The 57671-nt window shown below is 64.4% G+C and carries 48 protein-coding genes and 1 pseudogene (2 of these 49 running past the window's edge); 21 read left to right on the forward strand and 28 right to left on the reverse strand.

Features of this window, described 5'->3' with window-relative positions; all coding sequences use genetic code 11:
* On the forward strand, positions 1-1486 hold the 3' portion of the coding sequence (locus tag JQ507_29205) for a beta-(1-6) glucans synthase (GenBank protein QRI68922.1). The gene continues 77 nt to the left of window position 1, outside the view; only the last 1486 of its 1563 coding nucleotides appear in the window; its start codon lies off the left edge, out of view; it ends in the stop codon at positions 1484-1486.
* Positions 1487-1776: 290 nt separating this feature from the next.
* Entirely contained in the window at positions 1777-2094 is a 318-nt protein-coding gene (locus JQ507_29210; protein QRI68923.1) for a hypothetical protein, read from the forward strand.
* A 98-nt stretch (positions 2095-2192) separates the two neighbouring features.
* On the opposite strand, the gene JQ507_29215 is transcribed toward JQ507_29210, so the two are convergent.
* Positions 2193-2375 carry a hypothetical protein gene (locus JQ507_29215; GenBank protein ID QRI68924.1) on the reverse strand — a complete coding sequence of 61 codons (183 nt, stop codon included), beginning with the start codon at positions 2373-2375 and terminating at the stop codon, positions 2193-2195.
* A gap of 220 nt (positions 2376-2595) precedes the next feature.
* Between JQ507_29215 and JQ507_29220 the strand changes: the two genes are divergently transcribed.
* The 4 genes from JQ507_29220 to JQ507_29235 all read left to right on the forward strand — a co-directional run bounded on the left by JQ507_29220 (position 2596) and on the right by JQ507_29235 (position 4597).
* The gene (locus JQ507_29220; GenBank protein ID QRI68925.1) at positions 2596-2784 is read left to right on the forward strand and encodes a hypothetical protein; all 189 of its coding nucleotides are present in this window, start codon (positions 2596-2598) and stop codon (positions 2782-2784) included.
* Between the two features lie 333 nt (positions 2785-3117).
* Positions 3118-3516, forward strand: coding sequence for a CidA/LrgA family protein (locus tag JQ507_29225; protein QRI68926.1), 399 nt, complete (start codon positions 3118-3120; stop codon positions 3514-3516).
* Entirely contained in the window at positions 3503-4225 is a 723-nt protein-coding gene (locus JQ507_29230; protein QRI68927.1) for an LrgB family protein, read from the forward strand. The genes JQ507_29225 and JQ507_29230 overlap by 14 nt, the downstream gene beginning before the upstream one ends.
* 33 nt (positions 4226-4258) lie before the next feature.
* Positions 4259-4597 carry a hypothetical protein gene (locus JQ507_29235; protein ID QRI68928.1) on the forward strand — a complete coding sequence of 113 codons (339 nt, stop codon included), beginning with the start codon at positions 4259-4261 and terminating at the stop codon, positions 4595-4597.
* 87 nt (positions 4598-4684) lie between these two features.
* On the opposite strand, the gene JQ507_29240 is transcribed toward JQ507_29235, so the two are convergent.
* Both JQ507_29240 and JQ507_29245 read right to left on the reverse strand, forming a co-directional pair.
* On the reverse strand, positions 4685-4975 hold the full coding sequence (locus JQ507_29240; protein ID QRI68929.1) for a DUF718 domain-containing protein: 291 nt from the start codon (positions 4973-4975) through the stop codon (positions 4685-4687).
* 298 nt (positions 4976-5273) lie between these two features.
* Positions 5274-6161, reverse strand: coding sequence for a LysR family transcriptional regulator (locus tag JQ507_29245; GenBank protein ID QRI68930.1), 888 nt, complete (start codon positions 6159-6161; stop codon positions 5274-5276).
* A 180-nt stretch (positions 6162-6341) separates the two neighbouring features.
* Between JQ507_29245 and JQ507_29250 the strand changes: the two genes are divergently transcribed.
* From JQ507_29250 to JQ507_29265, 4 genes are all read left to right on the forward strand, one after another.
* Positions 6342-7313, forward strand: a complete 972-nt coding sequence (locus tag JQ507_29250) for a nitronate monooxygenase (protein ID QRI68931.1) — start codon at positions 6342-6344, stop codon at positions 7311-7313.
* A 29-nt stretch (positions 7314-7342) separates the two neighbouring features.
* Positions 7343-8860 carry an AMP-binding protein gene (locus JQ507_29255; GenBank protein ID QRI68932.1) on the forward strand — a complete coding sequence of 506 codons (1518 nt, stop codon included), beginning with the start codon at positions 7343-7345 and terminating at the stop codon, positions 8858-8860.
* Between the two features lie 106 nt (positions 8861-8966).
* Entirely contained in the window at positions 8967-10052 is a 1086-nt protein-coding gene (locus JQ507_29260; protein ID QRI68933.1) for a DUF2855 family protein, read from the forward strand.
* A gap of 111 nt (positions 10053-10163) precedes the next feature.
* Positions 10164-11951, forward strand: coding sequence for an NAD(P)/FAD-dependent oxidoreductase (locus JQ507_29265; protein ID QRI68934.1), 1788 nt, complete (start codon positions 10164-10166; stop codon positions 11949-11951).
* A 289-nt stretch (positions 11952-12240) separates the two neighbouring features.
* On the opposite strand, the gene JQ507_29270 is transcribed toward JQ507_29265, so the two are convergent.
* The gene (locus JQ507_29270; protein ID QRI68935.1) at positions 12241-14001 is read right to left on the reverse strand and encodes a chloride channel protein; all 1761 of its coding nucleotides are present in this window, start codon (positions 13999-14001) and stop codon (positions 12241-12243) included.
* 190 nt (positions 14002-14191) lie between these two features.
* Here JQ507_29270 and JQ507_29275 point away from each other — a divergent pair, with 190 nt between their 5' ends.
* On the forward strand, positions 14192-14749 hold the full coding sequence (locus JQ507_29275) for an HNH endonuclease (protein ID QRI68936.1): 558 nt from the start codon (positions 14192-14194) through the stop codon (positions 14747-14749).
* 19 nt (positions 14750-14768) lie between these two features.
* On the opposite strand, the gene JQ507_29280 is transcribed toward JQ507_29275, so the two are convergent.
* From JQ507_29280 to JQ507_29295, 4 genes are all read right to left on the reverse strand, one after another.
* Positions 14769-15395, reverse strand: a complete 627-nt coding sequence (locus tag JQ507_29280) for a hypothetical protein (protein ID QRI68937.1) — start codon at positions 15393-15395, stop codon at positions 14769-14771.
* Positions 15392-15907, reverse strand: a complete 516-nt coding sequence (locus JQ507_29285; GenBank protein QRI68938.1) for a helix-turn-helix transcriptional regulator — start codon at positions 15905-15907, stop codon at positions 15392-15394. Before JQ507_29285 ends, JQ507_29280 begins: the two co-directional genes overlap by 4 nt.
* Positions 15908-16162: 255 nt before the next feature.
* On the reverse strand, positions 16163-17080 hold the full coding sequence (locus JQ507_29290; GenBank protein QRI68939.1) for a hypothetical protein: 918 nt from the start codon (positions 17078-17080) through the stop codon (positions 16163-16165).
* Positions 17081-17315: 235 nt separating this feature from the next.
* Positions 17316-17909 (reverse strand): hypothetical protein, encoded by a 594-nt coding sequence (locus JQ507_29295; GenBank protein ID QRI68940.1) that lies wholly within the window; start codon positions 17907-17909, stop codon positions 17316-17318.
* A gap of 508 nt (positions 17910-18417) precedes the next feature.
* Between JQ507_29295 and JQ507_29300 the strand changes: the two genes are divergently transcribed.
* A complete protein-coding gene (locus tag JQ507_29300) occupies positions 18418-19626 on the forward strand; it encodes a GNAT family N-acetyltransferase (GenBank protein QRI68941.1) in 1209 nt (402 codons plus the stop codon).
* Between the two features lie 7 nt (positions 19627-19633).
* Here the strand turns inward: JQ507_29300 and JQ507_29305 are convergent, their stop codons facing one another.
* A complete protein-coding gene (locus tag JQ507_29305) occupies positions 19634-19846 on the reverse strand; it encodes a hypothetical protein (protein ID QRI68942.1) in 213 nt (70 codons plus the stop codon).
* Positions 19847-20067: 221 nt separating this feature from the next.
* Here JQ507_29305 and JQ507_29310 point away from each other — a divergent pair, with 221 nt between their 5' ends.
* Genes JQ507_29310 through JQ507_29325 form a run of 4 tightly spaced genes read left to right on the forward strand, consistent with a single transcriptional unit; the run spans position 20068 to position 23691 of the window.
* Positions 20068-20571 (forward strand): MarR family transcriptional regulator, encoded by a 504-nt coding sequence (locus JQ507_29310; GenBank protein QRI68943.1) that lies wholly within the window; start codon positions 20068-20070, stop codon positions 20569-20571.
* 2 nt (positions 20572-20573) lie between these two features.
* Positions 20574-22625, forward strand: coding sequence for an FUSC family protein (locus JQ507_29315; protein QRI68944.1), 2052 nt, complete (start codon positions 20574-20576; stop codon positions 22623-22625).
* The gene (locus JQ507_29320; protein ID QRI68945.1) at positions 22622-22828 is read left to right on the forward strand and encodes a DUF1656 domain-containing protein; all 207 of its coding nucleotides are present in this window, start codon (positions 22622-22624) and stop codon (positions 22826-22828) included. The genes JQ507_29315 and JQ507_29320 overlap by 4 nt, the downstream gene beginning before the upstream one ends.
* Positions 22825-23691 (forward strand): HlyD family secretion protein, encoded by an 867-nt coding sequence (locus JQ507_29325; protein QRI68946.1) that lies wholly within the window; start codon positions 22825-22827, stop codon positions 23689-23691. Before JQ507_29320 ends, JQ507_29325 begins: the two co-directional genes overlap by 4 nt.
* Before the next feature lie 172 nt (positions 23692-23863).
* On the opposite strand, the gene JQ507_29330 is transcribed toward JQ507_29325, so the two are convergent.
* From JQ507_29330 to JQ507_29340, 3 genes are all read right to left on the reverse strand, one after another.
* Entirely contained in the window at positions 23864-24730 is an 867-nt protein-coding gene (locus tag JQ507_29330; protein ID QRI68947.1) for a tetratricopeptide repeat protein, read from the reverse strand.
* 75 nt (positions 24731-24805) lie between these two features.
* Positions 24806-25564: a FecR domain-containing protein gene (locus JQ507_29335; GenBank protein QRI68948.1), complete on the reverse strand. Its 759-nt coding sequence runs from the start codon at positions 25562-25564 to the stop codon at positions 24806-24808.
* A 59-nt stretch (positions 25565-25623) separates the two neighbouring features.
* Complete coding sequence (locus JQ507_29340; GenBank protein QRI68949.1) at positions 25624-25920, reverse strand: hypothetical protein; 297 nt, start codon at positions 25918-25920, stop codon at positions 25624-25626.
* Here JQ507_29340 and JQ507_29345 point away from each other — a divergent pair.
* Positions 25919-29425 (forward strand): hypothetical protein, encoded by a 3507-nt coding sequence (locus JQ507_29345; protein ID QRI68950.1) that lies wholly within the window; start codon positions 25919-25921, stop codon positions 29423-29425. The genes JQ507_29340 and JQ507_29345 overlap by 2 nt on opposite strands.
* Before the next feature lie 70 nt (positions 29426-29495).
* On the opposite strand, the gene JQ507_29350 is transcribed toward JQ507_29345, so the two are convergent.
* Positions 29496-31265, reverse strand: coding sequence for a phosphoesterase (locus JQ507_29350; GenBank protein ID QRI68951.1), 1770 nt, complete (start codon positions 31263-31265; stop codon positions 29496-29498).
* Positions 31266-31572: 307 nt separating this feature from the next.
* On the opposite strand from JQ507_29350, the gene JQ507_29355 reads away from it, so the two are divergent.
* Positions 31573-33003: a hypothetical protein gene (locus JQ507_29355; protein ID QRI68952.1), complete on the forward strand. Its 1431-nt coding sequence runs from the start codon at positions 31573-31575 to the stop codon at positions 33001-33003.
* Between the two features lie 11 nt (positions 33004-33014).
* Here JQ507_29355 and JQ507_29360 read toward each other — a convergent pair.
* The 4 genes and pseudogenes from JQ507_29360 to JQ507_29375 all read right to left on the reverse strand — a co-directional run bounded on the left by JQ507_29360 (position 33015) and on the right by JQ507_29375 (position 38250).
* Positions 33015-33796 (reverse strand): annotated as a pseudogene (locus tag JQ507_29360) (hypothetical protein).
* A gap of 25 nt (positions 33797-33821) precedes the next feature.
* A complete protein-coding gene (locus JQ507_29365; protein QRI73568.1) occupies positions 33822-35879 on the reverse strand; it encodes a phosphoesterase in 2058 nt (685 codons plus the stop codon).
* Between the two features lie 212 nt (positions 35880-36091).
* Positions 36092-37468, reverse strand: a complete 1377-nt coding sequence (locus tag JQ507_29370) for a hypothetical protein (GenBank protein QRI68953.1) — start codon at positions 37466-37468, stop codon at positions 36092-36094.
* Positions 37465-38250: an EfeM/EfeO family lipoprotein gene (locus JQ507_29375; GenBank protein ID QRI68954.1), complete on the reverse strand. Its 786-nt coding sequence runs from the start codon at positions 38248-38250 to the stop codon at positions 37465-37467. The genes JQ507_29370 and JQ507_29375 overlap by 4 nt, the downstream gene beginning before the upstream one ends.
* Before the next feature lie 244 nt (positions 38251-38494).
* On the opposite strand from JQ507_29375, the gene JQ507_29380 reads away from it, so the two are divergent.
* Positions 38495-38986: a prepilin peptidase gene (locus tag JQ507_29380; GenBank protein ID QRI68955.1), complete on the forward strand. Its 492-nt coding sequence runs from the start codon at positions 38495-38497 to the stop codon at positions 38984-38986.
* A 119-nt stretch (positions 38987-39105) separates the two neighbouring features.
* On the opposite strand, the gene JQ507_29385 is transcribed toward JQ507_29380, so the two are convergent.
* Genes JQ507_29385 through JQ507_29430 form a run of 10 tightly spaced genes read right to left on the reverse strand, consistent with a single transcriptional unit; the run spans position 39106 to position 47288 of the window.
* On the reverse strand, positions 39106-39753 hold the full coding sequence (locus tag JQ507_29385; protein ID QRI68956.1) for a hypothetical protein: 648 nt from the start codon (positions 39751-39753) through the stop codon (positions 39106-39108).
* Positions 39750-40268 carry a type II secretion system protein M gene (locus JQ507_29390; protein QRI73569.1) on the reverse strand — a complete coding sequence of 173 codons (519 nt, stop codon included), beginning with the start codon at positions 40266-40268 and terminating at the stop codon, positions 39750-39752. The genes JQ507_29385 and JQ507_29390 overlap by 4 nt, the downstream gene beginning before the upstream one ends.
* Positions 40269-40309: 41 nt before the next feature.
* Positions 40310-41383 (reverse strand): PilN domain-containing protein, encoded by a 1074-nt coding sequence (locus tag JQ507_29395; GenBank protein ID QRI68957.1) that lies wholly within the window; start codon positions 41381-41383, stop codon positions 40310-40312.
* Positions 41383-42297, reverse strand: coding sequence for a general secretion pathway protein GspK (locus JQ507_29400; protein ID QRI68958.1), 915 nt, complete (start codon positions 42295-42297; stop codon positions 41383-41385). Before JQ507_29400 ends, JQ507_29395 begins: the two co-directional genes overlap by 1 nt.
* Positions 42297-43004, reverse strand: coding sequence for a type II secretion system protein (locus JQ507_29405; protein QRI68959.1), 708 nt, complete (start codon positions 43002-43004; stop codon positions 42297-42299). Before JQ507_29405 ends, JQ507_29400 begins: the two co-directional genes overlap by 1 nt.
* Positions 43001-43381 (reverse strand): prepilin-type N-terminal cleavage/methylation domain-containing protein, encoded by a 381-nt coding sequence (locus tag JQ507_29410; GenBank protein QRI68960.1) that lies wholly within the window; start codon positions 43379-43381, stop codon positions 43001-43003. The genes JQ507_29405 and JQ507_29410 overlap by 4 nt, the downstream gene beginning before the upstream one ends.
* 4 nt (positions 43382-43385) lie before the next feature.
* Entirely contained in the window at positions 43386-43850 is a 465-nt protein-coding gene (locus JQ507_29415) for a type II secretion system protein (protein QRI68961.1), read from the reverse strand.
* 15 nt (positions 43851-43865) lie between these two features.
* A complete protein-coding gene (gene gspG, locus JQ507_29420; protein QRI68962.1) occupies positions 43866-44345 on the reverse strand; it encodes a type II secretion system major pseudopilin GspG in 480 nt (159 codons plus the stop codon).
* Between the two features lie 53 nt (positions 44346-44398).
* Positions 44399-45610, reverse strand: coding sequence for a type II secretion system F family protein (locus JQ507_29425; GenBank protein QRI68963.1), 1212 nt, complete (start codon positions 45608-45610; stop codon positions 44399-44401).
* A gap of 4 nt (positions 45611-45614) precedes the next feature.
* Positions 45615-47288, reverse strand: a complete 1674-nt coding sequence (locus tag JQ507_29430; GenBank protein ID QRI68964.1) for a type II/IV secretion system protein — start codon at positions 47286-47288, stop codon at positions 45615-45617.
* A gap of 324 nt (positions 47289-47612) precedes the next feature.
* Between JQ507_29430 and gspD the strand changes: the two genes are divergently transcribed.
* Both gspD and JQ507_29440 read left to right on the forward strand, forming a co-directional pair.
* Positions 47613-49994 (forward strand): type II secretion system secretin GspD, encoded by a 2382-nt coding sequence (gene gspD / locus JQ507_29435; GenBank protein ID QRI68965.1) that lies wholly within the window; start codon positions 47613-47615, stop codon positions 49992-49994.
* A 76-nt stretch (positions 49995-50070) separates the two neighbouring features.
* On the forward strand, positions 50071-50544 hold the full coding sequence (locus JQ507_29440; GenBank protein QRI73570.1) for a sel1 repeat family protein: 474 nt from the start codon (positions 50071-50073) through the stop codon (positions 50542-50544).
* Positions 50545-50651: 107 nt separating this feature from the next.
* On the opposite strand, the gene JQ507_29445 is transcribed toward JQ507_29440, so the two are convergent.
* A protein-coding gene (locus JQ507_29445; GenBank protein ID QRI68966.1) for a filamentous hemagglutinin family protein crosses the window boundary here: on the reverse strand, positions 50652-57671 show its 3' portion. It continues 5073 nt past the right edge of the window; the window shows 7020 of its 12093 coding nt (coding positions 5074-12093); its start codon lies off the right edge, out of view; its stop codon occupies positions 50652-50654.

Here is a 57671-nt window from a genome sequence, read left to right on the forward strand (position 1 = left end):
CAAGGTTCAGTGCATCTCCTACGCCCCGTTCCGCGACAATCAGACGTCGCTCTCGCCGGCGACGCAGGTCACGCCGGAACAGATCGCGGAAGATCTGGCCCAGCTTGCCAAGATATCGCACTGCATCCGCACCTATGCGACCGATCTCGGCCTCGACCAGATTCCCGGACTTGCGGCCAAGGCAGGGCTGAAAGTCATTCAGGGCATCTTCCTCGATCGGGACCGGAAGAAGAATGCAACGCAGGTCGAAACCGCGATCCGCCTCGCCAGGGAATATCCGGACACGATCATCGCACTCGTGGTCGGCAACGAGGTCTTGCTGCGCAAGGAAATGGCGGCGTCCGACCTCGCCGCCCTGATCCGCTCGATCAAGGCGCAGGTCACCGTCCCCGTCACCTATGCCGAGGTCTGGGAGTTCTGGCTGAGCAATCGCGAGCTTTCCGACGCAGTCGATTTCGTCACGATTCATATCCTGCCCTATTGGGAGAACATTCCAATCCGGGCCGATCTGGCCGCCGCGCACGCAGACGAGATTCGCAAGCAGGTCGCGGCGGCGTTTCCGGGCAAGGAAATCTTCATCGGAGAAATCGGCTGGCCGAGCGAGGGGCGGATGCGCGAGTCCGCGCTGCCGTCGCGCACCAATCAGGCGCGCGTGGTCGCGGAGGTGCTCGACCTGGCGCGGCGCGAGCATTTCCGCGTCAACCTGTTCGAGGCCTATGACGAAGGGTGGAAGCGCGAGATCGAAGGCACGATCGGCGGCTCCTGGGGCCTGTTCGATTCCGAGCAGCGCGCGCTGAAATATCCGCCGGGCCAGCCGGTCAGCAATTTTCCGGCCTGGAAGCTGCAGATGTGCAGCGGCATGGCGCTGGCGATCCTGGTGTTCGGCGTCGCATGGCTGACCTTGCGCCGCAGGCCGAGGCCGCCCGAGTTCGGATCATGGTTGGCGGTCGGCGTATCCGCGACGACAGGGGGAATCCTGCTCGGGGTCGCCGCGCAGCGCATGGTCTATGAAAGCTACGGCACCGGAGGCTGGCTGTTGTGGGGCTCGCTGCTGGTGGCGGCAACGGCCTCGCCGGTGTTCGGCGCCAACGCCCTGATGTCGGGCCGCGTGCCCTCAAGCTTCCTGGAATTGCTGGGTCCGAAGGGCTCCCACACGGAGTCGGTGCTGGTGACCATGCACGGATTGGCGCTGATCGTCACCGTCGTGGTCGGGACGGCGGCAGCGCTCGGCCTCGTGTTCGATCCGCGCTTCATCGATTTTCCCTTTGCACCTCTCACCATGGCGGCCGTGCCGTTTGCGGCGATGACGCTGCTCAATCCGCCCACCAAGGGAGCCCGCCCGCTGGCGGAATCGATCTTTGCCGGGATCTTTGTCGGAGCCGCGATCTATACGGTCCTCAACGAAGGACTTGAGAACTGGCAGGCGCTGTGGACGTGCGCCGTCTTCATGCTGCTTGCGGTGACGCTGTGGCGGGCGCGTGCGTGAAGCGTTCCGGCTTCAGGGCGCGTACTCATGAATCCGGTACGGGCGTGTGGAAATGGCGGGGTCCGGATTGCCCTAACAAGCAGACGTCAACGATGGCAGACTGAATGTCCGCGAAGGGCCAACAGACGACATCGCGACCTTGGCCTGATATGAAAGAAGCCCCCAACTGGGGCGGCCCGCCAAAAGCTTGTTAGATGGCAATCGCGAGAATGGTAGCGGTGGAGTAACGGCGCTAGCGCGGCCCGCTCCTCGATATGATCAAGTAACTTAGATTGAAAGACTTAGCCGAGATGAACGAGGTTTTTCGCCGAGTTGAGGAGCGTCTTCGACCTTGGGCTCGCGGCACGACGATAACGCCCCACACAGAACTGTATGGCGACTTGGGTATCTATGGCGACGATTTCGCCTTGGATGTGGTGCTGTGGGCCACGCGGGAATTCTGCATTGAGGGAAAAGTCGATCTGTCAAAATATGCCCCCGGGGAGTACCCCTTCAAGCAAGTGCGCGACCGGGTCCGCAGGCTGCTCGGCATCGAGCCGCGCGTATATCAGAGTTTCAAAGTAAGCGACGTGGTCGCCGCAATCGAAGCAGAGCGCTGGCCGGACTGAGAGACCGCAACGGGTCAAGAGCAGCCCATCTCGATCGGGGAGAATTGCGTTCGCTTCACATCAACAAGCCGGCGTTCCGATGCTCAGGGCGAATTTCGTTATGCGCCACCAGGCGACATCGGCTCAGGAACAAATTCGGCGCCGCGGCTCGCGATGTCGTGAACGCGTTTCGAGCGGCTCGGTATCGGCGAAACAATCGCCGCCGGACGAAACGACTTCTCCAAAGCTGCGAAATTATCCAAGAACAGATTGGGCGCATTGTACTCGTGAGATTTCGCCATCGGTCGATCACGGTGGAGGCTGATCAAAAGATACTTTCTCGAATGGGCTGCCTATCGCCGTTGCAGGTGCTGCGAAAAAATTGAGCTGTCATCCGAACCTTCGAGGGCGAATAATCCCGTTGGTGCGGGCGCGCTTGTGAACGATTTCACTGCGCCGTTGTGCCTGCCAAGCGATGATGCCTTGCGTATTTGAATGGAAGTAATTTGCAGGAGAGTTGTCATGAAGATTGCAATTCCCGCAATTCCCCACTCTACGATTCGATCCACACTGCCGATCGGCAATCACGGCGGCTTGATCACCGTCGGATACGTGGCTTTGGCGCTCGTCGCAATCGCCGCGATCTACTTGGCAGCGGGGCAGTCGGGTGTCACCCAAGCTGAGCTCGCGATTGCAACGGTATTGCCGTGACCAATGATCGCCTGCGACTGACCACGTGGTGCGTTGCTGTATCCATCATCACGGCGGTCTGCGTATGGACCTTGATCGGTTCGCCTGAAAGCCGAACCGAACACTCCTGGCGCCATTTGTCGTCGGAAATGGCCGCACGCAACTAAAGCGTCTTCGAGCGAAGCGAATACCGGCCCGCGTGAAGAAGCGCTTCAAACGGGAATCGGGAGGTCCGTTCCGATTCCATCGAACGAAAGCAGCTCTGGGGCATGAGCCCCTAAATGCGCATGGTGGTCCGCGAATGGACGGACACGAAAAATTATTCCGCGCAAAATGATGTTGGAGATGATTGCGATGCTTGAACAGATTGCTCGCGTACTCTTGTGGCTTTCCCTGGGTGAAATTGCCGCCAAGTCCGGCTTGTGGCCGCTTCCCGCGCCAGTCACCGGCCTCATTCTGCTCTATGCCGAACTCGCCATTCGGGGACGGCTGCCCGATGATCTGGGCATCCTTGCAGACCGACTGCTTCAGTTTCTGGGCATGTTGTTTGTGCCGGCAGGCGTCGGCGTGATCGCCTATTTGGATGTCTTCAAGACCGAAGCAACGCCAATTTTGGCCGCGGTGATTGGAGGCACCGCCATTACTCTTTTTGTCACGATGGTTGTCGTGAACCGGCTCGGCCGAACGATTGCAATAAGTCGGGAGCCCGGGTCCGAACGCGTCGAGGGAGCAGCACGCGATGTCAACGCTTGATCTGACAAATTTGACCTGGGTCAGCCTGGCTGACCAGCCGATCCTGGAAACAGGTGCGACCGTATTCGCTTTCCTGGCAGCAACTCGCATATCGCGCCTCGGCGGCAATCACCCGTTGCTCAACCCCACCCTTCTGGCGATCGTCCTCATCTCGCTCGGCCTCGAAGCGACACATATCCCCTACAAGACGTATTTGCGCGGCGCTGACCCGATACACTTCATGTTGGGGCCTGCGGTCGTTCTGTTGGCCGTACCGCTATTCCGTCAGCGGGCCGTAATCCGCGCTTCCGCACGGTTGATCGCGGTCGGATTGGGTGTCGGATTGCCCGTTGGGGTCCTAAGCGCTGTCGGCATTGCCTGGGTTATGGGGGCAAGGTCGCAGACCATCCTTTCCTTGGCGCCCAAGTCGGTCACTGCCGGAATTGCGGTCGGCATTTCCGAGCAGATCGGTGGTCTGCAAACGCTTACGATTGTGCTCGTGATCATGACCGGCATTACCGGAGCCGTCCTCGGCCCACTTATCGCGCGCCTTGCTCGTATTGACGATCCGCGTGTCGTTGGGCTGACCATGGGCATTGCCTCCCACGGAATCGGAACCGCGCGGGCATTCCAGATCAACGAGGTCGCCGGTGCCTTTTCCGGGCTCGGGATGGGCCTGAATGGCGTACTCACAGCCATCCTGCTTCCATTGATTTTTCGGCTGTTCTAAGGTTGGCCCAGTTGACCTTGCGTTGAGCGAGAGATGGACATTGCCAAGAAGCTGGTCACTAAGCTCCCTCTTGAGGAGTTGTGGGACCAAGAACAGATATTCAACGCGCAACGCATCTCCACTGGGCTGAACGCATCGGAATTAATGGCAACAATTAAAGAAGGGGCGACATTCGTCGTCGCTGACGTTGGACTGCGGCCCCGTTGGATCGATCCTGCGGAAAGGTTCGAGTTCTGGAAGACTGAGGTAAAGTCACGACTTGCCGATAAGCCAGCCTCGCTTGAAGACCTCCCCGGCGAGTACTGCTATTTCGCTTCGAAATGGCTACTCGCTGATGGACTTCCATTGATTGTCCTTGAACGACACCACTGATTTGACGGCAAGGTCCGTCAAGGGTCAAGAGCAGCCCATCTCGATCGTTGCCATAAAATGGCTCCTCTCTTCAGGGTACTTTGGAGGCTATTTGAGCGTTAGGACGACCGATCCAGCAACGGCGTCTGTTACACCAAGTCCATTGCCGAGATCTTCCAAAGTATCCCGGAACGAATTAAGCGTTGCGATCATGTTCGGACGTGCGTTTGCCAGCGTCTCCATGTCCGGCCACTCGGCGATGACGCAATACGTGCGCTCGCCGGTCTTTATCATGTAAGAGTGTTTGAGGCCGGGCCAGCTAACGTTCTTGTGGGCGTCGATGAAATCCTGATCACGCCCGGGCTTCACCCGGAAGCGTACCGCGTTGAATGCAGTCATGATGTAGCCCTCCCGTGCGCAGTTGCAAATGGTCGCCTTGCCAAGCGTGATCATCGCTATTTTGGGGCACCGCGCAAGCTCCGCCCGGCACTCAACCTTGATGTCCGTTTGGGGGTCACAAGGCGGCCTCTCTCCGGTCAGATCGCGTGGCCGCTATCTTCTCCAAAGCAGACATCTCGGATTGATGAACATGCGTCCTAGAGCATGATCCGGAAAAGTGCGTAGCGGTTTTCCGAAAAGATCATGCTTAAACAAGAATCTAAAGCGCGATGACGATTCAGCCCGATGTCATCGCGCTTTAGCCGCGCAGCCTGACACGGTCCTCGCGCGCGCAATCGGTGACGAAGCCGATCACCGCCCGCACCGACGGAAGCTCGACCAGATCGGGATGCGCGAGCAGCCAGAGATCGGAGAGGCTCGAGAGTTTTTGCGGCGCGACCCGAACCAGATCGGGATAGTCGGCGCCTACCAGGCAGGACAGCGCGCAGATCCCGAGCCCGGCGCGCGCCGCGGCAAGCATGTCGCCCTGCGAGGAGCAGCGCATCACCGTCGTGCCCTGCCGGGTGATCACGTCGCTCCAGCGCGCCAGCCGCGCATTCGAGGCCTGGTCGGCAAAGCCGATCACGCTGTGGCCTTTCCATTCGTCCGGCCGCTCCGGAAGCTTGCGGCCGGCCGCATAGCTGCGCGAGGCATAGAAGCCGGCGCCGAGCCGGCCGATCCTGCGCCCGATCAGGTTTTCGTCGCCCGCATCGACCGGGCGCAACACCACGTCGGCCTCGCGACGGCGGACGCTGGCCGGAAACGGATGGGTGATGATCTCGAGCTGGATATTGGCGTGGTCGCGCAGGAACGGCCCGAGCCGCGGCATCAGCCAGTGCGCCGCCAGCGTCGCGCCGATCGACAGCTTGACGACGCCGCGCGCCTGCTCACCGGTCGCGGAGGCGGAGGCTTCCGCGCGCAAGGCCGCCGCCGCCATCGCCTCGGCGTGCTCGCGGAACTTGCGGCCATGCGAGGTCAGCGACAGGCCGTCAGTGGAACGGGCGAACAGACGGGTGCCGAGCTGCTTCTCGAGCGCCGCGACGTTGCGGCCGACGGTCGGATGGCTGATGCGCAGCCGCCGCGCCGCGCCCGCGAGGCTGCGCGTCTCCGCCACCGCGACGAATGTCTTGCAGAGCTCCCAGTCCATGCGCCGTCCGCCTGCGCCCGTGTTCAATTCTGGCCAATCAGCCGTTCAATATTGAACGCGATCGCGCGGCCGTCCAGCCTTATATTGCGGCCGCGCCAGGAGAGCCGCCGCTCCCGCCATCACAACACATCGCGATCCGCCCCGGCCGCAGGCCGAGCGGCGCGCATGGAGGATCCGAACATGTCGCTGCCTGCTTCGCTCGCCAACAAGCTCGAACTGCCGGTCGTCGGCTCCCCGCTGTTCATCGTCTCCGGGCCCGAGCTCGTGATCGCGCAGTGCAAGGCCGGCATCGTCGGCTCGTTTCCGGCGTTGAACGCCCGCCCGGCCGAGAAGCTCGGCGAGTGGCTGACCCGGATCGAGAACGAGCTCGGCGAGCACCAGGCGCTGCATCCGGAGAAGAAGGTCGCCCCCTACGCCGTCAACCAGATCTGCCACGCCTCCAACGACCGCCTGATGCGCGACATGGAAACCTGCGTGAAGCACAAGGTGCCGGTGATCATCACCTCGCTGCGCCCGCCGTCCGAGATCGTCGAGGCCGCGCATTCCTATGGCGGCGTCGTGTTCCACGACGTCATCAACGTGAAGCACGCCCGCAAGGCCGCCGAGCAGGGCGTCGACGGCTTGATCCTGGTCTGCGCGGGCGCCGGCGGCCATGCCGGCACGCTGTCGCCGTTCGCGCTGGTGCGCGAGGTCAAGCAATGGTTCAAGGGCACGATCCTGCTGTCGGGCGCGATCTCCGACGGCTGGAGCATCGCATCCGCGCTCGCGCTCGGCGCCGACCTCGCCTATATAGGCACCCGCTTCATCGCGACTCAAGAAGCCAACGCCGACGTCAGGTACAAGCAGGCGCTGACCGAACATGCCGCGCACGACATCGTCTATTCGAACCTGTTCACCGGCGTGCACGGCAACTACCTCGGGCCGTCGATCGCGGCGGCCGGCCTCGATCCCGCCAACCTGCCGGTCGCCGACAAGTCCAAGATGAATTTCGGCTCCGGCGGCAACACCAAGGCCAAAGCCTGGCGCGACATCTGGGGCTCGGGCCAGGGCATCGGCCAGATCACCGACGCCCCGCCGGTCGCCGAACTGGTGACACGGCTGAAGGCGGAGTTTAATGAGGCGCGCAACGACTTCATGAAGGCCAGCGCCTGACGCTGGACGATCGCCTGGAGAGACCCGGTATGATCATCAGCGGCGACCGACAGATCAGCTACGGCGATATCCACGCCCGCATCGCACGGGCAGCGAACGGCTTCCGCGGGCTCGGCATGCGCGACGGCAAGCCGGTCGGCATGATGCTGCGCAACGATTTCGCGCTGTTCGAGGTGGTCGCGGCCTCGGCCGCGCTCGGCAGCCCGGTGGTGCCGATCAACTGGCACCTGAAGGCCGACGAGGTCGCCTACATCCTGGCCGACAGCGGCGCCGACACGCTGGTCTGCCACGCGGATCTCCTGCCGCAGATCCGGGACGGATTGCCGCCGGAAATCAAACTGCTGATCGTGACGACGCCGCCGGAGATCGCCGCCGCCTATGGCGTGGCGCCTGAATTGACGCGGGTGCCGGATGGCATGACCGACTGGGACCAATGGCGCGACACGCATGCGCCGCTGACCGATGCCCCGATCGGCGCCGCGCCGATGTTCTACACCTCGGGCACCACCGGACTGCCGAAGGGCGTCCGGCGCAAGCCGATGCGGCCCGAGCAGATGCCGGCGGCCGCCCGCATCGGCGCCATCACCTACGGCGTAAAGCCCAACGAGGATCAGGTGATCCTGATGAACGGGCCGATGTACCATTCGGCCCCGCATTCCTACGGCATGCTGGCGTTCCGCAACGGCTGCAGCATCGTGCTCGAGCCGCGCTTCGATCCCGAAGATCTGCTGCAACTGATCGAGCGCCACGGCGTCACGCACATGCATATGGTGCCGACCATGTTCGTGCGGCTGCTGCGCCTGCCGGAGGAGACGCGGCGCCGCTACGACCTGTCGTCGCTGCGCTTCATCATCCATGGCGCGGCGCCCTGCCCGGTCGACGTCAAGCGCGCGATGATCGAGTGGTGGGGGCCCGTCATCAACGAATATCTCGGCTCGACCGAAACCGGCATCCCGGTCTGGCATTCGTCGGCGGAAGCATTGGCAAAGCCCGGCACCGTCGGCCGCGCGATCGAGGGCGGCATCGTCAGGATCTTCCGCCCCGACGGCACGCAATGCGACGTCGACGAGCCCGGCGAGATCTTCATGCGCCAGACCTTGATCTCGGATTTCGATTACCATGGCAACGCCAAAGCGCGCGCCGAAGCCGACCGCGACGGCCTGATCAGCGTCGGCGATGTCGGCTATCTCGACGCCGACGGCTATCTGTTCCTGTGCGACCGCAAGCGCGACATGGTGATCTCGGGCGGCGTCAACATCTATCCCGCCGAGATCGAGAACACCCTGATCGGCATGGACGGCGTGCGCGACTGCGCGGTGTTCGGCGTTCCCGACGACGAGTATGGCGAGCGGCTGTTCGCCTGCGTCGAGCCGGAAGCAGGAGCTGCGCTATCTGCTGCGGCGATCCAGGATTTCCTGCGCGGCAAGCTCGCCAATTTCAAGGTGCCGCGCGACATCCGCTTCATGGACGCGCTGCCGCGCGAGGCCACCGGCAAGATCTTCAAGCGCAAGCTGCGCGACCTCTACCGCGAAGGACAGCTTCGCTGAACGATATAACGGCGAAGCGAACGGCGTTTGAAACTTAGTTGCTGTTGCAAACAGCCGGCAATCGACGCAACGATGCCGGCCCGCATCCAAGGCCGGGATCATCGCCATGAACGCCACCGACTTCATCGTCATCCGCAACGACCTGCAGCAGTGCAAGGTGATCGAGACGCGATTGCCCGACGCCGCGGCGCTGCCGGCCGACGCGCTGCTGGTGAAGGTGACCCGCTTCGCTTTCACCGCCAACAACATCACCTACGCCGTGATCGGCGAGCAACTGAAATACTGGCATTTGTTCCCGGCGCCCGAGGGCTACGGCATCATCCCGGTGTGGGGCTTTGGCGAGGTGCTGGCCTCGAAGCATCCCGCCGTCGCCGTCGGCGAGACGCTGTTCGGCTATTTCCCGATGGCGACCCATCTGGTGATCGAGGCGGCCGATGTCAGCAAGCGCGGCCTGCGCGATGGCGCCGCGCACCGGCAGGAGGTGTCGCCGGTCTACAACGCTTATGCCCGCGTCTCCGGCGATCCGACCTATGCCGGCCGGCAGGGCGATTTCCGCGCGCTGCTGCTGCCGCTGTTCATGCTGTCGTTCCTGGTCGACGACTTCCTCGCCGAGAATGAATTCTACGGCGCGCGCCGCGTCATCCTGTCATCGGCCTCGAGCAAGACCGCATTCGGCCTCGCTCATCTGCTGCACAAGCGGGGTATCCGCGTGATCGGGCTGACCTCGAAGGGCAATGTCGATTTCGTCTCCTCGCTCGGCTGCTATGACGAGGTCGTCAGCTATGACCAGGTCGCGGCGATCCCGCCGGCAGAGCCGGTCGCCTATGTCGACATGGCCGGCAACAGCGCGCTGCGCGAGGCCCTGCACCGGCACTTCGGCGATCAGATGGTCTATTCCGGCCGGGTCGGGCTGACGCATCGCGCGAGCGAGCCGGACGAGCCGGCACTGCCCGGCGCCAAGCCGGTGTGGTTCTTCGCGCCGGACCAGATCCGCAAGCGCGCCAAGGAATGGGGCCCCGGCGGCATCGACCAGCGCTTCGGTGCCGCATGGACCGGGCTCGTGCCGCATCTGCCTGATTGGCTCGATGTCGTCGAACGGCGTGGCCCGGCCGCGGTGCGCGAGGCCTATCTCGATACCCTGCAGGGCCGCGTTCCGCCGGACCAGGGCTTGATCCTGTCGCTGGGCGAATAGGCGCTATCCCGTCACGGCCTTTCTGCGGCCTCGCCAATGGGTATAGGCTTTGCGGCAATGGGAACGCCGCCGGGCAACTGACCAGGGGCGGCCGATGACGGGAAACGCCGGATGCTCGACAAGACGGACGATATTTCAGTCGCCGCCGACAATTGGCTCGTGCAGTTCGAGGATGCGCTGGCGAGCCCCGACGATGTGCTGCTGAAGCCGCTGTTCCATCCCGACAGCTACTGGCGCGACGTGCTGGCGCTGAGCTGGAACATCCAGACCGTCAACCGCGCCTTCGCCATCATCGAGGAACTGCCGTCACATGCCCGTCGCAGTGACCCACGCGACTTCCGCATCGATGCCGAGCGCGCGGCGCCGCGCCGGGTGATGCGCGCCGGCACCAATGCGATCGAGGCGATCTTCAAGTTCGAGACGGCGACCGGCCGCGGCCACGGCATCGTGCGGCTGATCCCTGACGCCGCCGACGGCGACCGGCTGAAAGCCTGGACCTTGTTGACCGCGCTCGAGGAGCTCAAGGGTTTTGAGGAACAGCAGGGTCACACAAGGCCGCGCGGACAGGCCTATTCCCGCGACTTCCGCGGACCGAACTGGCTCGACCTGCGCAAGGCGTCCACCGAGTACGCCGATCGCGATCCGGATGTGCTTGTCGTCGGCGGCGGACAGGCCGGGCTCGCGATCGCCGCGCGGCTCAAGCAGCTCAAGATCGACGCGCTGATCGTCGACCGCGAGGCGCGCGTCGGCGACAATTGGCGCAAGCGCTACCACGCGCTGACCCTGCACAACCAGGTGCAGGTCAATCATCTGCCCTACATGCCGTTCCCGCCGAACTGGCCGACCTACATCCCGAAGGACAAGCTCGCCAACTGGTTCGAATCCTATGTCGATGCCATGGAGCTGAACTTCTGGACCGGCACGGAATTTCTGGGCGGCAGCTACGACGATGCGCAAGGACGCTGGACCGTCGAGCTGCGCCGCGCCGACGGCACGACGCGGACCATGCAGCCGCGCCATGTCGTGATGGCAACCGGCGTCAGCGGCATCCCCAATCTGCCCGACATCCCAGGCCTGAAGAATTTTTCCGGCAAGGTCATGCATTCCAGCCGCTACGAGGACGGCGAGAGCTGGACCGGCAAGCGTGCGCTGGTGATCGGCACCGGCAACAGCGGCCACGATATCGCGCAGGACCTGCATTCCTCCGGCGCCGCGGTCACGCTGGTGCAGCGCTCCCCGACCCTGGTCACCAATATCGAGCCGTCGGCGCAGCTCGCCTATGCCGCCTATAATGAAGGCTCGCTCGAGGACAATGACCTGATCGCGACCTCGATGCCGCTTACGCTCGCCAAGCGCAGCCATGTGCTGATGACCGAGCAGTCGAAGGAGCTCGACAAGCCGCTGCTCGACGGTCTCGCCCGCAGGGGTTTCAAGCTCGATTTCGGCGATGGCGGCACCGGCTGGCAGTTCAAATACCTGACCCGCGGCGGCGGTTATTACTTCAACGTCGGCTGCTCCGACCTCGTCGCGAGCGGCGCGGTCGCGCTGAAGCAGTTTTCCGACATCGAGACCTTCGTCAGCGAAGGCGCAAGGCTCAAGAACGGCGAGACGGTGGAAGCCGACCTCATCGTGCTCGCGACCGGCTACCGGCCGCAGGAAGAGCTGGTGAAGAAACTGTTCGGCGAGGCGATGGCCCAACGCGTCGGCCCGATCTGGGGTTTTGGCGACGGGCAGGAGCTGCGCAACATGTACACCCGCACGCCGCAGCCCGGCCTGTGGTTCATCGCCGGCAGCCTCGCGCAATGCCGCATCAACTCGCGCTATCTCGCGCTGCAGATCAAGGCGATCGAGGCCAGCCTGCTGCCGCGCGACGTCGGGCCGGTGGCGAGGCTTTTATAGTCAGCCGTCATTCCGGGTTCGCGCTGCGCGCGCCCCGGAATGACGAGAAGAGAGGGGACAGCCAATGCCGACCATCCTCGGCGCCGGCGAGCTCGCTAACGCGTCGTCGAGAACTTCGCAAAGCTCCCCGATGGCTGGAGCCTGACCGTCGTCGCCTCCGTCGCGGTCGACAGCAAGGACCGCGTCGACGCCGTCATTGCGAGCGCAGCGAAGCAATCCATGCCAAACTCGGGGATAGATGGATTGCTTCGTCGCTTCGCTCCTCGCAATGACACCGAGGACAGCAAAATCAAATCTCGCCGATCGCCTCGCGTCGGCGCTGCTCGGATTCTTCAGCGTAGCGCCGCATCGCGTGCGCTTCGGTGAGCAGGCCGATCGGACGCCGGTCGCCATCGCCTTCGACCACCGCGAGCGACTCTGCTTCGGCCGCGTCGAACACCGCGATCGCCTCCTGCACGTTCATGCCGGGATGCAGCACCACGTCGGCGTAGCGCAGGATGCCGGCGAGCCCCTTGTCGGCCTCGAGATCCGGCGCATGGGCTTCGGCGACCAGCGCGAGCCCGGCATAGCGCCCCTCGCCGTCGACCGCGACGACCTGGGTCTTCGAGCCGAGCGGGAATTCCTCGCGGAACGCCGCGATCGGCATCGCGGCGTTCACCGTGATCATGTCCTGCCGCATCATCTTGCCGACCGTGAGATCGCGGATCCAGCCGATATCGGCGGCGCTGCGGATGGTCTCGCCGCGCAGATGCAGCCGCCAGGTCGCGAACGAATAGCCGAACAGCTCACGCGTGATCGTGGTCGAGATGATGACCGCGACCAGCACCGCCGTGGTCAGCCAGAGATTGCCGGTGGATTCCAGCGCGATGAACGACATCGTCAAGGGACCGCCGATCACCGACGCCGACAGCGCGCTCATCCCGATCACCGCATAGGCGTTCGGATCGAGATTGAGCCCCGGCCAGACGATGTCGACGCCGGCGGCGAACAGCCGGCCGCCGAGCGCGCCCATGAACAGCGTGGCGAAGAACAGGCCGCCGCGGAAGCCCGAGCCGAGCGAAATGATCGAGGCCACCGCCTTCAGCACGAACACGCCGGCGATGAAGGCGAGCGGCATCGCCACGATGCCGGCGAAGCGCAGCGCGCCATGGCCCGACGACATCACCTGCGGGGTCAGCAGCGCCATGGCGCCGACCGCAAGCCCGCCGAGCGCCGGGCGCAGCGGCGGCCAGAGCCGGGTCTTGGCGAGCAGCGCCTCGCACAGCGTCACCCCGCGCATGATCGCAATTCCGGTCAGCGCCGCGAGCATGCCGAGCAGCGTGGCGATCGCCAGATCCCGCCCGAGCACGTCGCCGACGGTTCCGACGCCGACCCCGAGCGGCAGCGGCTCGAAGGCATGGGCGACGAAATAGCCGGTCACCGCCGCCACCCCGACCGGGGTCAGGCTCGCCGGGGTGTAGCCGCCGATCACAAGTTCGAAAGCGTAGAACGCGCCCGCGAGCGGCGCGCTGAAGGCACCGGCGATCGCCGCCGCCGCGCCACAGCCGACCATGATTCGCTGGTCGTTGCGGCGGAGATGGAAACCGCGGCCGAGCGAGGCGGCGAGGCCGCTGGAGAGCTGGGTATAGCCGGCCTCGAGCCCTACCGAGCCGCCGACGCCGCTCGACCAGATCGTCTGCAGCGCCACGATCACGCTGCCGCGGAACGACATCCGCCCGCCATAAAGCGCGTTGGCCTCGATCGGGTCGATCTCGCGGGCCGGCCGGACTCGAAGCAGCAGCAGGAACGCAATCCCTAGCAGCAGGCCACCGATCGAGGGAACCAGCAGCGCGCGCAGCGGATCGATACTCGGCTGGCTCGACAGCCGGTCGCCATAGGGCAGATTGAACAATACGGCATGCAGCACGGAGACCAGCATGCCCATGACGGCCACCACGAGGCCGCCTATGGCCCCGATCAGGACCGCCAGCACCACCAGGCTCGTCTCGTGCGCGCGCACGAACGCGCGCAACCGGCGCGGCGCTTCGAGATAGCTCGACTTGGTGGTCATCGGCAGGGTCCGTCACTGGCCGACAGGCCTTGCGGCTCCCTTTACGGGCCCCGCGGGCGGGAGGCAATCGGGGCAGGAACATGGCAGGGGATGGCGGATAAGCCGCTCATCGCTCTTCACAATCCCGTCACGCTGCCTGTAGTATGTGAGTGCATGCTGCTTCGCAGCTAATGGGAGTCAGGAGCGTTATTTGAACGCACATGTCTCACAAGGCGGTTGGCCGGTGCTGGTCTTGAATGCGGACTTCCGGCCGCTGAGTTACTACCCGCTGTCGCTCTGGTCCTGGCAGGACGCGATCAAGGCGGTGTTCCTCGATCGTGTCAACATCGTCGAATATTACGACCGCGCGGTACGAAGTCCTTCCTTCGAAATCCAGTTGCCCAGCGTCGTATCGCTGAAGTCCTTCGTCAAGCCGACCACGCACCCCGCCTTCACCCGCTTCAATGTCTTCCTGCGCGACCGCTTCTCCTGCCAGTATTGCCTGTCGCCGGACGACCTCACCTTCGATCACATCATTCCGCGCAGCAAGGGTGGCCAGACCACCTGGGAGAACGTCGTCGCCGCCTGCTCGCCCTGCAATCTGCGCAAGGGCAATCTGACGCCGCAGCAGGCCAAGATGTTTCCGAAGCAGACGCCCTACGCGCCCACCGTGCATCAGCTCCATCGCAACGGCCGGCTGTTCCCGCCGAACTATCTGCACGAAAGCTGGCTCGATTATCTCTACTGGGATACTGAGCTTGATCCATAGGCGGCGGACGTTTACCCAGCTATGCCGGCGCCGGATTGATCCAGTTGCCGTTCTGATAGAGCACCGTCACCGAACCGGCCTGGGTCAGGTCTGCCACGGTCGGATTCGAAACGGCGTTGAACAGCATCACGCCGGGCCTAAAGTCTTGTTGAAACCAGATCTGCACCTTGTCGAGCGGACGCAGCGAGGCCGATCCGCGAACGATGGATCTCGGCGCAACATAGATCGGCGTGACGCGCACCACGCGGTCCGGTCCGACTGACGCACCACTCAGCGAAGGGTGAATCGGTCCGTAATCGTTGATGAGCGTGATCTGTTCGGGCGGTCCGCCCGAACTCGCAGGCCCGAGCACCCCCACGGCATCGAGGGTTGCCTGCTGGCCGAGCGCGATGTCTACGGCATTGGTTCGGCTCTCAATGCGCGCGACGCCATCGATGATGTCGGTCCCGAACAGCTGAAATTGCTCCGACCAGGCGAAAGTGTTGCTGGCGAGATAATCGGGGAACGATTGCCAGGTCACGCTGTAGCTATACTCGACGCATCGCGCAAAGCACAGCGTGTAACCGTTGTCCTTGAGAATCTGCAGATCGCCCGGGGCGATCTGCACGGTCACCGATTTGGTCATCGACGGGTCTTCGGACGTCATCGCGCGATCTCCTCCAATGCCTCCACCAGCCGCGCCACGCGTGCCGGCGTGAAAAATTCGGGCAGCCGCAGGACCCTGCCGTTGCGCAGCGCCACCTCGATGATCCCATGGCTGCCCGCATTGACGCCGCTCTCCTGTCCGGCGGTCGCCGCTCCGTCGGTTTCGCACAGGTTATCGGTGACAAAAATCTCCGGCAACGTTGCCGTGAATTGCCGCAGCGCCTCGCGCGCCCTCGTCTGGATCGCCGGTTCGGGTCGCTTGTCATGCCGGTCCTCGATATCAGGCTTGCCGCGGCCCAACATCAACCAGTCCAGCGAGATATCGAGAAATTCGCAGAGCGCCACCGCGTGCTCGAATGACAGCGATCCGCTCTTCAGCCATCGCGATACCGCACTCGGTTTGACGCCAAGCGCCTCCGCGAGCGCCGTCTGCTTATTCCATCCCCGCAGAAGCATTGCTTCCGCCAGCCGACTTCCACGCGCGAGCGTGGATGTTCGGTTGTTGCCCCGCATGTGATCGGCTCACTCTTGACGGCGGGATCCTGCCGGCCCGCTTCCTCTGTCGCGGTTGGACCGCCGGCTCCCCAACGCTCCGTAACGCCGGCGCCGGCTGGTCCAGGCCGGCGTCGACGCAATGCTGACAACGAACGAGGCCGACGTCCCGGCGTGAAGTTATAGCGAGGTCGCCATGTCCGGGACAGCCGGCACGCTTGCCTCGCGCGTCAAACTGGCGCGAGGAGGCGCGCGCGGGGACGTCGGTGCGCCGGTTCAGGCCGGCACTTTGGTGCTGATCGAGCTGAACGTGCAACCACTGGCAGCCAGCGCTCGGATCACGAACTCGACCAGGGTGTCGGTCGTCGTGGGATCACTCGCCAACAACGCCAGGTGCTGACGATCGACGGCGTTGAGTCCCCGCGTCTCACTGTAGGTGATCGTGAAGCTGCTTGCGCTGGGATTCACCTTGACCGCGAACTTCTGGTAGACGCCGGTCAGATAGGTGCCGATCTTGGTCGCCAACAAGCCGGCGACCACGGTCCCGACCACAGCCACCGTGACCAGCAGGTACGTCTTGGGATCGCCGGATTCCAGGGCCGACGGGGTGGACCAGCTGCCGTCATAAAGCCGTGTCGCTGAATCCACTTCCGTCAGGTCGATCTCGATGGCCTTGCTGACATCCTTGCTGATCATGGTGCTCGTGGTCAGATCCTGCGCGAACCAGACCTGGAGCATTTCGACCGGCGTCAGAGCGTCCGCGCCGGTTTCGATTGCATCGGGCGCCACGTAGATCGGCGTCGTCCGCTGAATGCCGTCGGGGCCGGTCGACACGGAATTCAATCCGGGGTGGATGAGACCATAATTGTTGACGAAGGTGACGGCGTCGGCAGAACCGCCGGTCACGGCGTCGCTGAGATTGCCGGCCGCGTCCATGGTGACTTGCTGGTTGAGTGTCGCGGTCACGACGTTGGTCGATACCTGGACCTGCACCGAGGTCTGGAAAGTATTGGTGCCGAACACCTGATAGACGGGAGTCCAGCTGAAGGTATTGGTATCGAGATATTCGTCGAAGGACTGCCACACCACGTCGTAGACGTCCTTCACCTTCTTGGCGAAACAAAGCTTGTAGTGGTTGCCCTTGAGAGTTTCGAGCGCCTCTTTTGTAATCTGAATTTGGACTGACTTGGTCATTGCCTAATCCCTTGCATAACCGGCGGCCTCGGCCGGCTGAACGACGGGGCGCCGGACATCGCCGAACAGCGATCCCTGCAGAGGATCAAGAGCACCATGCTCCTTGTCCGGCCCCGCGGCCGAAAACTGGCATGGTGCGCTTCTTCAGGCTCTCTCGACCGGTTGCACGCAGCGCAATTTTAACTTTTGTTTTTGCAATTTCAGCAACCTTAAATTGATCAAATTGAGATTGAGATCATAACCAGTTGCCATTCTGGTAGCGACGGGCCGCCGAATTCACCGTCGTCAGGTCGATCTCGACCGCGTTGAGAACGTGGTCATCGATGATCGTGCCTGTCGCCAGGTTCTGCGCGAACCAGACCTGCACCTTCTCGATCGGCGCGAACATGACGGTGCCGACCGGAACGGACTGCGGATAGAGATAAATCGGTGTGATGACTTGATTGCCGCCGGGACCGATCGAACCGGACTGTAGTCCGGGATGGATGGGGCCGTCCTGGTTAACGAAAGTGATGCTATGGGAGTCCGCGCCGGGCTCGGCCGGTCCAATATGCCCGGCCTGATCCATGATCACGCGTTCGCCAAGCGAGGCCGCCACGAGATTGGTGTCCACCACGACCCGGGCTGAGGTCTGGAAGTGGGTGCTGCCGAACACCTGATAGACCGGGGTCATCCAACTGAAGCTATTGATGGCGACGAAGTCGCCATGTGACTGCCATACGACGTTGTAGATGCCGTTCACCTTCTTGGCGAGACATAGCCTGTATCGGTTGGTCTTGAGGTAAGCGACATCGGCGATCCCGGTCTCAATCTGCACTGACTTGGTCATGGCCTGCCCCCTTGGAATGTCCGGCAGTCTCTGCCGACTAAATCACGGGGCACCGGACACCCGCCGAACGGCGATCGCCGCGGCGGATCAGGAGCACCATGCTCCTTGTCCGGCCCCGCAGCCGAAACTGGCACGGCTCTCCGTCTTGAGCTCTCCGATCTGGTTGCGTGCGGCGCAACTATGAAGAAAACAATCTTTGATTGGTTTCGACCTCGCTCCGAAGCACGCCGGCGCCTGCGCGAAGATCGCCTCCTGCGCGTCGCTGCCGCCGATCGAAGCCTTGCCGACGGCGGCGACCGCGTTAACGAATTAACCTCCACAAGCTGAACTTGTTGACGGCTCACGCGTCTCGCTGGAGAGTCGCGGCAAGGACGCACGCCTGCGCGGAGCAGTTCTGAAATTGTCATGCTCGCGTGATGTCGACCGGCTCGAGGTTGTCGGCTGTCATTTGATCCTGTCGTCCGACGGTGCTGTCGCAATTGGGCGGCAGCAGACGAAATGGCGAATCATGCTTAGCGCAACGTCCGATACAGCGGTCCGGCTCATCCACCCGCACGACGGTCTGTCGATCTCGCCGGATCACCCGAGTCAACAGCCCGAACCGATCGCCCAGGCCAACGCACAGACGTCACGCAAGGGCGCCGCCAGGCCGATGACCACGGCTGACGTTCCTGCGGTCGCCGGCCTCTTCCTCAAGGTCTTCAGGGGCACCGACAAGCCGGCAAGTACCGATCTCAAGGGCTATTTGCACGCGCTGACCCTCGGGTCGCCGTCCTACAGCGAGGCTGCGGGCACCCAGATCTATCAGCAGCAGGACGGCCTGATCTCGAGCGCGCTGCTCTCCGTCCCGATGCGCTTCATGGCCTGCGGCAATGTGATCCCGGGGCGGCTGCTCGGCGTCTTCATGACGAACAGGGACTCCGCCGGGGCGGCCCAGCTCAATCTTGGCCTGCGACCGAAAAAGGCGAGTCTTTCGTTCTGTGACAGTGCATCGCCGACCAGCGCCAGATCCCTGATGGCCATCGGCGGAAAGACCATTCCGATGCAGAACCTGGAGTGGGTGCGCACCTTCCGTCCGTTGGGCGCACTGCTCGGACGTCTTTCGCCGCGCTTGTTGCGCCGGATCGATCCCGGCCTGGCAACGCTCGCGCGTCCCGTCGACGCTTTCCTGGGCCGCCTGCGCGGCGGCGACCTCGAGAGCCCCGCCGGCCTGAAGGTGCAGGAGATGTCCATCCCGGACTTCCTCGCCCACGCGCCCCGCCTCATTGCCCACTACGCTGTCCGGCCGCTCTGGTCGGAGGACGAGCTCGGCTGGCTCGTCGGCCTCGCGGCGCAGAACACCAGGCTCGGCGCATTCACGATCCGCGCGATCGTAGACCATACCAGCGCGACGATCGGCTGCTTTGTCTACTACGCGTCTCCGGGGCGGACCGCGCATGTCCTCAACATCCTGTCGCTTCCCGGTCGGGAGGTTGGCGTGCTCGGTGCGATGTTCCGCCACCTCGAGGACACCGGCCACCTCGAAGCCCGCGGCCGCGCACAACCGGCTCTGATGGCAGGGCTCGGGCTGCAGCGCTGGCTCGTGTTCCGGCACCGCGCCTTCGCCATGGCGTTGACGCGTGTTCCGGAAGTGAACGACGCCATCGTGCGCGGCGATATCTATGTCGGCGGCCTCGCGGGCGAGGACTGGAGCCGGCTGATGTGCGACTTCGGCTGAGACCGGACTAAGCCGACTGCTTCGTCGGCGCCGCGTCACCTTCTTCGCGTCCGGGTACGCTGACATGGACTTCATGTCCCAGCCTGATCGCCGGCGACGCGGCGGCGGCCGCCGACTCGAATGCGGCTTCCTTGGTGGCGTATCCGGCGTTGAGCTTGCCGTCGTGCAGGACGCCCCATTCTTCGCCGGCTGAAATCACCGCGTATTGAGCCAATCCCATCGTGTTCTCCTTACGCAAATGGCGCTGCGGCCGCCTCATTGCGCCGATGTCTCGCGCGGACGATCGCACCACGCGCCAACGGCGCGTTTGGAACGAGGTTCCTGAGCGCAACCGGCCCGGCTCCATCCTGGAACGAGGCTGCGGGGCCGCTTGCGATCGCTTTTGCGTGATCGCCGGGATATATGATTGCAGCCTAATAGTTTGTATCCTATCTAATTTGCATGCCTCCGTCGCAATCCCATATCCACGCCGAGATCGGCCGCCTGATCACCAGGCTCGCCCGGATCTGGCGTCGCTTGTCGGATCAGGCGCTGTCCGATCACGGCCTATCCTACGCGACGGCCATCCCGCTGCTGGTGCTGTCGCGGCACGGGGAGAACGTCCGTCAGGGCGTGCTGGCCGACGAACTGGGAATAGAGGGGCCTTCACTGGTGCGGCTGATCGATCTGCTGCAGTCTGAAGGCCTGGTCGAGCGTCGTGAGGACCCGACCGACCGGCGCGCCAAGACGCTGCATCTCACGGCGGCCGGCGACGCCAAGGTCGAGGAGACCAACCGGGTGCTGCGCCGGGTGCGCGCCAGCATGCTGAAGGATATCGGCAGCGAGGAACTTGCGGTAACCTTCGAGACGCTCCAGCGCATCGAGCAGCGGGCAAGCCGGCCGCAGGACGCTAAGACCGCTCAAGTCAAGACCGCTCAAGCGAAATCGACTGCAGAGGCGCGATAGTCATGCGCGCGGAAGAGCCGTTCCTGGTCCGCCACGCGGACCTCATCTTCGCGTTGAAGACGTTCGCCGCGTCGATGCTGGCGCTCGTCATCGCATTGGCGATCGATCTGCCGCGCCCCTATTGGGCGATGGCGACGGTTTACATCACGTCGCAGCCGCTGGCCGGCGCGACCAGCTCGAAGGCGTTCTTCCGCGTGATCGGAACGTTGATCGGCGCCACCGTCACGGTGGCGATGGTGCCGAACCTCGTCAACGCGCCCGAGCTGCTCTGCCTTGCCATCGCGCTGTGGGTCGGGCTCTGTCTCTATCTGTCGCTGCTCGACGGAACGCCGCGCAGCTATGTCTTCATGCTGGGCGGATACACCGTCGCATTGATCGGCTTTCCGTCCGTCGCCGAGCCGGGAAGCATTTTCGATATCGCGCTGGCGCGGGTCGAGGAAATCTCGCTCGGCATCATCTGCGCAAGCCTGGTGTCGACCGTGGTGTTTCCGCGCAGCGTCGCGCCGGCGGTGGGCGGTCGCGTCAGGAGCTGGCTGTCGGATGCCCGCCGCCTGTCCCGCGACGTGCTGCTCGATCACGGCACCAGCGAGACGCGCCGGGCCCAACGCCTCCGCCTCGCGACCGACATCGTCGAGATCGATACGCTGGCGACCCATCTCGCCTATGACCGGCTGGCCGACACCGGCACCGTGCGCGGTCTCGCCGAGGTCCGGCTGCGCATGCTGATGCTGCTGCCGATTGCCACGTCGATCGAAGACCGGCTCGCCGCGCTCGGCAAGATGGCGCTGCAACGGCAACCGGAACTCCAGCGCCTGATCGGCGACGTCGCCGCATGGATCGTGGACGAGGATCGCCAGCGGCAATCCGGCGAACAGATCCGCGCGACGGTCACCGCGCGGCTGTCTGCGCTCGACGGCCTCGCGCCGCGGGAACGCATCCTCACGATCAGCCTGCTGCTGCGGTTGCGCGACCTCATCGACATCTCGGCCGACTGCCGCGCGGTGGCCGATGCGATCGCCGCGGGCCGGGATATCTCGACCGTCCAGCTCGCGTTCCATCCGGAGTCGGGAGCGGCGCCGGTTCGTCATCGCGACCACGGCATGGCGCTGTGGTCGGCCGCGGGGACCGCGGTGGCCATCCTGATCTGCTGCGGCGTGTGGATCGCCACCGGCTGGGCCGATGGCGCCTCGGCGCCGATGATGGCGGCGGTCGCCTGCTCCTTCTTCGCCGCGCAGGACGAGCCGGCACGCAGCATCCGGGCCTTCGGCCTGTTCTCGCTGGTCGCGATCGTCGTGGTCGCGATCTATCAGTTCGCGCTGGTGCCGGGCATCTCCCATGTCGAGGTTCTGATCGCCGCGCTGGCGCCGACCTTCCTGCTGTACGGCTTCCTGATCGCGCGGCCGAAAACCTCGCCGATCGGCATGGCGCTCGCCGCCAACACCGCGACGCTGCTGGCGCTGCAATCGACCTACACCGCGGACTTTGCCAGCTTCGCCAACACGTCGGTCGCCTTCTTCCTCGGCGTCGTCATCGCGGAGATCGTGACGCGGATCGCGCGCGGCGTCGGCGCCGAATGGATCGCCAAGCGGCTGACGACGTCGAGCTGGCAGACGCTGGCGGTCGCGGCCGAGCGGCGCGGCCGCGGCGATCGCGCGCAGTTTGCCGGCCTGATGCTGCATCGGCTCGGGCTGTTGGTGCAGCGCATCGCCTTCATCTCCGAAAGCGACCGCCGCGATACCGACAGCCTGGTCCAGTTGCGCATCGGGCTCAACATCATCGATCTCAGGCGCGCCCGCTACGGCCTCGCCGCATCGACCGTGCGCGCCATCGACCACATGCTGGATGACCTCGCGGCGGCGTTTCGCGCCCATGCGGACCAGGCGCTACCGGCCGAGCTGCTGTCATGCATCGACGCGGCGGTGACCGCGGTCGTCAAGGATCCCAATGAGCGCGCGCGGGACGATGCGTTGCTCGGCCTCGTCGGCATCCGCCGCGGCCTGTTTCCGGATGCGCCCGCCTACCGATCGCAGCCCGAGGAGAGTTTTGCGGCATGAGATATGAGCTCGACATCTACGGAGTTCTGGTCCCCGCGCTGCTGCTGTGGCTCGTCATTGCCTATGCGCTGAGCGTGCTGGTGAGCCGGATCATGCGCCGCTTCGGCCTCTACCGGCTGGTCTGGCATCGCGCGCTGTTCAATTTCGCACTGTATGTCTGCCTGCTCGGCGGCGTCGTTTATCTTTCGGAGTTTCTGCCATGAAGGGGAATTTCGCCTGGCTCGGCCGGGTCGCGTTGACCGCGATCGCGCTTGTCGCCGCGCTGGCCGTCGGTCGCGCGCTCTGGGTCTACTACATGGAGTTGCCGTGGACCCGCGACGGCAGGGTCCGCGCCGACGTGGTTCAGGTCGCTCCCGACGTATCCGGTTTCGTCACCGACGTGCTGGTCAAGGACAATCAGCAGGTGCACCGCGGCGATATCCTGTTCCGGATCGATCGCGCGCGCTTTGCGCTGGCGTTGCAGCAGGCCGACGCGGCGGTCGCCGGTCATCGCGCCACGCTGGATCAGGCCGAATCCGATCTCAGGCGCTACAATTCGCTGACCACCGATGCGGTGTCGCAGCAGAAGCAGGAACAGGTGCTGGCCACGCAGCTGCAAGCCAAGGCCGCCTATGACCAGGCGGTCGCCGATCGCGCCGTCGCCCAGCTCAATCTCGATCGCAGCGAGGTGCACGCCTCCGTGAACGGCACCATCACCAACATGGACCTGCGGCCCGGCGCCTACGTCACCGCGGGCAAGGGCGTGATGGCGCTGGTCGACAGCGATACGCTGCATGTGGAAGGCTATTTCGAGGAGACCAAGCTGGCGCGCATTCGCGTCGGCGACAAGGCGCAGATAAGGCTGATGGGCGAGCCGGTCCGGCTCACCGGGCACGTCGAGAGCATCGCGGCGGGGATCGAGGATCGCGACCGCGGGCAAGGCGCGAACCTGCTCGCCAACGTCAATCCGACCTTCAGCTGGGTTCGACTCGCACAGCGGGTCCCGGTGCGGATCGCGCTGGACCATCTGCCGGATCGCATCGCGCTGGTCGCCGGCCGCTCGGCGACGGTCGAGATCACCGACTAGAGCCTGATGAGATTAGGTTGAGCTGGGACGGCGTCGAAGCTTCACCTCTCCCTTGGGAGAGGTGAAGCAAGACGACGCCAAGCCGATTCAACCAATACTCATCCCGCTTCAGCTGGAGCGACCAGACCCCGGTTCGCCCGCGCTTGCTTCGCGCGGGATCGGCTCGGCTCGCCTATTGCACGCCATAGCGCGTGAAATCGTCGGCGATGCTGCCCTGGATCGCCTTGGCCGCCGCGATGTCGATATTGCCGCCGGCCTTGTCGCCCTGCTTCAGCTTCGCCAGCCCGCGTCCATAGAGCGCGCTTGCGAGCCTTGGATCGATGCGAAGCGCGGAGCTGTAATCGTCGATCGCCGCGCCAAGCTCGCCTGTCTTCAGATAGACCAGGCCGCGCGAGTCGTAGGTCGCAGCATTGGCCGCCCCCGATTGCAACGCCTTGTTGCAGTCTTCCAGCGCCTCCTGCAACGCGCCAAGAATGGCCCGGCTCCAGCAGCGTCCGCTCCATACACCGTCAAGGTTCGGATCGAGGCGAATGGCCTGATCGTAATCCTGCACCGCGCGGGCATATTCGTTCCTTTTCAGATAGGCACCGGCGCGGTTGGCAAAGGCTTCGCCGTAGTTCGGGTTGAGCTTGATGGCGCGATCGAACGCGTCGGTCGCGCCATCGTATTGGTGCTTCCTGACATAGGCTACGCCGCGGTTGTTGAACGGCTTGCTGTAGGTTGGATTGAGCTCGATGGATCGATCAAAATCCCGGATGGCGCGGTCATAGTCTTCCTTGGTGGCGTAGGCGTTGCCGCGGTTGTTGTAGGCGATCGCGAGGCCGGCCTGTGTCATGTCCTCGCCTGCATCGATCAGCGCCGTGCACGCACCGATGCGCGCGTCGGCCGGCGTGTGATCGAGACCGCTGCACAGCTCGATATTGCGCAGGTAGCTGCCCCTTTGCTTCGCGTTCTGCGCGCCCGCCGGCGTTACGAGCAACAGCAGGATGAAGACCGCCGACAGGCCGCGACTCCCACAGGAGCCTGCACGAGGCTTCATGTCGGGCTCCGGTTTTTGACGACGCAGCGTCACCGATGTCCGTGAGTAGCCGCTCAAGACCAACGCCCTGCCCGCCTAGCATCCGCGACAAATGTTCGGATTGAACCTGTGGTAGGTGTTCGGCTCGGACTGCGGCGTCACGCGTGTCGCGGGCTTCCTGAGCAGCTTGCTCTTGCCCTCTTCGACGAGCGTCGCGAACCTCACCGTTCCATCGTCGGAAATTTCGATACGCGGCGTGGTGCCTCGAATTCCCATCGTCGCGGCGGGGGTGTCGATCTTCATGTCGCCGGTCTTCGCGATGTTGCCGGCCACGAAGGTGAACGTTCCATTGGCCAGCTTGAACAGGGTCGAGTTCGATTTTCCGTTCGGGTCGTACACAAACTCGGTCATGACCATCTTGGCGTTGCTCGACAGATTGAACGAGGTGCCATCGGTGAAGTTGATCCCGACCCGTCCATCGGCTCCGGTCTGTACCGTGTCGCCCATATAGACGGGGTCGCCAACCTTCGCCTGGGGCAATTGATCGGACAGCGCGGCCTGAACGACGACCGCGCTCGCATGTTCGATCGTGACCGAACCGGTGGCCGTCACGACCTTCCCGATCGACTTCGCTGAGGAATTGTCGACCGCGGGTTGGGCCGGCCCGGCTTGCGCCTGCACCTGGACCGGCATGAAGGTTGCGAGCGTAACGGCGAAGACGAAGCTTGCGAGCAAGTGAATAACCAAATGGATGCGCACGATCCCCTCCCTTTCGAGAAGATCTTGTCGTGTCGCGGCGCGATGGAGATCCGAACCGCCGGGCCGAGACCGCAGGACCTTGAGTGCCAAACGCATTGCTGCAACCAGGCCTAAAGGCCTGACGCAATTCGAATAAAAATTAATATATGGACAATTTACTCGATAATTATACTATAAATCCAGTGGGGCTGCACCCCCGCGATAAGAGACAGCTGTTCTGCTGTTTTCGCGGTCGGTTCTCGCAGTGCTGGAATTCGATTTTCACTACCGTATTTGGTTTCAATCAGGACGTTTCGGCGGGCAAGCCTATGGCTGCCGGTGCGAGGTTTTTTTCCTCGCGACGAAAGCAAGCCAGACGAAAAAACTGCGGCACCACCTTCCGCCTGAGCTGTTGAGCGGGCGAAAATGCCAATATTGGTCGCTTCCGGCGTAATGCCCGGGAACGCGTGCATGGCCGTTTCAGGTCAGCAGCCCCGGGTGATCGGCACTGTTCAGACGGCGATCGGCTGCGGCACCATCGCGCGTGCGCGCGGCATTGCCGTGCAGGTCGTGGCCGGCGATCCCGTTCGCCGGGGTGACGTCATCGAGGTCGCGACCGGCGGACAGGTCGAGATCCGCTTGATCGACGGCACGCTGCTCAGGCTGCCGCCCGGCACCCGGTTGGAGCTGGGCGATTTCGCGCAGGACCCCGGTGGCGGCTCGGGCCTGTTCGCGAAAGCCAGAAGCTTCTTCCGGATCATTGGCAGCAGGCTGACGGGGGCAGGCGTGCTGACGGCGGAGACGCCTGTTGGCACCGTCAGGGCCAGCGGCCTCGGCATGCTGACATTCGCCGTGCTGACCTTCGCGCTCCTGGACAACGCGCGGGCTGCGGAGCCGGACGTCACGCTGCTGGACGACGACACCATCGGCTACAAGGACCTCCACCACGGCGTGTTCGAGCTGGTGACCAAGGAGGCGATCCCCCGGCACATCATCGTCGACGACCCCGGAGAGACGATCATCCTGACCAAGCGAGGGTCTTCGGTCAGCGTGAACCACCTCACGAACAGCCCTGCTCACATGGAGGAATTGCGCGACGCGCAACAGGAGACGCTCGCCAATCTGGAGAGAGGAACGGGATCAAAAGGCTCCAGCGCACCCACCTACCAAGGTTCGCCGCTGCTGCAACCGATCAATTTCACCGAGCCTGACCCTTCGCAGACGCCGTATCAGCTCGGACCGCTGCCGACGGTCGTCCCCCAGTTCATCATTACTTTCAAGCCGCCACCGACGCCGCCCAAGCTGACGTTCGGAACGGTACCGTCGCTGACGTTGAGCGCGACGCATCTGACCGCGACGGCGCTGGACGACAACATCGCTGGCTCCGTACCGAACGTCGCGCTGACCACGATTACAGGAGACTTCTCGGTGAGGTTCGCCAGCGCACAGGACGCGGCGGGCGCGGCGGTCAGCTACGGGCTGTCGATCACCGGCGGCAACGGCGTGGCTTCAGGGCTGATCGACTCGCACACCGGCCTCGCCGACGTCCTGGTTCTGAACGGTGACACCGTCGAAGGCCACGTCGGCGCGGCTGACGGGACGCTGGCATTCACCATCACGCTCGCCCCGGCCACGGGGCTCGTGACCTTCACCGAGTACCGGTCGGCGATGGCGCCGCCTGGCACCAACACCGACGACAACGAAGCCGTGTCACTGGCGACCGGGATCGTAACCCTGATTGCAACCGTGACGAAGGCTGGCATCTCGCAGGATGTGACCCTCGATCTCGGCAGCAGATTGGTCATCGTCGAAGACGATCCGAGCATCAGCGCAAGCGGAACAGTCCCCTCGCTGACGCTGAGTGAGGCGCATCTGACGGCAACGCTGCTGGACGACAACATCGCCGGCTCTGCGCCCAATGCGACGCTGACGACGACCTCTGCCGACTTCTCGACGGCATTCACCTCGGTCCAAGGCGCGGATGGTGCGACGATCAGCTATGCGCTGACGATCACGGGCGGCAACGGTACCGCGTCGGGCCTGATCGACTCCCACACCGGCCTCGCCGACTTGTTGGTTCTGAATGGCAATACCATCGAGGGCCATGTCGGTACGGCCACCGGCACGCTGGCGTTCACCATCGCGGTGGATCCGATCACCGGACGGGTGACCTTCACCGAGTACCGCGCGGTAGTGCACCCGCTCGGTCCCAATCCGGACAGCGGAGAAGCTCTGGCGCTGGACGCCGGTCTCATAAGCCTGGTGGCGACGATCACGGACAAGGACGCAGACTTCCGGAGCGCGAGCATTGATCTTGGCAAGCAGCTCACGATCACGGACGACGGTCCGAGCATCAAGGCGAGCGGCACAACTCCATCTCTGACATTGAGCGAGACGCATCTGACTGCGACGACACTCGACGATAACATTGCCGGGTCCGCGCCGGATGCGCTCCTGACCACTACGTCAGCCGACTTTTCCAGGGCATTCAGCTCGGTTCAGGGCGCGGATGGCGCGACCATCAGTTACGCACTGACGATCACCGGCGGCAACGGCGCTGCGTCGGGCCTGATCGATTCGCACACCGGTTGCGCCGACGTGCTGGTGCTGAACGGCAACGCCATCGAGGGCCATGTCGGCACGACGACCGGCACACTGGCTTTTACCATCACGCTCGATCCAGCCACGGGGCTTGTGACCTTCACCGAGTATCGGGCAGTGACGCAGCCGCGCGGCACCGACCCGGACGACAATGAAACCGTGTCGCTGACTGCCGGAACCATAGGCTTGATCGCGACCATCACGGACAAGGACGGCAACTTCCAGAGCGCGAGTATTGATCTCGGTAAGCAGCTGTCGATTAGGGAAGACAGTCCGACAATTGGTGGCTTCCCGGTGACCGTCATCGCCGCTCACGACGATCAGGCCGCGACCGGCACCTACGATGTCAATTTCGGCGCAGATGGTGATGCCGCAATGCACGTCGCCATCCACAACGGCGAGGTCGGCAGCACGGGATATGACCTCGCGACCTCTAGCCTCGGCGATAGTGTCACCTCGGTGCATGTCACCGGACATTGCGATGACTACACTTTCTACTATTCGACCCATGCGGTCAGCGGCGGCGTCGAACTGGACGCCTACCGTACGGATTCAGGCGGTGAGCTCAGCGATCCGCTCTTTGCACTCCTGATCAATCCGAACGGCACCTATTGCTTTAATTTCGAGAAGGTCGAGCAGTTGAAGGATGTCACCGTGACAGGCTCCGATTTCGGCGCCTCGGACGGCGGCTCGATGGAACTCACGGCTCCGGACGCACAACTCGTCATCACCGGGTCCGACTGCGCTGGTCATCCCCTCGATGTCAAAGCATCGAGCGACGGCATCGCGGTCGGCGATTGCGGCCAGCAAATCGATCCCGGCGAGCGGCTGAATCTCGCATTCACCGAGAAGCAATCGCAGGTCGATTTTACTCTCGCTCACTGGCAGGGTTGCGGCACTGCAACTCTGACTTTCAAGGTACTCGACGGCAGCACCTGCGTTCACGACTTCAGCATCTGCGTTCCCAAACCAGGCAGCGGCTGCGCCGGCATCGTGGTACAGGAAACGTCGAACACGTCACTGATCGATACCTTCACCTTCAACAACGCGACGCAGGCGTACACGCTCTACGTCGGAAAGGCATTCACTCAGGTCCAGATCGACTATGATCGAGCGGAAGCTGGCCACCCCACCTTCACGGTCAACAACATCACCTACGACGAGAAGACGAGCATTCCGAGCACGGATCTTCTGTTCGATGTATCTGCCGTCGACAAGGGCGGCCATTCCGCCACGACCAGCCTTCAGGTTGACATCCAGGCCGCCGGCACCGGGACACACGCCTCGCCATTCGCGCCGAGTCCGGAAGACGCTGCGATGACCGCCAATATCATTTCAGATCCTGTCACGCATGTGCAGCACGATCTGATCCTGTAAAGGCCCTGAAGCCTGGTGAAGGTCCTGGCCCGCGCTAGATTGTTGGCGCGGGCCAGGATGATCTCTCGTATCAATGCCAGCCTTCGCCGGCCTTCAGCGCCGCCGAGAGGCTGCGCACCGGACGTGTCACCAGCGGCTCGAGGTCGAAGCGCTTCTCGAGCAGCCTGAGGATCGACGTGGTGTCGAAGTCCTCATGCGCGACGCCCGACTTGTTGAAGCGCTTGGCGATCAGCAGTGCCGGAATGCGGGTGCCGGGGCCCCACTGATCCGCAGCCTTGGCTTCGGCGCCATGACGGTTGTACGGCGGCGGCGGGACGTGGTCCCACTGTCCACCGAATTCGTCATAGGTGATGACGATCAGCGTGTTCTTGCCGTCAGGCCCTTCGACGATCGCCTTGACGAGATCGACCAGGTGCTGGCTGCCCTCGGATTCGCTGGTGTAGCCGGGGTGCTCGTTCTCCTCGCCGATCGGCTTGATGAAGCTGACCTGCTTCAGCCGCCCGGTCTTGGCCGCCTGGATGAACTCCGCCTCGTCCTTCAGGTGATCCCTGCGGGCCTGCGTTCCCGGCGCATAGTTGGCGAAGTAGTTCAGCGCCTGGTGGTGGTACTGGAAGTCCACGTCGGGGCAGTTCGGGAACACCGCATTCGAGTTATGGTTCGGATCGGTGCAGGTGGTGCCGTTGCCGTTGGTCCAGCCGGACGCGCCGACATCACCATTGGCGTTCGACCAACCGCCCGAATACCATGCCCAGTCAACATGCTTGGCCGACAGCCGATCGCCGATGTTCGGCGTATGCAGCGGCGGCAGGCGCTTGATGTCGGGCGTGCCCGGCGAATAGGGCTGGTAGGTCGGCTGCGTGGTGTTGACCGCGTAGTCGCCGCAGGCGAGGCCGGCCGGCAGGCCGGTCTGGTTGCACTTGGCCGTCAGTTGCGCGTCCTTCACGGTGGAGGCCGGCTTGTAGAGCGGCGTGCTGGTCGGCATGCCGTTGGCATCGACGATCGAGTGGAAGTCGTTGGCGCTGCCGTCGTTCAAGGCACCGACGAATTGCGGCGCTGCGGCCGCGACCAGGAATTGGTGGTTGAGGAACGACCCACCGAAGGCGCCCTGGAAGAAGCTGTCGGCGATGACGTAGTTCGGCGCGCCGTGGCTGTGCAGATAGGTGTAGATCGGCAGCTTCTTGGTGTCGTAATAGCCCATCACCAGGCCCGAGGCGTCGCTGCCGGTCACGTAGCGGTTCTGCCGGCCGCCGTTGAGCTGGTACTGCTCGCTGTAGAAGCGGTGCACGATATCCTCGGTGCAGCCGCCGGGCGCGCCGGTGCCGTTGAGGAAGCCGTGCGCCGCGAAGGCACCGAGCGGCTTCGGGCAGGTGGTCGCCGAGGTCGGGATGAAGTCATTGATCTCGAACGGCTTGTTCTTGAACGCGCTCAGGATTGCGACCGAGCCCGTATTGTCGGTGCAGGTCGTCGGCTGCGGCGACGGTGAGGTCAGGTTGAGGTCATTCTGCAACAGGCAGGCATAGACGGTCTGGTTGTCCTGCCGGACCTGCAGCGTGTGGGCCTGATCGGCGTCGGAGGTGCCGTTGAGGTGGTCACGACCGACATCGCCCCAATGCCCGTACAGGTTATCGAAACTGTGATTCTCCTGATAGATGACGACGATATGCTTGTACTGATGCACGCCCTCATGGCCGCGGTCGCGCAGCTCACGCAGCTCGTCGCTGACCTCGTGCTTGAATTCATCAACGATCTTTTCGACCAAATTCTCGGCGTTTGCCGCCGGTGAGATGGCAACGGCGCCAGCAACAACTGCGAGCGCCGGAATGGCTCCCCAAAGCCGCATAGTGCTCTCCTGATTTTAGAAAGAAATAGAAATGGAGCTACACGCTATGCAAAACACATTTCGCTGGGATGACCGTTTTTCGACGCGTGCGCAAACGCGTGAAAAGGTGCAAGCGCGCCGATCATTTTTCTTTCCGTCACATACAGCTCGGCCTGCGGGACGTTGATCGATCGTCATCAAACCGCAATCAACAGTCGTCTATCCAAACAGATGGTCATTGATGCTGCCGACAGGAAACTGTCACCTCCGTGACATCTTCCGACGCAGGGCGGCACATTTGCATTGTGACAAGGGGCGTTTTCTAGCGATGGTTTGGGATATTCTGGCGTCCGGCTCCGGAAAATGTCGTTCAGCATCTGGCGATCGTGGCGTCGGACCGGTGCGGATCGCGTTGCTGGCGCTTGTCGTTGCCCTGCTGCCATTGCGCGCGACGGCGTTCCCGCTCGGCGGCGACCAGACCGTGCTGCCGGCCGGCACCGAATTTGCCGAGGACGCGCTGGCGCGGCCACGCGAACTCTTTCATTCCGAGGCGATCGGCGGCCGAAAGTCCTATCTGGTCAATCTCGGCGACCTCGCGTTCAACTCGCCCTCCATCCTCGGCGGCAAGGCCCGTCAGGCCGAGATGAGCTGCGGCACCTGTCACGTCAACGGCGCATCGAACCCGAAGCTGTTCGTTCCGGGCGTATCCTCGCGCCCCGGGACCTTCGATACGACCAGCCTCGTCTTCAACGCGAAGACGTTCAACAGCATCCTCGATCCGGTCAGGATTCCGAGCCTGCGGGGCGCCCGCTTCCTCGCGCCCTATGGACATGACGGCCGCATCACCTCGTTGCGCGAGTTCGTCTATAATGTCATCGTCAACGAGTTTTCCGGGCCGCGGCCGAGCGACCAGGTTCTCGACGGCCTCGTCGCCTATATCAACGACATCGACTTCCTCCCCAATCCGAAGATCGCGCCCGGCGGCAGGCTCGGCACGCAGGCAAGCGTGGCCGAGCACCGTGGCGAGGCGCTGTTCTTCAAGCCGTTCCCGAAGCAGGCCGAGTTGAGCTGCGCCGGCTGTCACATTCCGGGGGGAACTTTCAACGACCAGGTGCGTCACGACGTCGGATCGGGCGGGCTGGTGAAGACCCCGACCCTGCTGAACGCCAATTTCAATGCACCGTACTTCCACGACGGCCGCTACGATACGTATGAGCAGGTGGTCGAGCATTTCGACCGTGTGTTCGACCTCGAACTGTCGACCCAGGACGTGCAGGACCTTGTGGCCTATCTGAATGCGGTCGGCGACGGCGAACGTCCGTTCGACAAGGACGGCGTCGTGCTCCGGATGAAGGAAGTGCTGGAGCTCTCGAGCGTGCTCGAGGCCGCGATCCCGGCCGCCGATACCGCGGTAGTGTCGCTGGCCGTGACCGGGGTCGGCGCCGAGCTGCGCGAATTGACCGAGCACATCCCCGACATCAGGAACACCTCGATCGGTGGCAAGGACCAGCGGCTGGCGGCGCGTGCGATCCTCAAAGACCTCGTCCTCACGCTGCGCCGCATCGACCTCGAAGTTGCGGCCGGCCATATCGACGAGGCGATGACGGAGTATCGCAGATTCGCCCAGCTTGTGAATTTCGACGTTCCCGTCGCCTTGAAGAAGGCCGAGCCGTGGTCGCTGTTCAACAGCAACGTGCATCAAGCCCACTACACCGCGCTCGGCCGGATGTTGCCGGTCACGAGCGGGCAATCACAGTAGCGCATAGCCCATCACTGCGCGGCCGGCGGCTCGACCCATACGTCGCTCTGCTGGATCCGGCGGATCAGCGCCTGCGGATCGAACTTGCGCAGGCCCGCGGGAATGTCGAAGCTTTGCGCCGGCTGCGGCTCGTCCCGGATGTGATCCGCTGATATTACCGTGCCATCCGCGGTCTCGATCTGCACTGGAAAGCCGCGCGCGCGGTCGATCCAGCCTGTGAAACTTTGTCCGGACGCTCCGGCAATTCGATAGAGTTCGGTGTCGCGCCCCGCGATGGCCTGCTGTCCATCGTGCCGGCAGTGCCACGTCGCGAGATCGACCGGCGCGGATAGCTGCGCCATCGCCAGCCATTGTCGGCACGGATCGTCGGGATCGACCGGCACGAACAGCCGGGTGAGCGGGCTCGATTGCATCGCATCCATGTAGACGTGCGCGGCCGGCCGGACGAAATAGGCGGTGGGCCTCGCCGCATCGAGCAGGAAGAAGCCGTCGGGCAGCGCGACGGTCTCGATGCGCGCTTTTCCGCCCGAGACACGCAGTGTTCCCATCGCGGTTGCCTTGTCGTCTTTCCGCGCGACGAGGTCAGCGGAGAATTGCTGCGCCGTGGCGGGCATCGGCGCAGCGGCCAGGATGGCGACCGCGAACAGGCTGGCCGCCACGCGGCTGCGCCCCTTGTACGTGTTCTCGTCGCGAGTCATCGCATATCCCCGGTCGTTCGGCTGATCGGCAGGCAGAAAATGACGGCGCCGACCGAACCAATGGTTCGATCGGCGCCGGCCTTGGATGGATTCAAGACCTCGTTCAGGACGAGAGCCCGATCATTCGGTGTAGGACAGCGTCACCGGCTTGCTGAAGTCGAACGCGTCGAACAGGTCGGAGAGCGCCGGGCTGTTGGTCGGGACATACTCGTTGTTCTTCGCGTAGCTCGGGTTCGGCAGGTTGTCGCGGCTGCGGTTCGTGAGCGGCTGGAGGCCCCAGTTGCGTTCGATGAACTTCAGAAGCGAAACGTGGTCGGCATAATTGTGGTTGACCTTGCCGCCCGTCGAATAGGGCGAGAGGATCAGGGTCGGAATCCGCGGTCCGTCGCCGAAGAAGTCGATCGACTGCTGGTAACCGGAGTCCCAGTAGCCGCCGGCTTCGTCCCAGGTGATGAAGACCGCCGTATCAGCCTTCAGCTCCGGGTTGTTCTCCAGCGCGCTGAGCACGTTCAGGACATAGGCCTCGAACAGGTCAACCTTCGAGCTTTGCGGATGACCATCGAGCAGACCGTCCGGCTTGCCGAACGACACCGCAGGCAGCTTGTTGTTGTGGATCGCCGTGATCAGATCGGCAGTGTCCTTCAAGTGGGCCTGACGCACGGCCGGGTTGGCCATGATCGAGGTCGCATACTGGAACGGATTGCAGATCTGGCAGTAGGCGACACCGAGCGCGTGCGCCGGGTCGGCGACCGCAGCGGCGCTGAGGTTGGGGTTCGACGGATTGGCGGCAACCGCGGCATTGGAGAGCGCCACGGCGTCGTTGAACGCGCCACCATAGAACGCCCAGGAGATGTTCTTCTCCATCAGCGCATCGCCGATCGTGCGAACCGACGACGGCGGAACGTTGTTGCCGCCCGACAGCGCGCCGTTCGGCAGATAGCCCGGGTTGACGTTGTTGAGCATGTAGTAGTGGTTGGGCTTGCAGTTCGGCTCCGCCGCGTAGGGCAGATTGTTGAGATAAGTGACGATCGGCTTCACGCCGGGCTGGAAGACATCCGAGCAGTTGCTCCAGTTGCCGTCGACGGTGTAGCGGTTGACCGAGCCCGAAACCGGATTCGGATTGGCGATCAGGGTGGACGGCGGCGTCACCGGGTTGCCCTTGCCGTCGCTCCAGAAGGCCGCGTCGCCGGTGCCGAGCATGAAGTGGTTGGCGCCGGTGCCGCCGTGGAACGATTGGTGGAAGTTGTCGCTCAGGGTGAAGCGATCGGCCAGCATCTTCAGGATCGGGGCCTGTCCCTGCTGGGCGTTGTAGAAGCCCATCGAGTTGGCCATGCTCTTGTTCGACGCCGAATAGGTCGCCATCACGAACGGGAACAGGTCGTTGAGGCAGCCCGAATTGTTCTTCTTGGTGGCGTTGGCGGCGCTGCAGTCTTCCTGCTGCCAATCCTGATAGAAGCGATGGGTCGAGTCGCCGGTGTAGTCGTCGTCGCTGATCTGCTCACCCTGCAGCGGGAACGGTCCGTTCAGACCGCCGGCGCCGGGCACGCGGGTATCCAGCACACCGGTCGGCAGGCCGCTGAAGCCGGTGGTGAGGATGTCGAGATCGGCCGGGTCCATGTCCTTTTCGACGCTGGCCTCGGCAATCGTCTTGAACGGGGGCGACGTGTCGCTCTGCGCGGTCGGCGTGCCGTTGGTGTTCGGCTGCGGCATCAGGTTGGTCGCGTTGTAGGGCGACTTCGAGATAGCGGGCGCGCCGATGTAATACGAAGGCTGACCCGCGACCGAGGCCTGCTGCGCCAGCGCGAAGTTCGGTCCCGGCGTTCCATCCTCGTTGACGATGCCCTTCGACAACAGGTTGGAGATGGTCTGCCCCTTGCCCTTCGGCTTGTACACACCGAAGGTGTGATCGAGGCCGCGGTTCTCGCCGATCAGAATGATGACGTGCTTGATCGGCGACGCGGTCTTGCCCTTGTCGCCGTGATCCTTGTCACCGTGATTTTCATGGTTTTCGTGCTTCGCACGATCGGCTTCTTCGTGCACCTTGTGATTGTGATGCGAACGCCTGTCCCAATCACTGCGGCCGCCCGGGTAGTGAGCGGCATATGCGGCTGTTGCGACGAGCACCGTTGACGCGATGGAGAGCGCGGTGCTGGTTCGCCAGTGCTTTTTGTAATTCAGACTCATTGTCGACCTCAGGGTGTTTGCGGTTAGCAACACCCATTGCTTAGTGCGACAGTATGACGCATGCTTTTCGCTAACGTGAAAGCGCGCGAGAAATTTCGAAACGTTGAAAGATTTTCTGTGGAGACAACTCTTCAACCGAAGAGCGAGAAACGCCGAAGCAATTCACGCAACGGCGCGTTGCGCAGATCCACAACGATACAAGTCGATCAGTGCGAGATGTGCCTGGAGCGCATCACCTCGCGCAGTGCGGCGTAATGCTGGTCATGCACGTCTTGATTGAACAACGACCACGGCTCGGCGCTGGCCAGCAACGCAGGTACCGCCGCAGCCATCAGGTTGCGATAATTCCTGAACTCGGTCGCGGCGTCGGCGTTGCGGCCCGCTGCAACCGCCATCTCGATACGGCGCAACGTCAGCACGAGCTCCTTGAGCCCGTTGCGCGCGAGCACGCGCTGCTCCTCGCCGCCCGACACGCTGGTATTCTTGCGATCGGGATATTGCTCGGTCAATTCGCGCAGCTCGCGCCCGATCGTATCGACCGCCAGCGCGACGATGTCCTTGTCGCCGGCGGGAATCGCGGTCGCGAGCACCGTCGAGAAATCGTTGATCTCCTTCAGCGTCGCACCGGCCCCATCGCGTTCATACGGCTGCACGCCATCGCCGACGGCCGTGAGATAGGCGACGAGGTCGCCCTTGTCTTGCGCCGAAAGGTCGAGCTGAAAGGTCCGGTCGAAATGATCGACCACCTGGCCATAATTGTCGAAGCGGCCGTCGTGGAAGTACGGCGCGTTGAAGTCGGCGTTGCGCAGCGTCGGCGTCTTGAACAATCCGCCCGAGCCGACATCGTGCTGCTGGTGGTCGACGAAGCCGGAGGACGGAACGTGGCACCCCGCGCAGCTGAGCGCAGGATCGTGCGGGAACGGCTTTGCGAACAGCGCTTCGCCGCGGCGCTCCGCGTCGGTGATCTTGCCGGCCAGCCGCCCGGCTGGACCGAGACTCGGATTGGGCAGGAAGTCGATGTCGTGAAGATAGGCCACGATCGCATCGAGCGTGGCCGGCGACGGCTCGGGTCCGGCGAATTCATTGGTGATGACGTTGTGGACGAAGTCGCGCAGCGAAGCGAAGCGGCCGTCGGCGCCGTAGGGCGCGAGGTAGCGCGCGCCGCGCAGGCTCGGGATTCGCACCGGATCGAACGACAGATTGTTGGCCTTCGGATTGAACAGCGGGCCGGTGGTGTCGAACGTGCCCGGCCGGCTCGACATCTTCGGCATGAAGAACTTGGCGTTGTTCGCACCGTTGACATGGCAGGTGCCGCAGCTCACGCCGGCCTGCCGCGCCACCTCGCCGAGCAGCCCCGGCGAGTTGAATGCCAGATCACCGAGATTCACCAGATAAGACTTGGCTCCGGTCCGCTCCGACTGGAACACCTCGCGCGGCTTGTCGAGCGCGTCCTCGTTCAGCTCGGTCGCGACCGGCAGCACGGTCTTGTCGCCGTCGACCGGAAACGCCGCGGCACGTCCGAGCAACGCAAGAGCGATGACGCCGGAGAGCAGCGCGCCCAGCTGCCGGTGGAACGATGTCATCGCGCCTGCGCCTCCAGGGTCGGGCGCTGCAGCCCGAGCTTGGCCGCGGCGCTCTGCAACGCGACCACGAGTTCCTCGCTGGTGCGGCGCAGATCGGCGATGTTGACATGGGGCAGGTCCGGCGTGGCGACGATCGCCTGCAGTTGCTCGATGCGGTTCGTCACCATCTCGTCGAGCTTGCCGTCCACCGTGTTGAGCGCGGCGGAGAAGATCGTGTGATAGGCGAAGTCGATGCCGGCGATGTTGTTGCGCATGTCGTCCAGCGAGGTGCCGCTGATGCGCGACTCGCCGCCATCGGCCTTGCTCTCGCCGACTTCGTAGGCGAGCCGCACTGTGCCGTCCAGCAGGCCCTGCGGCGTCAGCTTGATGTCCTTGAGCTTGCCGTGAAGATCATTCAAATGCTCGACGAGGCCCGTCGCATCGGTCGCAACGTCGGTGCTGGCAGCACCGAACAGCTTGGCCTCGATGGCGTGAAACCCGCTGTCCGCGTTCGGCCAGGCGTCGATCTGTGCATCGAGCTCGGGCACGAAGCCCGCGGTGAACACCTCCGAGCGCTCCCAGCCGGCGCGCGCCGACAACCAGGCTTTCCTTGCACCGGGCACATCCGCAGCCGCGGCGCGTTCACGCAGCGCACGCGCGCCCGCCAGCGCGCTGCCGACGCCCTCGATCAGATACGGCCGATAACGCTCGGCACCGTCCTCGAGAGTGCCTGCACGCGCGGCACGCACGCCTGCCGACGCTGCCAGCAAAACCAGGCACGCCGCCACTCGCATCTTGTACATAGTCAACCCACTCGTCTGCCGCGAAGGGCTCGCGGCACATAGCGGAGCGAACTATTGTCGGTATCCTATGCGGATTTGTGACAGCGCAGACTTTTTGTCGCATCTTTTCTGTTTCGTCATCGCCGATGACGTTCACAATCCCGCAAGCGGATCACGCGGCTGCTGATCAATTGAAAATGGACTGTTCAACCCACGCAAGTTGTTGCAACACAATGTGTTCACGCGTCACACTTGTCCCGTCACCATGCAGATCGATCACGAAGCGCTTTATTTCATTGCATCCTACGGCACGCTTTGCGTGCTCTGCTGCGGCGTCGCGCTGATCGATCTTCGCCACGGCATCATTCCCGACTGGCTCAATCTTGCGATCGCAGCACTCGGGCTTGCGAACGTCGTCGTCACTGAAAGTGCAACAGCCGCCTTCACTGCGATGGCGATCGCCACCCTCGTCGGCATCGTGTTCTGGCTGTTGCAGCGACTCTACTTCGCCTTGCGGCGCGTGGACGGCCTGGGACTTGGCGACGTCAAGTTTCTTGCCGCCGCATCGATCTGGGTCGGCGCGTCGGGGATTCCGACCCTGCTGCTGATCGCGGCGCTCGCGGCACTTGGTGTTGCCGGCGGCATGCAGCTCGCGGGACACCAGATGAAACGCCAGACATCGATCCCGTTCGGCCCGTTTCTTGCGCTCGGACTTCTGCTGACGCCGGCACTTCAGAACTGGCTTGCGCTGAACTAAAGCGCGATGAGATTTGGTTGAATCATTATCGCGCTTTAGACCTTTGTTTGAGCACGATCTTTTCGGAAAACCGCTTCGCACTTTTCCGGATCATGCTTTGGCTCCTGCGGGACGTGCCCTTACATCTGGCGCCGCGCGGCCAACGGCTTCCGCTCGGTGCTGACCGGAACGAGGCGGGCTTCGCCGCCCTCATCGCTGCCGGGTTGGGGCAATGTGAGCACGGCCCCATGTTCGTCTTTCTCCATAGTGGCTCCGCGCCCCTTGATGGTTCGCAGCTTCCATCCCTGGAAGTCGTCGCCGATCTTCAGGCGCAGCGCGGTCTTGTTCGATTGATCGAGAAAGATCCCGAAGCTTTCATCATCTCCCGAGATCGTGCCGACCAGCGACAGCGGCGGCGGCTCGGTCGCGATCCTGCGCGGTGGTGGCGGCGCGGGCTTGCTGACCTCGGGTTCCGCAACGACGGCGGGCGGAGGCCGTCGCGACGGCGAGAACACCGGGCGGTCGCGGGTGTTGGACAGCGTCGTCAGCGGAATGCCCCACAACGGATTAGCACTGAGCGGCCGCGGCGTCGCCGCCGGCGACGGGGCGACCCGAACCGACGTCACCGATTCGGAGGGCGGCGGTGAATTCAACACCGGTCCCCCGAGACGGGTCTCGTCGAGCAGGCCGGCATCCAGCGCATCGCCGGACCGGTCCGGCACCGCGGCCGGCGCGGCATGAGCCGACATCGCGAGCAGCACGATGATCGCAGCATGGCGTCGCATCATTTGGCTCCTCGCCATTGTCCGGACACACCGAGCAGCACGCGCAGCTTGCCGGGATCGCCGCCCTTGGCGGCTTCGTCGGCGACCGGTTGCACCACCAGCTGGTCGATGAACAGGAACGGCATGCCGGCTTCGAGATCGTAGAGCACCTGCTGCAATTGCGCCTGCTCGATTTCGCTGCTTGCCACCATGCTGATGAAGCCGGCCTTGGCCGGCGCGTTGGGAACGTCGAGCTGCGTCGACAGCACGTTGCCGCCGGCCTTGATCACCGCACCCGACACCCGTTGCAGCAAGGTGGCGCCGGCAACCGTGACCGTCGCCCCTTCGAGATAGGCCGAACCGGTCGGCATGGCGGCCTCGCCGGGCGCAGTCTTCGCCCTGGATCGCCCCTCCAGTTGCTCCAGCATCCCGGCCGACGCCGCAACATCGCTGCGCAGGCCGATGAGGTCCGAGAGCGAAGAGATGACGACAAAGAGCAGCAGCACGAAAAGGCCGAGATAGCTCGCGGTGGCGACCAGTGGCGAGGTGCTGACCGCGGTCAGCGATCGGGAAGCTGCGCTCATGAGCCGGACCCAAAATAGGCTGATATGTTGGCCTCGACGTGGAATCGCTCCGCCGATTCATTCGCGGCCCGCGTCGTCGGCGCGAAAAACGTCGCGCGGGTGAATTGCGGTGACTGCTCCAGCAGCCGGATCAGGGACGGCGCATCCTGGGTCAGTCCCACCACCTGCACCTTGTTGCCCTCGATGCGAAGCTCCGTCACATAGGTGGTGTCGGGCAGCACGCGCGAGATCGCTTCCAGGACCATGACGCTCGACGGCGTCGTCTGCTTGCGCTTGGCCAGGAGGCCGAGGCCGGACGTATCGCCATTGGCATCGAGACGCAGCGCGGCACGGCGCTGCGAGATCCGGTGCTGCAAATCCTCCTGCTCGGATTGCAGCCATCCGCCGACATAGATGTTGAGCAGCAGGCAGGCCGCGGCCGCGGCAGCCGTCGAAACCAGGGCGATGCGCAGCAGGCGCGGAACCGTGGGGCCAGCAAGGCCGCGCAGCGACCGGTCGAGCAACGTCACCTGCTGCGGCGTGCCATCGCTGCCGACTGCCGGCGCCGTGACCGCAACGGAGGCGGCGCCGAGCATCCCGGCCAGCCGGAGCAACGGATCGACCTTGGCCGCCGCGGTGGCGCTGAACGCAACTTCGATACGATCGTTGGCGACCGGCTGCGGCGAACCCCAGCCGAAGACCGCATCGGCGGCGGTCCATGGCGTCAGCCGATCGACCTGCGCGCGGATCATCCCGTCAAGGAAGTCGGCCGCCTGGCTCGGGAAATCGAGCACGCGGCTGACGATTTGATCCGATCGCAATCGCACCTCGATGCGGCTGCCATCGAGCGCCGCCTTCCAGTCCGCCGACAACGGCGGCTGCGGCGCATCATGATCGAGCCGGAACGATGCCGGCGTCAAAGGCGAGCCGTCCTTCGACGCCGCGAGGCGGGCGGTGAACGTGCCGTCGGCATTCTCGTCGAGTTCGACGCTGCGCCGGTGCATGAACCTGCCCGCCACGCCGTCAACGGCCGTCGCGACCGCGCCGATCCATTGCTCGAACCATTGCCGTGCTTCGGCAAGCATTGCCATCATCCTCTCCCGCGCAACAGAACCGGGCTTCTCGGTTCAAGATCGTTCTGCCAGGACAACACACGATAAGGCTCGGCCTTGTCGCCGAGTGCGACCACCGCTTCGGACGTGGTGCGGTGACCATTGCGGAAGCGGATAGAGATTGCGATCCGGTAGCAGGGGCTCTGCGCAGTCGAGGCCGCACTTTGCGGGCTCGGGGCCTGCGCTCCCGCGACGGTCCCGTTCGGCGACGGCGCAGCCGACCCGAAGCCGTCCTGATCCTTCCCCGATGCCTTGTTCACGGCCAGGGCGACTTCCGGCGCGGCGATTTTCGGATCGACATCCGGACTGCCGTTGAACACCGTCACGAACGGCAGCACGCGATCGACAAAGGCTTCGGGGATACCGGCGACCAACGCCAGCTCGTTGACATGGGTGAACAGCCCCTGCCGCGGCGAATAGCCCAGCGCGTTGTAGCGCGCGACCTCGACATTCTCGCTGCCCGGCGTTGGCCGGGTCCGCCAGCCGACGATCCGGTCGGCATATTCGCCGGCTGCATCCTTGCTTGCGCCGAGCACGACGAAGAGGCCGACCAGCATCTCCTTCGATGCGTAGTTCAGGTCAACGCGGCCGGCTTCCGACGTGAAGGTGACACCGACGCTGGCATCGTCCAGCCCGAACTGAAACGCGCCGTGCTGCGGCCGCGTCTTCTCATCCGTGAGCGTCAGCTGATAGGCGGTGAGCTCGAGCCCGGCCGACACCAGCGCCTCGGTCTGCAGCGAGATGTCGCTCGCCGCCAGCGCCCGCGCCGATGCGGCAAGATAGGCCGAGAAGATGATCGCCAGCGACGACAACGCCAGCAGGATCCAGAGCACCGCGACGATGACGAAGCCGCGGTCGGCCGGCGATCGGCTGCTGTTGCCGGGCGCGTTCATCACGTCTTCCCCTGATCGGTCGGAACATTGGAGCTGCCCTTGTCGCCGCAATTGCCGTCCGGCTTGGTGCAGTCGCTCGGGATTTGGACATGGACCGGCGCGATGGTCGAGACCGACAACACGCGCTGGCTCGCCGCGTCACGCACGGTCAGCCGGATCATCGCCGGCAGCCGCTCGGCATCCTTCCACGCGTTCTTCCAGGCCCGGTCGGCACCGGCATAGGCAAAGGACAGCCGATAGGGCGCACGCAGCAGCACCACGGGGCTGCCGAGATGCACCTGCTCCGACAGCGACACCCCGTCGGCCAGCGGCGTGAACCGCGCCTGCGACCGGACCGTGACGAACTCGCCGCGATCCCTGACCTCGCCAAGGCGCACCACGTCGAGCCCCGGGCCCGCATTCGGCCCCAGCGAGGTGCGCACGAAGGTCACGGACAGCTCCGATCCGTCGAACAGCGGCTTGCGGGTATCGCGGTTGGCGGCAACGAATTCCGCCGCGGCGAGATCGGCGCCGATCCGCTCCAGCGCGATCCCGATCAGTTCGCTGCGCTGGATCCGGTCGAGTCCCCTGTTCCAGCTCGGCAGCCATTCCCCGGTGATGCCGGCGAGCGCCGACAGCAACAGCCCCATCAGCGCCAGCGCGACGATCATCTCGATCAGCGTGAAGCCGCGCTCACTGGTTCGCTGTGCTGTCCCTGCCCGGATCATTCCGCAGACCTCGGCATCAGGCGCACGGTGCGGATGTCGGACAGCGCACCGCCCGGCGATTTGACGCGAATTCGCACCAGCTCCGGGGCCCAGGGCGCGTTGCCATCAGGGACTTTCCAGTCGCCGCCGAGCGGACTGACCTCGATGGTCCAGCGGTACCCCTCCGCCTGTCCCGTCGACGTGCCCGACTGCAATTCGGCGCGCGGCGGAATGCCGACCGTCATCAACGTCCGCACTGCCTGCATCAGCGCCACGTGCTGTTCCATGGCCCGCACCCCGCGCATCTTGACGCCCATGACGGCGCCGATCGCAACGATCGAGACAGCCACCAGCGCCAGCGCCACCAGCACCTCGATGATGGTGAACCCCGCTTCCATGCGGTTAGTTGGTGGCGACGTCGCGCGCAACGATTTCAACCCTTCCGGTGAGCCAGTTGACGCGAACCTCATATCCGGCATCGAGCCGCGTCAGCGCGATGGAGCCGCCGCAGGACCCGCCATTGGCGAAGAAGCGGATGGTCGACAGGGCCGCGCGGCGCTGACAGCTCTGCGGCAGCACGGCATCGAACCGCACGTCATCGGGGATCCGCACGGTAATGCGCGACGCCCCCGAATGGATCACGCGGCTTGGTGCATCGACCAGGGTCGCAACGCTGGTGCTGCGCTCGATGGCGGCATTCCGGTCGGCCTTCAGCAGCGTCGCGGTCTGCAGCGCATAGGCCTGCAGGCGCGACCGCGACGTCTGGTGCGGAATGAACGGAAGCAGCACGGCCGCCAGCAGCGCGATGATGGCGAGCACGCACACCATCTCGAGCAGGGTAAAGCCGCGTTGCATCGCGTCATTCATGCGCGCCGTGCATCCTTACTGGTCGTTGTTGGCGGCCGTGCTCTTCTCGAGCGAGATATCGGCCGAGGTGCCACTGCCGCCCTCCTGACCGTCGGCGCCATAGGAGACGATGTCATAAGGACCGTGCTCGCCGGGCGAACGATAGACGTAGGGGTGATTCCAGGGATCGTTCGGGACGTTGCCGCCCTTGAGATACGGGCCGTTCCAGGCGGCGACCCCCGGCGTGCGCCGCACCAGTGCGGCGAGCCCCTCCGCCGTGGACGGGAAGCGCCCGGCATCGAGATAGAACAAATCGAGCGCGCTGGAGAAGCTCTGCAGCTGAATGCGCGCGGTCTTGACCTTGGACTCGCTGAGATAATTGAGGACCCGTGGGCCGATCAGCCCCATGATGAGGCCGATGATTGCGATCACCACCAGCATCTCGACCAGGGTGAAGCCCGCCTCGCCCGAACGCCGCGGCGTTTGCGACCGCGCGCGACCGTATCCCGCTCGCATGGAAAAAGTTTCGATGATGCTGTTGCGCGATATCATGACCGATGACCTCTGCTCTAACCGACTAGCTGCGTGACCGAGAGCAGCGCCGTCATGACCGAGACGATCAGCCCGCCGACCACGGTGCTAATCGTGATGATCGCCAGTGGACCGACGATGCCGACGACACGGTCCAGGCTGCGCTGCAGTTTAGCTTCGTAGAATTCCGCCACCCGCCCGGCGAGCACCGGCAACTGCCCGGTCTCTTCGCCGAGCCGCAGCATGCGGACTGCCATCGGCGGCAGGCTGTCCGCCACCGCAAGTGCTTCGGATAATTTGCCGCCATGACGGACGCGGTCCGCGGCCGCGGTCCAGTTCGCCTCGCTCCCGGTCACCGCCATGATGTCGACGAGGATGCGCAGCGCGGCCGTGAGGTTGACGCCGCTGCCGAGCAGGACGCCGAGATTGCGGCAGAACAGGCTGGCGCGGTAGAACTGGAAGGCGCTGCTGATGCCCGGCACCCGCGAAATGCCGCTGACCAGCGCGGCGCGCACCCGCGCCTGCCGCAGCAGCCACCATGCGAGCGCAATCGCCGCCGCGCCGATCAGGCTTGCCGCCGTGGCATTGGCGCGCAGGAAGTCCGACAGCGCGATGAAGCTGGCGAGCGCGGTGTCCGACTTGCCGCCGAAATCGCCCAGCACGGTCGAGAATTGCGGCAGCACGAACAGCAGGAAGAACAGCATCACGCCGGATGCCGCGACCAGCACGAAGGCCGGATACTGCATCGCGTCGGTCAGCTTGCGCCGCATCTGCTCGGACCGCGCGCGCTCGGTCCCCAACATCTCCAGCACGGAATCGAGCGTGCCGGAGATTTCGCCGACCCGGACCAGGGCGATGTACATCGGCTGGAACAAGGCCGGATGATCCGCCACCGCATCGGCAAAGCTCTCGCCGGTGAGCAGGGCGGCGCGGATCTTGGCCACCACAGGGCGCATCCGCCCGACATCGGCATCGCCCGACAGGAGCTCCAGCGCATCGTCGAGACGCGCACCGGCCTTGAGCAGCAGCGCGAGGTCGCGCGTGAAGGTGGTGACCTCGGCGGCACTCGGCCCGCCGAACAGGCTGCGGCCGCCGCCGGCGCCGGCGGCGCGCTTGTCCTCGGTGGTCTCGATCGGCAGCAGCTTGAGATATTCGATGCGCCGCGCCACCTCCGCCGCGGTCGGCGCCGAGATCGTGCCGTTCACGATCTCGCCGGCCTGGGTCAGAGCGCGATAGCGATAATTCGGCACGGCGTCACCGCACCGTTGCGACGCGGAGGATCTCGGCGGGCGAGGTCAATCCGGCGCGGCATTTGGCGACCCCGTCGTCGAGCATCGTGGTCATGCCCGCCCGGATCGCCATCGTATCGATCTTCAGTCCGTCGGTTCGCTCTCCGATCAGCTCGCGCAGTTCATTGGACAGTTCGAGCAGCTCGAACACCCCGAGGCGGCCGCGATAACCGGTACCGCCGCAGCGCTCGCAGCCGCATGGCTCCTGGATGATCTCCTCGGCCTTGAAGCCGAGCGCGGCGAGCCGGGGATCCTCGGTGAAATCGGCCGCTGCCAGCGGCCGCGCCGTCTTGCAGCGCTCGCACAATTGCCGGACCAGGCGCTGTGCGATCACACCGCGCAACACCGACCGCAGCAGATAGCCTTCGACCCCGAGGTCGAGCAGGCGCGGCACCGCGGCAGCCGCGGTCTCGGTGTGCAGCGTCGTCAGCACCAGATGGCCGGTCAGCGCGGCATGCACCGCGACATGCGCGGTCTCCGTGTCGCGGATTTCGCCGACCATGATCACATCAGGGTCCTGGCGAACGAACGAGCGCAGCGCGGTGGCGAAGGTCAGGCCGATCGCCGGTTTGATCTGGGACTGGTTGACGCCGGGCAGCTCGTATTCGACCGGGTCCTCGATGGTCAGGATCTTGCGGCTGGGCTCGTTGAGGATCGACAGGATGGTCGCCAAGGTCGTGGTCTTGCCGCTGCCGGTCGGCCCGGTGATCACGACCATGCCATGCGGAAGCTTCAACAGGCGCCGCAGCTTGCCCTCGTCAGGCGCAGAGAAGCCGAGCTTTTCGACCACCAGCAGGCCGCGATCCTTCGGCAGGATACGGATGACGGCGGATTCGCCGTGCTGGGTCGGCATGATCGCGACGCGAATATCGATGTCGGTACGCCCGGCCCGCAGCCGCGCCGCGCCGTCCTGCGGCAGGCGGCGCTCGGCGATGTTGAGATTGGCGATGATCTTGATGCGGGAGACCACCGCCTGCGGCAGCACGCCCGACAGCGCCGCAACCGGCCGCAGCAGGCCATCGATCCGCAAGCGCACCATGAGGCCGGCCGAGAACGGCTCGATATGGATGTCGCTGGCGCGAAGCTCGACCGCCTTCTCGATCAGATCGTTGACCGCGCGTACTACCGGGGCGCCGCTGGCCAGATCGCGCAGGCTCTCGATGTCGTCCTCGCGAGGCAGCGCCGACGTCGTATCGGTCGCCTCGGCCTCCTCGGCACTCGCGTTGTTCAGCGCGATGACGACGTCTTCCGACGAGGCCACCTTCACATCGATGCCGGCGCCGAGCACGATCTGCGCCGCCCGCAGCGTCGCCTGGTCGGTCGGATCGACGACCGCGAGGACAGTGGTGCCGTCGGCGGCCCGGCACGGATAGACCATGGTCTCGCGCAGGAAGCGCGCCGAGAACGCGCTGACCAGCGGTTCGGCCGAGGTCATGTCCTGCAGCGCCAGGCGGCCGAGCGCGAAGAAACGTGCCGCCTCGTCGGCGAATTCGGTCGGTGAGAGGCTGGTGACCTCCCACAACTTCAACTGCCTGACATCGGCGCCCGGCCCGGTCCGCTCGACTACCCCGTCGATCGGCGCCAGGTGATTGTTCTGACGCAGATAATCCACGAACCGAACGGACAGGTCGTTGGCCATTCTCGATATCCCGCCACACTATCCCGGATCAGCTCGTGCCATCCGCCGCCGCGTTCGGCTCCGGCGGTTCTGCGGTTATCGATCCGAAGTGTGACAGCTGTGCGAAGTGGCGTCGTTCGCCTCGCTCAACAAGCCTCGACGTGGCACCGCGGACACGACCGGGCGAGCGCAGCTCGATGTTGGTGCGATGCGGTGGGGCGGTGCGCGAACGACAATCATGTAACCAATTTATTTCTGTCATGTTCGATCGATAAGAGTCCTCCCGGGGTAGGACCGATCGTCGCAAGCCATCGATTTTTCAGTTAGTCGGAGCGAAGGGCCTTCATGCAACGCGCAGGCACAGTGGGCCGCTGCCCGACGATCCGTGGCGGCCTCGCAGCCATTTTTGCATTGACGTCATTGGGGTTGCTGGCGTCCTGCAATTCCGCGACGGTCAGCGAGAGCGTCGACGCGTCCCAGGTCGACGTCACCGACAAGGTGCGGTCGCTGGATTTGTTGCCACGCCAACCGCAGCCGGTGAGCGGGCTGGCGGCCACGAGCGGCAGCCAAAGCGGCAGCGTACGCGCGGCGATGTATGACGGAAGCGACGTCACGGCGGTGGCGGATGCGCGGCCGCAGCCGGCTTCGAACGGCAATGGCTTCGATCTGAATTTCGAGAGCACGCCGGTGGCGACCGTCGCCAAGGTCGTGCTCGGCGACATCCTGCATGTCGGATACACCATCGACCCGCGGGTGCAGGGCACGGTGAGCCTGGTGTCGGTCCGACCGGTGCCGAAATCCGACATGGTCTTCGTGCTTGAAAACGCACTCCGCCTGAGCGGCGTCGTGCTGATGAAGGATACGGCGGGCTACCGCCTGACGCCGCTCGGCGACGCCGTCGGCGGCGGCCGCGTCGATGCCGCGGCAGCCAATCCCGAGGCCGGATTCGGCATCTCGGTGGTCCCGCTGCAATATGTGTCGGCGCAGACCCTGCTGAAGCTGACCGACAGCTTCGCCACCCGGGCCGGCTCGGTTCGCGCCGACACGACGCGCAACTTGCTGCTGATCCAGGGCACCGGCGCCGAGCGCCGCACCGCGGTCGATACCGTGCTCAGCTTCGACGTCGACTGGATGCGCGGCCAGTCCGTCGGCATCTTCCCGATCTCGAGCGGCTCGCCCGCGCCGGTCATTGCCGAGCTGGAGAAGATCGTCGATTCCGGCGAGAACGGCCTCAGCCAGAACGTCATCAAGTTCATGCCGATCCAGCGCCTCAACGCCGTGCTGGTGGTGACCAAGAAGCCGGACATGCTGCATACGGCTGCGACCTGGATCAAGCGCCTCGACCGCAACGACACCGCGCGCACCTCGGTCCACGTCTACCGCGTCAAATACGGCGATGCGCGCCAGATCGCGCGGGTGCTGACCGACATGTTCCTCGGCGGCTCGTCCGGCAATCTGCTCGACAGTGCCGACAGCCAGCTCGCGCCCGGCTCCGGCACCTCGTCGACCTCGAGCGCCGCCGACCGCCTGTCGCTCAACAATAACGGCGGCGCGAATTCGAGCATGGGCGGCTTCGCATCGCGCGGCACGTCGGGGACAGGCGCGACGGGCCAGGGCCTCGGCCAGGGATTCGGCGCCGGCGGACAGTCCAACAATCCCAACAATCAGGGACAGGGCAACAATGCGCTGGATGCCGGCCGCGGCGCGTCGGGCTCGGGCAACGGCCAGCCCGTCATGCAGGACGTACGCATCACGCCCGATGTCGTGAACAACAATCTCCTGATCTATGCCGACCAGGCCAACTACCGCATCATCGAGGCGACGCTGGTGCAGATCGACGAGCCGCAACTGCAGGTCGCGATCGACGCGACGATCGCCGAGGTCACGCTCAACAACACCCTGTCCTACGGCGTGCAGACCTATCTCACCAGCCGGAGCCTCGGCCTGAAGCCGAACATGGGCTCGTTCACCGGCACCCAGGCCACCACGGCGCCCGCGACCACCACGGATGCGGCCACCGGCGTCGCTTCCGTCGCCGGCTCGGTCACCAATGCCTTCATCAACCGGGCCTTCCCGGGCTTCAACTTCCTGGTCGGGTCCGAGACGCAGCCGAGCTTCATCCTGGATGCGCTGCATGCCGTCACCAGCGTCAAGGTGCTCTCCAATCCGTCGCTGGTCGTGATCAACAACCAGGTCGCGACCTTGCAGGTCGGCGACGTCGTCCCGGTGTCGACCGGCAGCGCGACGGTGCTGACCACCAGCAATACGGTGGTCAACACCATCGACTATCGCAACACCGGCATCATCCTGAAGGTCTCGCCGCGCGTCAGCGTCAACGGCACCGTGCGGCTCGATATCGAGCAGGAGATCAGCAACGTTCCGCAAAGCAGCACGGTGAACCTGACGCCGACGGTGTCGGAGCGCAGGGTCAAGAGCCAGATCTCGGTCGCCAACGGCCAGACCGTGCTGCTGGCGGGCCTGATCAGCGAGCAGCAGAGCGGCGCCCGCAACGCGCTTCCCGTGCTCGACCAGATTCCCGGCCTCGGCGATGCCTTCGGGCATCAGAGCAACGGCACCCAGCGCACCGAGTTGATCATCTTCATCCGCCCGCAGATCATCCGCAACGGCTCCGACGCCCAGACCGTGGCCGAGGAGCTGCGATCGAAATTGCGCGGCAGCATCGCCACGACAACGACCAATGCGCCGATCACCACCAGCTATCACTGAGCGGAGCAACGGGATGCGCCGCGGACTCGCACAACGGACAGGCGTTGCGGCTTCGCTCGCCGTCGTGCTTTGGGCCATCACCGCGTCTGCTGCGAGCGCCGACAGCGTCGCGCGCGGCGCGGCGGCCTTCAATCACGGCGATTATGTCAGGGCCGCTCGGGAGCTCGCGCCGGCCGCCGAGCGCGGCAACCCGAGAGCGCTCGGCATGCTCGGCTTCATGTATGAGCACGGCTTCGGCGTCCCGCAGGCCTACGCCGCTGCCGCCGATCTCTATTATCGCGGCGCCGTGCAGGGCGACCCGTTCGCGCAAGCCCAGCTCGGCCTGATCTACGACAAGGGACACGGCGTCCCGACCGATTTTGTGCTGGCCTACAAATGGCTCAACCTGGCGGCCGCCCGCGCCGGCGGGCGGCAGCGTGACGCCTATCTGAGGTTTCGCGATGCAGTCGCATCGAAACTCTCGACCTATGAGATCATTGCCGGCCAGCGGTTTGCGTTGGGATGGGTTCCCGACCGGGCAGCGCCGGACGTGCACCTGACGGTCAAGTAATCACCGATCGCAAGCCCGCGCCGCGCGCGACCCGTCGCGCTCCCCGCGACAGCGGAATTTGCATCGCGCCGTCGCTTTTCCCATGTCGCGATCTTGCGCCCTCGCCGTCATCGACCGGACGAGCTCGCCGCATCGCCGAGCCCGATGACCTGGAAGGCACTGTTCTCGTTGTAGGTCTGCTTGTCACGCCGCTGACGCTTCTGCCCCGGCGATTCCTCCGGCTGCGTCTGGTCACCGCTGCCGCCGCCGTAACCCATGACCTCGACGATGATGATCGAGGGCTGGTCATTGGCCTTTGGCGGTGGCGCCGCGGCCTGCTGGCTCGCAGCGGCGGTGTTCGACGCGGCTGTCAGCGCGCCAACGGGCGGCCCCTGCACCGTCGGAACGCCGGTCGACGTGCCCTGCACCTGGATGTTGGCGGCGTTGACCACCTGCAGCGCCGCGAGGTTGACGTTGCCGGAGACGCGGATGCCGGCCTCGCCCGCATCGATGGTGCCGAGCGGTGCGATCAGATCGATGTTGCCGGGCGGGACTTCGGGAATCGGATTGAGCGTCGCGATGCCGGCGCCGGCCGACGGGGTGGTCGGCGACAGCGTGATGTTGCCGTAATTGTCGTAGACGCGCCGGGGCGGGGTAAAGATCGTCGTCGTCTTCGAGCCACGGCCGGCGTTGATGTCGCCGGTTGCTGACCAAACAATGATGTCGCCGCCGAAGGTGGTCATGATGCGACTCTGGCCCAGCAGCACGCTGCCGAGCGAATAGACGTCGATGTTGCCGGAGCCTTGCGTGATCAGACCCGCGCTGGCACCGGGCGCAACGCCCTCCACGCCAATGATGGTCTTGCCGCCCGGATTGAGGATCTGGATATCGCCGCCGAAGTCGGTGTGGATGCCGGCATTGGCAAGGTAGGTGCCGCCCGTTCCATTCGGCGCAATGCCGCTGAACATCGTGATGTCGCCGCCATAGGCGATCGGCTTGCCCTGCGCATCCGTACTCGGGAACAACGCGGCGATGGCCTCGCGGCCGCGCAGATAGCTGCCGAGCCGCGGACTGGCCAGCGCGCCGGTCTCCTCGCGTCCGCCGGCGGTGAGCTCCGCGAAATAGATCTGGCGGACGAAGATGCTCTGCTGCTCGCTCGACAATCCCAGGAAGAACGTCAACGCGTCGGCGCTCGAGCCGGTGAAGCCGTACATCTTGTTCAGCCAGGCAATGAGCTGCCGATCATAGGTCTGGACCACCTTGCCGCTGCCGGCGAGCGGCGTGCCGTCCCCCGGAAGCTGGTTGGCCGGATCGAAATAGAGTTTTGCGAAACCTGCATAGTTCGGCCCGGTCGGGCCGACGCCCGCGAGCACCCAGATGCCGGCGCCCTCCGACCTGGTCGACGTGTTCGCGCCGAACAGCGGGCCGACGCTTTGCAGCATCCCGTAATAGCCCTGATACAGGTTGCGGCCTGCCTGCACATCCAGCAGTCCCGAGCCGGCAACGGTGACCGATTGATAGATGATGTCGCGGCCGGCCTTGATGATGGAGACATAACCGGAATTGTCGCCGGCGTTGGCGAAGGCCAGGTCCGGGTTGTTGAAGATTGCATCCGGCGTCGGGCCGGTGCCGACGATATCGCGACCCGCGACGATCTGGAACGGCTTGGCGGCTGTGTACCAGGTCGTGGGCGACGGCAGGAATCCCAGATTGGTTTGCGGCTGCATCCCCTGGACCTGTCCGATAGTCAGGTCGACGATGTCGACACCGGCGTAAACCAGCGCAGGCTGATTGTCGCCGGCGTGCAGATTGGTCAGCGGCGTATCGGGGCCGAAGGCAATCGGAATGCCATTGGTCAGGCGGTTTGGCGCCGTCGGGCTGGCATTGGAGGCATTCGTCGTATTGAACACGGGATGGAACGGCGTCGCGAGCGTGCTCATGTCCGCACCCGACATCGCCACCACCTGGCTCGAGCCATAGATCGAGCCGGCGGCCAGAAGCGCGAGCTGGCCGAACGGCGAAGGTGCGAGCTCGATCGGCGCAAACGACAGAGCAGTACCTCCGGGCTCCGAGAAGCGAATGTCGCCATTGGCGGCGGCAGCGATCAGCGTGCCGGGATAGAAGGCGACGCTGCCGACGCCGCTGGCGGGATTTCCGTCCAGGGCTGCGACGTCGCCGCCCGCGGCGTAGAGGCCGATCGCGGTCGACGGCGTCCACAAAGTGAAGCGTGATTGCCCGCCGCTCGCGACGAGCGAGGTCGTGCCGTCCGCATTCCGCACCGTGTAAGGGGTTTGGTTCTGATCGACCGGATCAGCCATGCCGGCATCGCCGGCGCCCCCGAACACGAGATCGCCGCGCGTCGTGATGCTGATGGTGCCATCGCCCGGCGTGAAGATCGGTCCGGGGGTTTTCATCGAGCGCTTGAAGACGTTCGGGTCGACCGCGCGCGGATCGTACGAGGTGAAGGTGGCACCGCCGAGGTTCGGCGCGAGCCCACCGATGGCGCCGGCGTTCACGGCGATGTCGCCGCGCAGATTGGTGATCGAGCCGTAATAATCAGGCACCTGCACCCCGTAAGTCGGCACCACGGAGTTGAGCTTGCCGCCGATCCTTACCGTGAGATCGCCGCCGCCGGTTTGAACCAGCGTGCCGTCGCACAGCACCCGCCCGGTCGAAGCCACCACGAGATCGAGACCGGTCGAGCCGTTGCCGGTCACGCCGGCGTTGCCGCCAGCGACCAACGTCAAATTGCCACCACCGAGCGTGCCGATGCCCTGGAAGCCGATCAGCTGCAGGCTGTTATTCCACGCAGATGTCTTGGCATATGAGCCGAAATTGACCCACCACGCGGTCGGATCGATCGACTGACCGCCGCCTTGCCGGCCGAACCAATTGCTGGTGAGATTCGAGTCCACATAGCGACTGTTGTTGTTGAATATTTGAACGTTGCCGGTGACATCTCCCTGCGCAACGAGCAGCACATCGCCGCCATGCTCCGGATACCAGGCATGGACACCACCGCGGCTCGCGGTGCCGATCACGTCGTACGGGTTACTGCCGTCCGCGGCCAGGAACGGCGCGGATTGGGTGCCGGCGGTGTAGACGCCATAGGGCGTGGCCTCGCTGAAGCTTCCGCCCGCCAACAGATCCAGGCTGCCCGTACCGGTACGCAGCACGCTGAAGAAGGTTCCGTTGAGCGACGAATTGTAGGCCGGATCGCTGAGCGAGAGATTGCCGCGCCCGTTGAGCGCCTGCGGCGCCTGCAGCGCGCGCTGGTCGGCGGCGGCGAGATCTGCGCCGGCAACCAGTCGAACCGACGCGGACAGCGAACCGGGCGCCAGCATGAAGGCCCCGGCTGCCGTAGCGGAAGCGCCTGGAATTGCGGGGCTGTTCACAATTGCGACCGTAGGCATATTGCCGGGCTCGAATGCGAACGCCCCATAGCTGTTGCTGATGCTCAGTATTGTGCCAGCCGGAACGGTGTCACCGGGATTGTAGGCGTGGTTATTGGAATCGACCAGATTGTACCACCAGTTGAACGTCCACCAATTGTAGAAGTCGTCGTTTGGAATCGTCCAATCATGCACGACATAGACGTCTGTGTTCTGATCAAGCCAGTAAGAATAGCCGCCGGATGAGGATTGCTTGAAGTACGGACTGTTGGTGACGTCGAAGATCGTGAAGGAGGCCGGCATCCCGGGTGACGACCTGAAACCGTCCGAGATGCTTCCGTTCACCGTCACGTTGCCGCCGGCGCGGATCACGAGAGCCATTGGCTCGCCCGCACCATAGGTCGCCGAGTTCGGGTCGCGGTCGGCATTGGCGCCGTAACGATACTTCGCGAGGTCGATATCGCCCGAGGTCGACAGATTGCCGCTCGAGGTGATCTGCACGCCCGGCCGCAGATGGTAGGCACTGCCGTAGGCCGACAGCCCTGCAACGCGCGCCGACAATCCCGTATTGCCGAGTGCCGCGCTGATGAAGGTCGTGCTGGCTACGTCGTAGCCGTCAAGCGTGGCCTGGGTGATGGTGCTGCCGTCAGGCAGATTGTAGGTCCAGAAGGCGTTGAGCGCGATGCTATAGGCGCCCTTGATGTTGAGCGGACCCGCGGCGTTGATCGCGATATCGCCGGAGGTCTCGCCGGTGCGCTGGGCATTCAGCACCACGTCGCCATAGGCGACGCCGTTCGGCGCGGTGAGATTCATCGTCGCGCCGGGCGACAGCGTGAGCGCGCCGCCGGCGGCGGTCAGCTCGATGTGACCGCGATTCTTGGCCTCGATCGGCTGGCCGTAGCTATCGGTCTGTAGCACCGTGCCGTGGGCATCGAGCACTGCGTTCGATGCGAGTGTCAGGCCGTTGCCGGCAGAGAGCCGGATGGTCCCGGGAGCAAAGCCGGACGCATCGATGGTGCCGGCAACGGTCAGGCTTCCGCCGTCGACGGAGACCGTGACGTTGCGGGCCTTGACGCCGTCGCCGATGGCGAGATCGCCGGTCTTGATATCGAAGCTGCGGGCGTCGAAGAAGCCGCCGGCATTCAGCAGCGCGTTGAGCGCCGCAAAATCCAGCGTACCGGCAACCACGCTGAAGTCGCCGCTGCCGTAACCAGCTGCCGCGCCGCCATGGAGCACGCCGTTGAGCGCCACGAGCCCGTTGCCCGCGCTGATGCTGATCGATCCGGCATTGGCGTTGATGGCGGAGACGTCGATGACGGAGCCGGCAGCCTGCGTCAGACTCCCTTGCGTGCTGTTGAAGATCGCCGTGCCGCCGAAGCCATAGACCGTCGCTTTCTGGATCGTCGACGGCTGACCGCTCAGATCGATCCGGCTGCCGCCGCCCAGCGCGATATCGCCTGTCGCATTGACCACGAGCTTGCCGCTCGGCAGCAGGATGGTGCTGGCGATGGCGACGCTGTTGCCGGTGAGATCGATCTCGGCGCCCGCAACCGACGAGGTCGCACTGCTCGGCGCTGTGCCTGCAGGCGCGGCGACGTTGAGCGCGCCGCCCGCGGCATAGGCCATGATCGACTTCTGCACGCCGGTCAGCAGCGGCGTCGACAGCGTCAGGCTGCCCCCCGTGCCGCTCTGGCCGAAGACATCGGCGGAGCTGGAACTCGGCGACTTATAAACGAACAGCTTGCCGTTGCCGGCCGAAACGATCCGGGAACGGCCGGTGATGTTGACGTTGTTGAAGCCGTAGATCACACGGCTCACCGACGAGTTGTCGAGCGATGCGAATTTGCCGAAGTCGATCTCGTCAGCGACGAGATCGAGCGTGCCGCTGCCGGTCCCCGCTCCGCCCGCAACGATCGCCGGCGGCGTCGCGCCGGGAACTCCGTTCCAGGTGATCTTGTTGGCGGCGATCACGCTGTGATCACCGGTCGCGCCGTAGCCGTAAATCGCCGGCGTATTCAGCACGAAATCGACGCCACTGCCGGTGGCATCGAGACCGGCGCTGCCGAACAGATTGATGGCATTGGCAGCACTGAGCGTGATCGACTTGAGTGCTGGCGCTGCATGGAGAGGATCGCCGTGCAGCAGCGTGTTGAACAATGTCTGGTCGAACAGCAAACCGGATGGTGCACCCGCTGCGGCGACGGTCGCAGCGTCGCCGATATTGATGCTGCCGACCGCCAGCGCGATGTTGCTTGATCCGAAATGGGCAGTCGGATCGATGCTGGAGGCGCCGTTGGTCGCGAGCGCCAGTGTTCCCTCGGAATAGAGCTGTGATCCGGCGCCGATCGTGATCGAGCCGGTACCGGCACCGGATCCGAGGAAGTTCAGCTTGCCGTTGGACAGCGCCAGCACCGTGAGGCTGTTCGCCGAGTAGCTCATGCCGGTGGACACGGAATCAAACGGCGCCGCGCCCTGCCCGATCGTGCTCAGCGTGACATCATTGCCCACGACGATGTTGTTGCCCACAAAGAACAGCTCGCCGGCATTCAGAGAGACTCCGTCGCGGATATAGAGATTGGATAAGTACGCGGACAGGAAGAGCAACGTGCCGTTATTGATCAACATGGAGCCATTGACCGTCAGGCGCGGGGCCGCGATCGCATTCAGGTCGGATGCGCGAACCGAGACGCCATTAAATCCCGCCGTCGGCACATCGGCATAGATTTCGCCGACCCGCATCAGCGTCACCTGACCCGCATTCCCGTCTTGTGCGCCCTGGAACAGGGCCGTGCCATTGAAGGTGAGCGCGGATTCGCCTGTCGGCGATGTCGGGGTCTCGAACAGCAGCACCAGCCCCTTGCCGTCGGCCGGCAGCAGCGGCCGCACGCCGCCGAACCGGGTCACGTTCGCGGTCAGGAAATCGCTGTAGCCCTGCTCGTTGTACTGCGAATAGTTGCGAACCGACTTGCCCGCGGTGATCAGCGCCGTCACCGGCAAGGTGGCTCTGATCGCGGTGTTGGCAATGCCGGTCGAAACCGAAGCGGCGTAAGTGCCGTTGCCGATCGATATCGGGCTGGCAACCGGTGTCGTGTTCGTACCTGCGAGCTCCACGCGGTACGCACCGGGCAGGAGCGCATAGTTGGACGGCAGCAATGTGTAGGTCCCGGCGGGTAGTCCGGGCACGCCGGCAGGGATGGTCACCTGCTGACCGACCACCGGATCACCCGCGCCATTCTCGGGTGCGACCGGTGCATAGCCGGACTTGTAGCCAGGCAGGATGGCGTAGACCTTGTCGCTGGCCTTGCTGACAGGCGTCGTGGGGTTGGCGTTGACGAGCGGGGCGTTGAGCACGTTGATCGAACCGCCGCGTCCGGAGACGAAGCCGGCGCCGCTGAGCATGCCGCCCCCCGACATGTCGAGGATCGCGCCGCTCGCGACCTTGATCGACTGCCCATCCAGCAGGATGCCGGATTGGACCCAATTGGTGCCGCTATTTGTCAGGTCGAAGGGACGGACGCTGTTGCCGTTATAACTATAGGTGACACCGTCAACCGTACCGCCATAGGGAATGGTCAGGCCCGCCATCGATACGGAGGTCAGGCTGCCCGGCAGGATATCGACTCGTTGCGTAGAGATGCGGTTGTCGTAAGGATTGTTGTTGCCGAGCACGACAACGCCGAACGGTGCGCGGACGATGCCGCCCTGCTCGACAACAGGCGCGGCGAGCGCGAGGCTGCCGAACGCGGACAGCGGTGC

It is taken from the genome of Bradyrhizobium sp. PSBB068 (assembly GCA_016839165.1).
Classification (GTDB): domain Bacteria; phylum Pseudomonadota; class Alphaproteobacteria; order Rhizobiales; family Xanthobacteraceae; genus Bradyrhizobium.

Coding starts and splice junctions, on each gene's coding strand:
- JQ507_29240 (QRI68929.1), bottom strand. CDS start 4,975: ATGACTGCATTCAACGCGGTACGCTTCCGGGTGAAGCCCGGGCGTGAT.
- JQ507_29335 (QRI68948.1), bottom strand. CDS start 25,564: ATGCGTTTGGCACTCAAGGTCCTGCGGTCTCGGCCCGGCGGTTCGGAT.
- JQ507_29225 (QRI68926.1), top strand. CDS start 3,118: ATGCTTGAACAGATTGCTCGCGTACTCTTGTGGCTTTCCCTGGGTGAA.
- JQ507_29400 (QRI68958.1), bottom strand. CDS start 42,297: ATGAACGCGCCCGGCAACAGCAGCCGATCGCCGGCCGACCGCGGCTTC.
- JQ507_29320 (QRI68945.1), top strand. CDS start 22,622: ATGAGATATGAGCTCGACATCTACGGAGTTCTGGTCCCCGCGCTGCTG.
- JQ507_29380 (QRI68955.1), top strand. CDS start 38,495: ATGCAGATCGATCACGAAGCGCTTTATTTCATTGCATCCTACGGCACG.
- JQ507_29305 (QRI68942.1), bottom strand. CDS start 19,846: ATGGGATTGGCTCAATACGCGGTGATTTCAGCCGGCGAAGAATGGGGC.
- JQ507_29405 (QRI68959.1), bottom strand. CDS start 43,004: ATGATCCGGGCAGGGACAGCACAGCGAACCAGTGAGCGCGGCTTCACG.
- JQ507_29325 (QRI68946.1), top strand. CDS start 22,825: ATGAAGGGGAATTTCGCCTGGCTCGGCCGGGTCGCGTTGACCGCGATC.
- JQ507_29330 (QRI68947.1), bottom strand. CDS start 24,730: ATGAAGCCTCGTGCAGGCTCCTGTGGGAGTCGCGGCCTGTCGGCGGTC.
- JQ507_29230 (QRI68927.1), top strand. CDS start 3,503: ATGTCAACGCTTGATCTGACAAATTTGACCTGGGTCAGCCTGGCTGAC.
- gspG (QRI68962.1), bottom strand. CDS start 44,345: ATGCGAGCGGGATACGGTCGCGCGCGGTCGCAAACGCCGCGGCGTTCG.
- JQ507_29370 (QRI68953.1), bottom strand. CDS start 37,468: ATGACATCGTTCCACCGGCAGCTGGGCGCGCTGCTCTCCGGCGTCATC.
- JQ507_29220 (QRI68925.1), top strand. CDS start 2,596: ATGAAGATTGCAATTCCCGCAATTCCCCACTCTACGATTCGATCCACA.
- JQ507_29280 (QRI68937.1), bottom strand. CDS start 15,395: ATGACGTCCGAAGACCCGTCGATGACCAAATCGGTGACCGTGCAGATC.
- JQ507_29215 (QRI68924.1), bottom strand. CDS start 2,375: ATGGCGAAATCTCACGAGTACAATGCGCCCAATCTGTTCTTGGATAAT.
- JQ507_29250 (QRI68931.1), top strand. CDS start 6,342: ATGTCGCTGCCTGCTTCGCTCGCCAACAAGCTCGAACTGCCGGTCGTC.
- JQ507_29300 (QRI68941.1), top strand. CDS start 18,418: ATGCTTAGCGCAACGTCCGATACAGCGGTCCGGCTCATCCACCCGCAC.
- JQ507_29260 (QRI68933.1), top strand. CDS start 8,967: ATGAACGCCACCGACTTCATCGTCATCCGCAACGACCTGCAGCAGTGC.
- JQ507_29375 (QRI68954.1), bottom strand. CDS start 38,250: ATGTACAAGATGCGAGTGGCGGCGTGCCTGGTTTTGCTGGCAGCGTCG.
- JQ507_29310 (QRI68943.1), top strand. CDS start 20,068: ATGCCTCCGTCGCAATCCCATATCCACGCCGAGATCGGCCGCCTGATC.
- JQ507_29255 (QRI68932.1), top strand. CDS start 7,343: ATGATCATCAGCGGCGACCGACAGATCAGCTACGGCGATATCCACGCC.
- JQ507_29410 (QRI68960.1), bottom strand. CDS start 43,381: ATGGAAGCGGGGTTCACCATCATCGAGGTGCTGGTGGCGCTGGCGCTG.
- JQ507_29245 (QRI68930.1), bottom strand. CDS start 6,161: ATGGACTGGGAGCTCTGCAAGACATTCGTCGCGGTGGCGGAGACGCGC.
- JQ507_29270 (QRI68935.1), bottom strand. CDS start 14,001: ATGACCACCAAGTCGAGCTATCTCGAAGCGCCGCGCCGGTTGCGCGCG.
- JQ507_29290 (QRI68939.1), bottom strand. CDS start 17,080: ATGACCAAGTCAGTCCAAATTCAGATTACAAAAGAGGCGCTCGAAACT.
- JQ507_29350 (QRI68951.1), bottom strand. CDS start 31,265: ATGCGGCTTTGGGGAGCCATTCCGGCGCTCGCAGTTGTTGCTGGCGCC.
- JQ507_29345 (QRI68950.1), top strand. CDS start 25,919: ATGGCCGTTTCAGGTCAGCAGCCCCGGGTGATCGGCACTGTTCAGACG.
- JQ507_29340 (QRI68949.1), bottom strand. CDS start 25,920: ATGCACGCGTTCCCGGGCATTACGCCGGAAGCGACCAATATTGGCATT.
- JQ507_29355 (QRI68952.1), top strand. CDS start 31,573: ATGGTTTGGGATATTCTGGCGTCCGGCTCCGGAAAATGTCGTTCAGCA.
- JQ507_29415 (QRI68961.1), bottom strand. CDS start 43,850: ATGAATGACGCGATGCAACGCGGCTTTACCCTGCTCGAGATGGTGTGC.
- JQ507_29235 (QRI68928.1), top strand. CDS start 4,259: ATGGACATTGCCAAGAAGCTGGTCACTAAGCTCCCTCTTGAGGAGTTG.
- JQ507_29385 (QRI68956.1), bottom strand. CDS start 39,753: ATGATGCGACGCCATGCTGCGATCATCGTGCTGCTCGCGATGTCGGCT.
- JQ507_29265 (QRI68934.1), top strand. CDS start 10,164: ATGCTCGACAAGACGGACGATATTTCAGTCGCCGCCGACAATTGGCTC.
- JQ507_29430 (QRI68964.1), bottom strand. CDS start 47,288: ATGGCCAACGACCTGTCCGTTCGGTTCGTGGATTATCTGCGTCAGAAC.
- JQ507_29295 (QRI68940.1), bottom strand. CDS start 17,909: ATGACCAAGTCAGTGCAGATTGAGACCGGGATCGCCGATGTCGCTTAC.
- JQ507_29285 (QRI68938.1), bottom strand. CDS start 15,907: ATGCGGGGCAACAACCGAACATCCACGCTCGCGCGTGGAAGTCGGCTG.
- JQ507_29395 (QRI68957.1), bottom strand. CDS start 41,383: ATGGCAATGCTTGCCGAAGCACGGCAATGGTTCGAGCAATGGATCGGC.
- JQ507_29210 (QRI68923.1), top strand. CDS start 1,777: ATGAACGAGGTTTTTCGCCGAGTTGAGGAGCGTCTTCGACCTTGGGCT.
- gspD (QRI68965.1), top strand. CDS start 47,613: ATGCAACGCGCAGGCACAGTGGGCCGCTGCCCGACGATCCGTGGCGGC.
- JQ507_29315 (QRI68944.1), top strand. CDS start 20,574: ATGCGCGCGGAAGAGCCGTTCCTGGTCCGCCACGCGGACCTCATCTTC.